Source organism: Pseudomonas koreensis (genome assembly GCF_036668835.1).
GTDB lineage: Bacteria > Pseudomonadota > Gammaproteobacteria > Pseudomonadales > Pseudomonadaceae > Aquipseudomonas > Aquipseudomonas koreensis_I.
On sequence record NZ_JAZEVW010000013.1, the window covers coordinates 1 to 55,302 of the forward strand.

General features: G+C 54.5%; 60 protein-coding genes, 4 tRNA genes and 2 pseudogenes (1 of these 66 only partly in view). 61 read left to right on the forward strand and 5 right to left on the reverse strand.

Annotation, left to right across the window (positions count from 1 at the left end; genetic code table 11):
• The first annotated feature begins 205 nt into the window (after positions 1-205).
• From birA to bfr, 50 genes are all read left to right on the forward strand, one after another.
• Positions 206-1,159 (forward strand): bifunctional biotin--[acetyl-CoA-carboxylase] ligase/biotin operon repressor BirA, encoded by a 954-nt coding sequence (gene birA, locus V6F91_RS25200; protein WP_332769278.1) that lies wholly within the window; start codon positions 206-208, stop codon positions 1,157-1,159.
• A complete protein-coding gene (locus tag V6F91_RS25205; RefSeq protein WP_332769280.1) occupies positions 1,149-1,901 on the forward strand; it encodes a pantothenate kinase in 753 nt (250 codons plus the stop codon). The genes birA and V6F91_RS25205 overlap by 11 nt, the downstream gene beginning before the upstream one ends.
• A gap of 7 nt (positions 1,902-1,908) precedes the next feature.
• Positions 1,909-2,331 (forward strand): hypothetical protein, encoded by a 423-nt coding sequence (locus V6F91_RS25210; protein ID WP_332769282.1) that lies wholly within the window; start codon positions 1,909-1,911, stop codon positions 2,329-2,331.
• Between the two features lie 143 nt (positions 2,332-2,474).
• Positions 2,475-2,559, forward strand: a tRNA-Tyr gene (locus tag V6F91_RS25215).
• A gap of 25 nt (positions 2,560-2,584) precedes the next feature.
• A tRNA-Gly gene (locus V6F91_RS25220) sits at positions 2,585-2,658 on the forward strand.
• A gap of 26 nt (positions 2,659-2,684) precedes the next feature.
• Positions 2,685-2,760: transfer RNA gene (locus V6F91_RS25225), tRNA-Thr, on the forward strand.
• A gap of 84 nt (positions 2,761-2,844) precedes the next feature.
• Positions 2,845-4,038: an elongation factor Tu gene (tuf, locus tag V6F91_RS25230; RefSeq protein ID WP_103303766.1), complete on the forward strand. Its 1,194-nt coding sequence runs from the start codon at positions 2,845-2,847 to the stop codon at positions 4,036-4,038.
• Between the two features lie 53 nt (positions 4,039-4,091).
• Positions 4,092-4,167: transfer RNA gene (locus V6F91_RS25235), tRNA-Trp, on the forward strand.
• 45 nt (positions 4,168-4,212) lie between these two features.
• Positions 4,213-4,581: a preprotein translocase subunit SecE gene (gene secE / locus V6F91_RS25240; RefSeq protein WP_332769287.1), complete on the forward strand. Its 369-nt coding sequence runs from the start codon at positions 4,213-4,215 to the stop codon at positions 4,579-4,581.
• 9 nt (positions 4,582-4,590) lie between these two features.
• Positions 4,591-5,124, forward strand: a complete 534-nt coding sequence (gene nusG, locus V6F91_RS25245) for a transcription termination/antitermination protein NusG (RefSeq protein WP_007957598.1) — start codon at positions 4,591-4,593, stop codon at positions 5,122-5,124.
• Positions 5,125-5,242: 118 nt separating this feature from the next.
• Entirely contained in the window at positions 5,243-5,674 is a 432-nt protein-coding gene (gene rplK, locus V6F91_RS25250; RefSeq protein ID WP_003176435.1) for a 50S ribosomal protein L11, read from the forward strand.
• On the forward strand, positions 5,674-6,369 hold the full coding sequence (gene rplA / locus V6F91_RS25255; protein ID WP_003228754.1) for a 50S ribosomal protein L1: 696 nt from the start codon (positions 5,674-5,676) through the stop codon (positions 6,367-6,369). The genes rplK and rplA overlap by 1 nt, the downstream gene beginning before the upstream one ends.
• Before the next feature lie 199 nt (positions 6,370-6,568).
• Positions 6,569-7,069, forward strand: a complete 501-nt coding sequence (rplJ, locus tag V6F91_RS25260) for a 50S ribosomal protein L10 (protein ID WP_332769291.1) — start codon at positions 6,569-6,571, stop codon at positions 7,067-7,069.
• Positions 7,070-7,143: 74 nt separating this feature from the next.
• Positions 7,144-7,509, forward strand: coding sequence for a 50S ribosomal protein L7/L12 (rplL, locus tag V6F91_RS25265; RefSeq protein ID WP_003228750.1), 366 nt, complete (start codon positions 7,144-7,146; stop codon positions 7,507-7,509).
• A 221-nt stretch (positions 7,510-7,730) separates the two neighbouring features.
• Entirely contained in the window at positions 7,731-11,804 is a 4,074-nt protein-coding gene (gene rpoB, locus V6F91_RS25270; RefSeq protein WP_332769293.1) for a DNA-directed RNA polymerase subunit beta, read from the forward strand.
• 64 nt (positions 11,805-11,868) lie between these two features.
• Complete coding sequence (gene rpoC / locus V6F91_RS25275) at positions 11,869-16,068, forward strand: DNA-directed RNA polymerase subunit beta' (protein ID WP_332769295.1); 4,200 nt, start codon at positions 11,869-11,871, stop codon at positions 16,066-16,068.
• 216 nt (positions 16,069-16,284) lie between these two features.
• Complete coding sequence (gene rpsL / locus V6F91_RS25280; protein ID WP_003186084.1) at positions 16,285-16,656, forward strand: 30S ribosomal protein S12; 372 nt, start codon at positions 16,285-16,287, stop codon at positions 16,654-16,656.
• Between the two features lie 107 nt (positions 16,657-16,763).
• Positions 16,764-17,237, forward strand: coding sequence for a 30S ribosomal protein S7 (rpsG, locus tag V6F91_RS25285; protein WP_016772941.1), 474 nt, complete (start codon positions 16,764-16,766; stop codon positions 17,235-17,237).
• 30 nt (positions 17,238-17,267) lie between these two features.
• On the forward strand, positions 17,268-19,373 hold the full coding sequence (fusA, locus tag V6F91_RS25290) for an elongation factor G (protein WP_090286772.1): 2,106 nt from the start codon (positions 17,268-17,270) through the stop codon (positions 19,371-19,373).
• A gap of 31 nt (positions 19,374-19,404) precedes the next feature.
• Positions 19,405-20,598 carry an elongation factor Tu gene (gene tuf, locus V6F91_RS25295; RefSeq protein WP_024014521.1) on the forward strand — a complete coding sequence of 398 codons (1,194 nt, stop codon included), beginning with the start codon at positions 19,405-19,407 and terminating at the stop codon, positions 20,596-20,598.
• A 156-nt stretch (positions 20,599-20,754) separates the two neighbouring features.
• Complete coding sequence (gene rpsJ / locus V6F91_RS25300; RefSeq protein WP_003186070.1) at positions 20,755-21,066, forward strand: 30S ribosomal protein S10; 312 nt, start codon at positions 20,755-20,757, stop codon at positions 21,064-21,066.
• Between the two features lie 80 nt (positions 21,067-21,146).
• On the forward strand, positions 21,147-21,782 hold the full coding sequence (gene rplC / locus V6F91_RS25305) for a 50S ribosomal protein L3 (RefSeq protein WP_003228738.1): 636 nt from the start codon (positions 21,147-21,149) through the stop codon (positions 21,780-21,782).
• Positions 21,783-21,794: 12 nt separating this feature from the next.
• Entirely contained in the window at positions 21,795-22,397 is a 603-nt protein-coding gene (gene rplD / locus V6F91_RS25310) for a 50S ribosomal protein L4 (protein WP_003228735.1), read from the forward strand.
• On the forward strand, positions 22,394-22,693 hold the full coding sequence (gene rplW, locus V6F91_RS25315; RefSeq protein ID WP_002555488.1) for a 50S ribosomal protein L23: 300 nt from the start codon (positions 22,394-22,396) through the stop codon (positions 22,691-22,693). Before rplD ends, rplW begins: the two co-directional genes overlap by 4 nt.
• A gap of 14 nt (positions 22,694-22,707) precedes the next feature.
• Positions 22,708-23,532, forward strand: a complete 825-nt coding sequence (gene rplB / locus V6F91_RS25320) for a 50S ribosomal protein L2 (protein ID WP_003228734.1) — start codon at positions 22,708-22,710, stop codon at positions 23,530-23,532.
• Between the two features lie 16 nt (positions 23,533-23,548).
• The gene (gene rpsS / locus V6F91_RS25325; RefSeq protein ID WP_011336172.1) at positions 23,549-23,824 is read left to right on the forward strand and encodes a 30S ribosomal protein S19; all 276 of its coding nucleotides are present in this window, start codon (positions 23,549-23,551) and stop codon (positions 23,822-23,824) included.
• Between the two features lie 11 nt (positions 23,825-23,835).
• The gene (gene rplV, locus V6F91_RS25330; protein ID WP_003103908.1) at positions 23,836-24,168 is read left to right on the forward strand and encodes a 50S ribosomal protein L22; all 333 of its coding nucleotides are present in this window, start codon (positions 23,836-23,838) and stop codon (positions 24,166-24,168) included.
• Positions 24,169-24,181: 13 nt separating this feature from the next.
• The gene (gene rpsC, locus V6F91_RS25335; protein WP_003176422.1) at positions 24,182-24,868 is read left to right on the forward strand and encodes a 30S ribosomal protein S3; all 687 of its coding nucleotides are present in this window, start codon (positions 24,182-24,184) and stop codon (positions 24,866-24,868) included.
• Between the two features lie 12 nt (positions 24,869-24,880).
• Positions 24,881-25,294, forward strand: a complete 414-nt coding sequence (gene rplP / locus V6F91_RS25340) for a 50S ribosomal protein L16 (protein WP_003228729.1) — start codon at positions 24,881-24,883, stop codon at positions 25,292-25,294.
• Complete coding sequence (gene rpmC, locus V6F91_RS25345) at positions 25,294-25,485, forward strand: 50S ribosomal protein L29 (RefSeq protein ID WP_002555481.1); 192 nt, start codon at positions 25,294-25,296, stop codon at positions 25,483-25,485. The genes rplP and rpmC overlap by 1 nt, the downstream gene beginning before the upstream one ends.
• 2 nt (positions 25,486-25,487) lie before the next feature.
• Complete coding sequence (rpsQ, locus tag V6F91_RS25350; RefSeq protein WP_003194644.1) at positions 25,488-25,754, forward strand: 30S ribosomal protein S17; 267 nt, start codon at positions 25,488-25,490, stop codon at positions 25,752-25,754.
• A 23-nt stretch (positions 25,755-25,777) separates the two neighbouring features.
• Positions 25,778-26,146, forward strand: coding sequence for a 50S ribosomal protein L14 (gene rplN / locus V6F91_RS25355; protein WP_002555479.1), 369 nt, complete (start codon positions 25,778-25,780; stop codon positions 26,144-26,146).
• An 11-nt stretch (positions 26,147-26,157) separates the two neighbouring features.
• The gene (rplX, locus tag V6F91_RS25360; protein ID WP_003186046.1) at positions 26,158-26,472 is read left to right on the forward strand and encodes a 50S ribosomal protein L24; all 315 of its coding nucleotides are present in this window, start codon (positions 26,158-26,160) and stop codon (positions 26,470-26,472) included.
• A gap of 20 nt (positions 26,473-26,492) precedes the next feature.
• Complete coding sequence (gene rplE, locus V6F91_RS25365) at positions 26,493-27,032, forward strand: 50S ribosomal protein L5 (RefSeq protein ID WP_003210069.1); 540 nt, start codon at positions 26,493-26,495, stop codon at positions 27,030-27,032.
• Between the two features lie 13 nt (positions 27,033-27,045).
• Positions 27,046-27,351, forward strand: coding sequence for a 30S ribosomal protein S14 (gene rpsN / locus V6F91_RS25370; protein WP_003228726.1), 306 nt, complete (start codon positions 27,046-27,048; stop codon positions 27,349-27,351).
• A gap of 209 nt (positions 27,352-27,560) precedes the next feature.
• Positions 27,561-27,953, forward strand: a complete 393-nt coding sequence (rpsH, locus tag V6F91_RS25375) for a 30S ribosomal protein S8 (protein ID WP_016772944.1) — start codon at positions 27,561-27,563, stop codon at positions 27,951-27,953.
• 12 nt (positions 27,954-27,965) lie between these two features.
• Positions 27,966-28,499: a 50S ribosomal protein L6 gene (gene rplF / locus V6F91_RS25380; RefSeq protein ID WP_007966176.1), complete on the forward strand. Its 534-nt coding sequence runs from the start codon at positions 27,966-27,968 to the stop codon at positions 28,497-28,499.
• 10 nt (positions 28,500-28,509) lie between these two features.
• Positions 28,510-28,860: a 50S ribosomal protein L18 gene (rplR, locus tag V6F91_RS25385; RefSeq protein WP_003186037.1), complete on the forward strand. Its 351-nt coding sequence runs from the start codon at positions 28,510-28,512 to the stop codon at positions 28,858-28,860.
• Positions 28,861-28,863: 3 nt separating this feature from the next.
• On the forward strand, positions 28,864-29,364 hold the full coding sequence (gene rpsE / locus V6F91_RS25390; protein WP_007955637.1) for a 30S ribosomal protein S5: 501 nt from the start codon (positions 28,864-28,866) through the stop codon (positions 29,362-29,364).
• A 2-nt stretch (positions 29,365-29,366) separates the two neighbouring features.
• Entirely contained in the window at positions 29,367-29,543 is a 177-nt protein-coding gene (rpmD, locus tag V6F91_RS25395) for a 50S ribosomal protein L30 (RefSeq protein WP_003176408.1), read from the forward strand.
• A gap of 3 nt (positions 29,544-29,546) precedes the next feature.
• Positions 29,547-29,984, forward strand: coding sequence for a 50S ribosomal protein L15 (rplO, locus tag V6F91_RS25400; protein ID WP_003228720.1), 438 nt, complete (start codon positions 29,547-29,549; stop codon positions 29,982-29,984).
• Positions 29,985-31,313: a preprotein translocase subunit SecY gene (secY, locus tag V6F91_RS25405; protein WP_090286770.1), complete on the forward strand. Its 1,329-nt coding sequence runs from the start codon at positions 29,985-29,987 to the stop codon at positions 31,311-31,313. It begins immediately after the preceding gene.
• A gap of 27 nt (positions 31,314-31,340) precedes the next feature.
• Positions 31,341-31,457: a 50S ribosomal protein L36 gene (gene rpmJ, locus V6F91_RS25410; protein ID WP_002555468.1), complete on the forward strand. Its 117-nt coding sequence runs from the start codon at positions 31,341-31,343 to the stop codon at positions 31,455-31,457.
• A 130-nt stretch (positions 31,458-31,587) separates the two neighbouring features.
• On the forward strand, positions 31,588-31,944 hold the full coding sequence (gene rpsM / locus V6F91_RS25415; RefSeq protein WP_003186020.1) for a 30S ribosomal protein S13: 357 nt from the start codon (positions 31,588-31,590) through the stop codon (positions 31,942-31,944).
• 30 nt (positions 31,945-31,974) lie between these two features.
• Positions 31,975-32,364 (forward strand): 30S ribosomal protein S11, encoded by a 390-nt coding sequence (gene rpsK, locus V6F91_RS25420; RefSeq protein ID WP_002555466.1) that lies wholly within the window; start codon positions 31,975-31,977, stop codon positions 32,362-32,364.
• Between the two features lie 18 nt (positions 32,365-32,382).
• Complete coding sequence (rpsD, locus tag V6F91_RS25425) at positions 32,383-33,003, forward strand: 30S ribosomal protein S4 (protein WP_003176404.1); 621 nt, start codon at positions 32,383-32,385, stop codon at positions 33,001-33,003.
• 22 nt (positions 33,004-33,025) lie between these two features.
• On the forward strand, positions 33,026-34,027 hold the full coding sequence (locus V6F91_RS25430; protein ID WP_003186012.1) for a DNA-directed RNA polymerase subunit alpha: 1,002 nt from the start codon (positions 33,026-33,028) through the stop codon (positions 34,025-34,027).
• A gap of 42 nt (positions 34,028-34,069) precedes the next feature.
• Complete coding sequence (gene rplQ, locus V6F91_RS25435) at positions 34,070-34,456, forward strand: 50S ribosomal protein L17 (RefSeq protein WP_003176402.1); 387 nt, start codon at positions 34,070-34,072, stop codon at positions 34,454-34,456.
• A 234-nt stretch (positions 34,457-34,690) separates the two neighbouring features.
• Positions 34,691-36,145 carry a catalase gene (locus V6F91_RS25440; RefSeq protein ID WP_332769313.1) on the forward strand — a complete coding sequence of 485 codons (1,455 nt, stop codon included), beginning with the start codon at positions 34,691-34,693 and terminating at the stop codon, positions 36,143-36,145.
• 149 nt (positions 36,146-36,294) lie between these two features.
• Positions 36,295-36,762, forward strand: coding sequence for a bacterioferritin (gene bfr, locus V6F91_RS25445; RefSeq protein WP_016772947.1), 468 nt, complete (start codon positions 36,295-36,297; stop codon positions 36,760-36,762).
• 65 nt (positions 36,763-36,827) lie between these two features.
• Here the strand turns inward: bfr and uvrA are convergent, their stop codons facing one another.
• Entirely contained in the window at positions 36,828-39,662 is a 2,835-nt protein-coding gene (gene uvrA / locus V6F91_RS25450; RefSeq protein WP_090286766.1) for an excinuclease ABC subunit UvrA, read from the reverse strand.
• A gap of 191 nt (positions 39,663-39,853) precedes the next feature.
• Here uvrA and V6F91_RS25455 point away from each other — a divergent pair, with 191 nt between their 5' ends.
• The 6 genes and pseudogenes from V6F91_RS25455 to V6F91_RS25480 all read left to right on the forward strand — a co-directional run.
• Positions 39,854-41,245, forward strand: a complete 1,392-nt coding sequence (locus V6F91_RS25455; protein ID WP_090286764.1) for an MFS transporter — start codon at positions 39,854-39,856, stop codon at positions 41,243-41,245.
• A gap of 15 nt (positions 41,246-41,260) precedes the next feature.
• Entirely contained in the window at positions 41,261-41,782 is a 522-nt protein-coding gene (locus tag V6F91_RS25460) for a single-stranded DNA-binding protein (RefSeq protein ID WP_042610650.1), read from the forward strand.
• Between the two features lie 131 nt (positions 41,783-41,913).
• Positions 41,914-42,126 (forward strand): annotated as a pseudogene (locus V6F91_RS27630) (site-specific integrase); the annotation flags it as partial.
• A gap of 382 nt (positions 42,127-42,508) precedes the next feature.
• Complete coding sequence (locus V6F91_RS25470) at positions 42,509-44,401, forward strand: patatin-like phospholipase family protein (RefSeq protein ID WP_332769321.1); 1,893 nt, start codon at positions 42,509-42,511, stop codon at positions 44,399-44,401.
• Between the two features lie 55 nt (positions 44,402-44,456).
• Positions 44,457-44,987, forward strand: a complete 531-nt coding sequence (locus V6F91_RS25475; protein WP_332769323.1) for a hypothetical protein — start codon at positions 44,457-44,459, stop codon at positions 44,985-44,987.
• Between the two features lie 505 nt (positions 44,988-45,492).
• Positions 45,493-46,125 (forward strand): annotated as a pseudogene (locus V6F91_RS25480) (site-specific integrase); the annotation flags it as partial.
• Between the two features lie 274 nt (positions 46,126-46,399).
• On the opposite strand, the gene V6F91_RS25485 reads toward V6F91_RS25480, so the two are convergent.
• Together V6F91_RS25485 and V6F91_RS25490 are read right to left on the reverse strand one after the other, a co-directional pair.
• Positions 46,400-47,284 (reverse strand): ImmA/IrrE family metallo-endopeptidase, encoded by an 885-nt coding sequence (locus V6F91_RS25485; RefSeq protein ID WP_332769325.1) that lies wholly within the window; start codon positions 47,282-47,284, stop codon positions 46,400-46,402.
• Between the two features lie 2 nt (positions 47,285-47,286).
• Entirely contained in the window at positions 47,287-47,607 is a 321-nt protein-coding gene (locus V6F91_RS25490) for a helix-turn-helix domain-containing protein (protein ID WP_160042032.1), read from the reverse strand.
• Positions 47,608-48,113: 506 nt separating this feature from the next.
• Here V6F91_RS25490 and V6F91_RS25495 point away from each other — a divergent pair.
• The 3 genes from V6F91_RS25495 to V6F91_RS25505 all read left to right on the forward strand — a co-directional run bounded on the left by V6F91_RS25495 (position 48,114) and on the right by V6F91_RS25505 (position 50,925).
• Positions 48,114-49,199, forward strand: coding sequence for a multiubiquitin domain-containing protein (locus tag V6F91_RS25495; protein ID WP_160042030.1), 1,086 nt, complete (start codon positions 48,114-48,116; stop codon positions 49,197-49,199).
• Positions 49,196-50,590 carry a ThiF family adenylyltransferase gene (locus V6F91_RS25500; protein WP_332769332.1) on the forward strand — a complete coding sequence of 465 codons (1,395 nt, stop codon included), beginning with the start codon at positions 49,196-49,198 and terminating at the stop codon, positions 50,588-50,590. The genes V6F91_RS25495 and V6F91_RS25500 overlap by 4 nt, the downstream gene beginning before the upstream one ends.
• Positions 50,591-50,658: 68 nt before the next feature.
• Positions 50,659-50,925, forward strand: coding sequence for a DUF6527 family protein (locus tag V6F91_RS25505; protein ID WP_332769377.1), 267 nt, complete (start codon positions 50,659-50,661; stop codon positions 50,923-50,925).
• A gap of 868 nt (positions 50,926-51,793) precedes the next feature.
• Here V6F91_RS25505 and V6F91_RS25510 read toward each other — a convergent pair.
• Positions 51,794-52,624, reverse strand: a complete 831-nt coding sequence (locus tag V6F91_RS25510; RefSeq protein WP_332769334.1) for a hypothetical protein — start codon at positions 52,622-52,624, stop codon at positions 51,794-51,796.
• A 217-nt stretch (positions 52,625-52,841) separates the two neighbouring features.
• Between V6F91_RS25510 and V6F91_RS25515 the strand changes: the two genes are divergently transcribed.
• Together V6F91_RS25515 and V6F91_RS25520 are read left to right on the forward strand one after the other, a co-directional pair.
• Complete coding sequence (locus V6F91_RS25515; RefSeq protein ID WP_332769336.1) at positions 52,842-53,741, forward strand: hypothetical protein; 900 nt, start codon at positions 52,842-52,844, stop codon at positions 53,739-53,741.
• A gap of 444 nt (positions 53,742-54,185) precedes the next feature.
• The gene (locus V6F91_RS25520) at positions 54,186-54,773 is read left to right on the forward strand and encodes a sce7726 family protein (protein WP_160042024.1); all 588 of its coding nucleotides are present in this window, start codon (positions 54,186-54,188) and stop codon (positions 54,771-54,773) included.
• On the opposite strand, the gene V6F91_RS25525 is transcribed toward V6F91_RS25520, so the two are convergent.
• Positions 54,732-55,302 carry the 3' portion of a beta family protein gene (locus tag V6F91_RS25525; RefSeq protein WP_332769338.1) on the reverse strand. 500 nt of this gene lie beyond the right edge of the window, so only the last 571 of its 1,071 coding nucleotides appear in the window; its start codon lies off the right edge, out of view; the stop codon is at positions 54,732-54,734. The genes V6F91_RS25520 and V6F91_RS25525 overlap by 42 nt on opposite strands.

The following is a 55,302-nucleotide window of genomic DNA, read 5'->3' on the forward strand; positions in this document are numbered from 1 at the left end:
ACTCAGCAGTGAAACGATGCATCGCCGATGGTAGTGTGGGGTTTCCCCATGTGAGAGTAGGTCATCGTCAAGATTAAATTCCGAAACCCCAATTGCGAAAGCAGTTGGGGTTTTGTTTTGCCTGCGATAAATCTACGCGCTTGATTTCTATGCAATGGCTCGGTGCATGGCTATTATTCGGGCCTCATTGTGAGGCGAGACCTGCATGCTGACGTTGTTAAATCTCCTGAGGGATGGTCGATTCCATTCTGGTCAGGATCTGGGTGCTGCTCTGGGGATAAGCCGGACCGCAGTATGGAAGCAGCTTCAGCACCTTGAGGCTGAGCTTGGATTGTCCATCCACAAAGTTAGAGGCCGGGGCTATCAATTGGCTGCGCCATTGACTCTGCTCGATTCGGTGGAAATCTCGGCAACAGTGCCGAAGTGGCCGGTGACCGTGCTGGATTCAGTCGACTCGACAAATGCTGAAGCGCTACGCGCCATTGGGCAAGGTGCTTCTGCACCTTTTTTGGTTCTCGCTGAGCGGCAGGTCTCTGGCCGTGGGCGTAGAGGTCGTAAATGGGTCAGTCCGTTTGCTGAAAATCTGTACTACAGCCTCGTCCTGCGTATTGATGGCGGGATGCGCCAGCTTGAGGGCTTGAGTCTCGTCGTGGGTTTGGCTGTTATGCAGGCTCTGCGAAATTTCGGTGTCTCGTCTGCCGGGTTGAAGTGGCCCAACGATGTTCTGGTCGCAAACAAGAAAGTCGCGGGCATCCTGCTTGAGCTCGTCGGCGATCCAGCGGATGTTTGTCATGTAGTGTTGGGCATTGGCGTCAACGTGAACATGCAAAAGGCTGACGAAGTCGACCAGCAATGGACTTCGATACGGCTCGAGTCCGGCAATAGTGTTGATCGTAATGCTTTGGTGGGTGAGTTGAGCGCACAGTTGAATTCCTATATCCAGCGCCATCAGTTGAAAGGCTTTTCTACGCTTCGTGCGGAATGGGAAGCCAATCATCTGTGGCAGGATCGTTCGGTATCATTGATTGCAGGTTCAAGCCAGATAGACGGCGTGGTAGTTGGAATAGATAGTCAGGGTGCGCTGCGGCTGAAGGTGGATGGTGTGGAAAAAGTCTTTAGTGGTGGTGAGCTCAGCCTGAGGTTGCGTGATGATTCTTGAGCTCGATTGTGGAAACAGTTTCATCAAGTGGCGAGTATTGAAATCTGCCCTCGGCATCTTGTTTGCCGAGGGTGTTGTCGACTCTGATCTGGCGTTGCTCGAGAGCTTGAGAGCTCTTGATGGGCTTAGCCTGCGCAGGTGTCGCTTGGTCAGTGTCAGGACCACTGAGGAAACAGATGCCTTGGTTGATGTTCTTGAGCGTGAGTTCGCTATTTCAGTTGTGCGCGCCACTTCCGCTAAGGAGATGTCCGGCGTCAGAAATGGTTACGAAGATTATCAGCGCCTGGGGCTCGACCGCTGGCTTGCCATGCTGGGTGGCTTTCACTTGGCGTCGGGCAAGGCTTGTCTGGTGCTGGATTTTGGTACAGCGGTAACTGCTGATTTCCTAGGTGCCGACGGTGAGCACCTGGGGGGCTTCATTTGTCCTGGAATGCCATTGATGCGAGATCAGTTGCGCACGCATACGCGGAAGATTCGCTATGGAGACCAGGCGGCTGAGCGCGCGCTGTCCAGCACTGCGCCAGGACGCACAACTGTTGAGGCGGTGGAGCGCGGTTGTTCCTTGATGTTGCGAGGCTTTGTGTTGACCCAGCTGGAAATGGCGCGCGCGTCTTGGGGTGAAAATTTCGCAGTTTTCATAACGGGGGGTGATGCCCAACTGGTGGCGGATGTTGCGCCTGAGGCTCGGGTCGTCCCGGACCTGGTATTTATTGGGTTGGCTATGGCGTGTCCTTTTTCCTGAGGTTTGTATGCGTTGGTTGTTCCTCCTGCTAGTCGTTCTGAACGTTTTTTATTATGTCTGGCATCAGCAGGAGGCGCCTCTACGGGCAAAGGATGTAACGCCTCTCAGCTTGTACCGCGGTTCCCAGCAAGACATTCGTTTGCTAAGTGAATCGAACGGTTATATGGGGGGGGGGCAGCAGCAAGACTGCCTCTTCCTCGGCGGCCTTGCCCGGCAGGAGTCGATTGCACGTCTTCAACTACGTTTGGCAGAAATGGGGGTCAAGGTGCGGTCGTCGTCAAAAGATGTTTCGGGAGAGGGTTATTGGTTGTCTGTCGCGCCGCAGAGCCAGCGTTTGCTGGGTGATCTCCAGCTGCAAAACCTTTCCAATGAATTCAATGAGTTAAAACATAAAATAATGGTGTGCGAGGGGGTTGCACCTGTTCAATAGTTTGCATAGAATGGCGCCCGCTCCACAGCGAAGACCTGAAGAGGTGGTTGAGGTGGAGTGATGTCAATGCAGCTAACCTCAGGTTTTTAAATGAGAAAATGCTTGACAGGGGTTTGGCATAGTATAGAATGCCGGCCTGATTAGGAGGGGTTCCCGAGCGGCCAAAGGGATCAGACTGTAAATCTGACGTCTACGACTTCGAAGGTTCGAATCCTTCTCCCTCCACCAGATTTAAGCGTGAGCTGCAGGCTCCGCGGGTATAGTTTAGTGGTAGAACCTCAGCCTTCCAAGCTGATGATGCGGGTTCGATTCCCGCTACCCGCTCCAAGTTTGCAGGTTGTGCAAAGTGTTTTGCTCTTGTAGCTCAGTTGGTAGAGCACACCCTTGGTAAGGGTGAGGTCAGCGGTTCAAATCCGCTCAAGAGCTCCATATAACGAGGCAGATATGAAAATATCTGCCTTTGTTTTAATGGTTGATATTGTTTTCTAATTCTTCTGTTTGAGGGTTATATCGATGGCTAAGGAAAAATTTGATCGTTCCCTGCCCCACGTCAACGTTGGGACCATTGGTCACGTTGACCACGGTAAAACCACTCTGACCGCTGCTCTGACTCGCGTCTGCTCCGAAGTTTTCGGTTCGGCCGTCGTTGAATTCGACAAGATCGACAGCGCTCCAGAAGAAAAAGCTCGCGGTATCACCATCAACACCGCTCACGTTGAGTACAACTCGACTATTCGTCACTACGCTCACGTTGACTGCCCAGGTCACGCTGACTACGTGAAGAACATGATCACCGGTGCTGCCCAGATGGACGGCGCGATCCTGGTTTGCTCGGCCGCCGATGGTCCGATGCCACAAACCCGTGAGCACATCCTGCTGTCCCGTCAGGTAGGCGTTCCGTACATCGTGGTTTTCCTGAACAAGGCTGACCTGGTAGACGACGCTGAGCTGCTGGAACTGGTTGAGATGGAAGTTCGTGACCTGCTGTCGACCTACGACTTCCCAGGCGACGACACTCCGATCATCATCGGTTCGGCTCGTATGGCGCTGGAAGGCAAAGACGACAACGAAATGGGCACCACTGCCGTTCGTAAACTGGTTGAAACCCTGGATACCTACATCCCAGAACCAGTTCGTATGATCGACAAGCCATTCCTGATGCCAATCGAAGACGTATTCTCGATCTCGGGTCGCGGTACTGTTGTGACTGGTCGTATCGAGCGCGGTATCGTTCGCGTTCAGGATCCGCTGGAAATCGTTGGTCTGCGTGACACCACCGTTACTACTTGCACCGGTGTTGAAATGTTCCGCAAACTGCTCGACGAAGGTCGTGCTGGCGAGAACTGCGGCGTTCTGCTGCGTGGTACCAAGCGTGACGACGTTGAGCGTGGTCAGGTTCTGGTCAAGCCAGGTTCGGTCAAGCCGCACACCAAGTTCACCGCAGAAGTTTACGTTCTGAGCAAGGAAGAAGGCGGTCGTCACACTCCGTTCTTCAAAGGCTACCGTCCACAGTTCTACTTCCGTACTACTGACGTGACTGGTAACTGCGAGCTGCCAGAAGGCGTTGAAATGGTAATGCCGGGTGACAACATTCAGATGACTGTTACCCTGATCAAAACCATCGCGATGGAAGACGGTCTGCGTTTCGCTATCCGTGAAGGCGGTCGTACCGTCGGCGCCGGCGTCGTAGCCAAAATCATCGAGTAAGTAGTTGTAATGTATTTTTCGGGCCGGCATAATGGTCGGCCTGATTTTGTTTTAGGTCAGTAGCTCAATTGGCAGAGCGACGGTCTCCAAAACCGTAGGTTGGGGGTTCGATTCCCTCCTGACCTGCCAGATTCACTCAGTGTGTCTGGCTTTCTTTTCACAGGATCTTCATAGATGACTCCTAAAGCTGAAGCTCAAGGCTCTCGCTTCGATCTGCTCAAGTGGCTTCTAGTTGTCGCTTTGGTGGTTGTTGGCGTTGTTGGCAATCAGTATTACTCTGCTTCGCCGATCCTGTACCGTGTACTCGCTTTGCTTGTCATCGCTGCTGTAGCTGCCTTTGTAGGCCTGCAGACTGCGAAGGGCAAGTCTTTCTTTGTACTGGTTAAGGAAGCTCGCACCGAGATTCGTAAAGTCGTGTGGCCAACTCGCCAAGAAACCACGCAGACCACGCTGATTGTGGTGGCTGTTGTTCTGGTTATGGCGTTGCTGCTGTGGGGTCTGGATTCCCTGCTCGGCTGGCTTGTTTCCTTGATTGTCGGCTAAGGGTGTCCCGTGGCTAAGCGTTGGTATGTTGTGCATGCTTACTCGGGTTACGAGAAGCATGTGATGCGCTCGCTCATCGAGCGCGTAAAGCTGGCTGGCATGGAAGATGGCTTCGGCGAGATTCTGGTTCCCACTGAAGAAGTGGTTGAAATGCGTAATGGCCAGAAGCGCAAAAGCGAACGCAAGTTCTTCCCTGGTTATGTGCTGGTCCAGATGGATATGAACGAGGGTACTTGGCACTTGGTCAAGGATACTCCTCGGGTGATGGGCTTTATCGGCGGTACTGCTGACAAGCCTGCACCCATCACTGATAAAGAGGCAGAAGCGATTCTGCGTCGCGTCGCTGATGGTAGCGACAAGCCGAAGCCTAAGACTCTGTTTGAGCCAGGTGAGACGGTCCGCGTCAATGACGGTCCATTCGCTGATTTCAATGGCGTCGTCGAAGAAGTTAACTACGAAAAGAGCCGGATCCAGGTCGCAGTGCTCATTTTCGGTCGCTCTACTCCGGTGGAGCTCGAGTTCAGTCAGGTCGAAAAGGTCTAACTGGGCAAGCAATCCCAACCCCGCAGCCCTAGGCTGTGGGGTTTTGTCGTCACTGGGATAAACGCGCAAGTAACCGGGGAGCCTTTCGAGGCGTTCGAACCCGTAATTGGAGTGCCTCATGGCCAAGAAGATTACCGCTTACATCAAGCTGCAAGTGAAGGCCGCTCAGGCTAACCCAAGCCCACCTGTTGGTCCTGCTCTGGGTCAGCACGGCGTGAACATCATGGAATTCTGCAAGGCCTTCAACGCCCGTACTCAGGGTCTTGAGCCAGGTCTGCCGACTCCAGTGATCATCACTGTCTACAGCGACCGCAGCTTCACTTTCGAAACCAAATCCACCCCTGCTTCGGTTCTGCTGAAGAAGGCGGCCGGTCTGACCAGCGGCTCCGCTCGTCCGAACACCGTTAAGGTTGGCACCGTTACCCGTGCTCAGCTGGAAGAAATCGCGAAAACCAAAAACGCGGATCTGACTGCAGCTGATATGGATGCAGCCGTGCGTACTATCGCCGGTTCTGCTCGTAGCATGGGCCTTAACGTGGAGGGTGTGTAATGGCTAAGCTGACCAAGCGTCAAAAGGCTATCGCCGGCAAAATCGAAGCAGGCAAGGCCTACAACATTGTAGACGCCGCTGCTCTGCTGGCTGAGCTGTCGACTGTCAAGTTCAGCGAGTCGTTCGACGTTGCTGTAAACCTGGGTGTAGACCCGCGTAAATCCGACCAGGTTGTTCGTAGCGCTACCGTGCTGCCACACGGCACTGGCAAGACTGTTCGCGTTGCTGTGTTCACCCAGGGTCCAGCTGCTGAGGCCGCTTTGGCTGCCGGCGCTGACCGTGTAGGTATGGACGACCTGGCTGCCGAAATGAAAGGCGGCGACCTGAACTATGACGTAGTGATCGCATCCCCGGATGCCATGCGCGTTGTCGGTCAGTTGGGTCAGATCCTCGGTCCACGTGGTCTGATGCCTAACCCTAAAGTTGGTACTGTAACTCCAGACGTAGCTACCGCGGTTAAAAACGCCAAGGCTGGTCAGGTTCGTTATCGCACCGACAAAAACGGCATCATCCACACCTCCGTTGGCAAGATCGGTTTCGATGCCGTCAAGCTGAAGGAAAACGTTGAAGCCCTGATCGCTGACCTGAAGCGTATCAAGCCAGCTTCCTCGAAAGGTATCTACGTCAAGCGCGTCACCCTGAGCACCACTATGGGCCCAGGTCTGGTCATCGACCAGAGCTCGCTGGACGCGTAAGACACAGATTGGCGCGAGAGATCGCGTCAATTGAAAAAATTGGGGTCCCTGCCTGGCGGGGGCTATCCAAGACCGTAGGCGACGCAAGTCTTAAACCATCAGCCTACGCAGATGGTGCTCCCGGTTCCTTACCGAATCAGACACCAAAACGACATTCGGTTTCGATCGAATGAAACGGTAACAAGCAGGAGTTAAACCCGTGGCAATTAATCTCGAAGACAAGAAGGCCATCGTCGCTGAAGTCAACGAGGCTGCCAAAGTCGCTCTGTCCGCTGTCGTGGTTGATGCACGTGGCGTAACAGTAGGCGCAATGACCGGACTCCGTAAAGAGGCTCGTGAGGCTGGCGTTTACGTACGTGTTGTACGTAACACCCTGCTCAAGCGCGCTGTTGCTGACACTCAATACAGTGTCCTCAACGACGTGTTCACCGGCCCGACCCTGATTGCATTCTCCAACGAACATCCGGGCGCTGCTGCCCGTATCTTCAAAGAGTTTGCCAAGGGTCAGGACAAGTTCGAGATCAAGGCAGCTGCGTTCGAGGGCAAGTTCCTCGCAGCTAATCAGATCGACGTACTGGCAACTCTGCCGACCCGTGACGAAGCAATTTCCCAGCTGATGAGCGTGATTCAAGGCGCTACCAGCAAATTGGCTCGTACTCTGGCGGCAATTCGCGACCAGAAAGAAGCTGTCGCAGCCTAAGGCTCGTCAACTTCTCGCGTTTTTTGTTTATTTCGATGGTCGCGTAGGCCGTCCCCCAATTCAGGAATTGAGTCATGTCTCTGACTAACGAACAAATCATCGAAGCAATCGGCCAGAAATCCGTAGTGGAAATCGTTGAGCTGATCAAAGCGATGGAAGAAACCTTCGGTGTTACCGCTGCTGCCGCTTCGGCTGGTCCAGCTGCTGCTGCCGCTGTTGTTGAAGAGCAAACCGAGTTCAACGTTGTTCTGCTGGAAGCTGGCGAGAAGAAGGTTAACGTGATCAAGGCAGTTCGTGAACTGACCGGTCTGGGCCTGAAAGAAGCCAAAGAGAAAGTAGACGGCGCTCCTCAGGTTGTAGCTGAAGGCGTTTCGAAAGAAGCGGCTGAAGACGCCAAGAAGAAGCTGGAAGAAGCAGGCGCTAAAGTCGAGCTGAAGTAAGCATCGACTTTGCTCCTCCAGCCCGAGCGTCAAGCGACAGGCTGATGGCTGGTGGCTCTTGCCACCGGCCTTTTTCCGTTATTGGCAGCCGACTGGGTCGGTGCCGATAAAGGCGCTGTAACCACCCGATGCGGTGGCGCAAACCATGGGGTTTGCACGATTTTCTGGCTGCTCCCGTCGGGAGGGGCCAAACAAGCAGGTGACCAAGCTGGGGAACGCTGATGGCTTACTCATATACTGAGAAAAAACGTATCCGCAAGGACTTTAGCAAGTTGCCGGACGTCATGGATGTGCCTTACCTCCTGGCCATCCAGCTGGATTCGTATCGTGAATTCTTGCAAGCGGGAGCGACTAAAGATCAGTTCCGCGACGTGGGCCTGCATGCGGCCTTCAAATCCGTTTTCCCGATCATCAGCTACTCCGGCAATGCTGCGCTGGAGTACGTCGGTTATCGTCTGGGCGAACCGGCATTTGATGTCAAAGAATGCGTATTGCGCGGTGTAACTTTCGCCGTACCTTTGCGGGTAAAAGTGCGCCTGATCATTTTCGACAAAGAATCGTCGAACAAAGCGATCAAGGACATCAAAGAGCAAGAAGTCTACATGGGTGAAATTCCCCTGATGACTGAGAACGGTACCTTCGTAATCAACGGTACCGAGCGTGTAATCGTTTCCCAGCTGCACCGTTCCCCGGGCGTGTTCTTCGACCACGACCGCGGCAAGACGCATAGCTCCGGCAAACTGCTGTACTCCGCGCGCATCATTCCTTACCGCGGCTCGTGGCTGGACTTCGAGTTCGACCCGAAAGACTGCGTGTTCGTGCGTATCGACCGTCGTCGCAAGTTGCCAGCATCCGTGCTGCTGCGTGCGCTCGGCTATACCACTGAAGAAGTGCTCGACGCGTTCTACACCACCAACGTTTTCCACCTGAGCGGTGAAACCCTCAGCCTGGAACTGGTGCCGTCGCGCCTGCGTGGTGAAATCGCAGTTCTGGACATCCAGGACGAGAAGGGCAAGGTCATCGTTGAAGCAGGCCGCCGTATTACCGCGCGCCACATCAACCAGATCGAAAAAGCCGGTATCAAGACGCTGGAAGTGCCACTGGACTACGTCCTGGGTCGCACTACCGCCAAGGTCATCGTGCACCCGGCTACCGGCGAAATCCTGGCTGAGTGCAACACCGAGCTGAACACCGAAGTCCTGGCAAAAATTGCCAAGGCCGGCGTTGTACGCATCGAGACTCTTTACACCAACGACATCGACTGCGGTCCGTTCGTCTCCGACACGCTGAAGATCGACTCCACCAGCAACCAATTGGAAGCGCTGGTCGAGATCTATCGCATGATGCGTCCAGGCGAGCCGCCAACCAAAGACGCTGCCGAAACCCTGTTCAACAACCTGTTCTTCAGTCCTGAGCGCTATGACCTCTCTGCGGTCGGCCGGATGAAGTTCAACCGTCGTATCGGTCGTACCGAGATCGAAGGTTCGGGCGTGCTGTGCAAGGAAGACATCGTCGCGGTACTGAAGACTCTGGTCGACATCCGCAACGGTAAAGGCATCGTCGATGACATCGACCACCTGGGTAACCGTCGTGTTCGCTGCGTAGGCGAAATGGCCGAGAACCAGTTCCGCGTTGGCCTGGTGCGTGTTGAGCGTGCGGTCAAAGAGCGTCTGTCGATGGCCGAAAGCGAAGGCCTGATGCCGCAAGACCTGATCAACGCCAAGCCAGTGGCTGCGGCGGTGAAAGAGTTCTTCGGTTCCAGCCAGCTCTCGCAGTTCATGGACCAGAACAACCCGCTGTCCGAGATCACCCACAAGCGTCGTGTCTCTGCACTCGGCCCTGGTGGTCTGACTCGTGAGCGCGCCGGCTTTGAAGTCCGTGACGTACACCCGACTCACTACGGTCGTGTCTGCCCGATTGAAACGCCGGAAGGTCCGAACATCGGTCTGATCAACTCCCTGGCTGCGTACGCTCGCACCAACCAGTACGGCTTCCTGGAAAGCCCGTACCGCGTGGTGAAAGAGGGTGTGGTTACCGACGAGATCGTGTTCCTGTCGGCCATTGAAGAAGCCGATCACGTGATCGCGCAGGCTTCGGCGACCATGAACGAGCAGAAAGTCCTGATCGACGAACTGGTTGCCGTACGTCACCTGAACGAATTCACCGTCAAGGCGCCTGAAGAAGTCACCCTGATGGACGTTTCGCCGAAGCAGGTAGTTTCGGTTGCAGCGTCGCTGATTCCGTTCCTCGAGCACGACGACGCCAACCGTGCGTTGATGGGTTCGAACATGCAGCGTCAAGCTGTACCAACCTTGCGCGCCGACAAGCCGCTGGTAGGTACCGGCATGGAGCGTAACGTAGCCCGTGACTCCGGCGTTTGCGTCGTGGCTCGTCGTGGCGGCGTGATCGATTCCGTCGACGCCAGCCGTATCGTGGTTCGTGTTGCTGATGACGAAGTTGAAACCGGCGAAGCTGGTGTCGACATCTACAACCTGACCAAATACACCCGCTCGAACCAGAACACCTGCATCAACCAGCGTCCGCTGGTGCGTAAAGGTGATCGCGTTCAGCGTAGCGACATCATGGCCGACGGCCCGTCCACCGACATGGGTGAATTGGCGCTGGGTCAGAACATGCGCATCGCGTTCATGGCATGGAACGGCTTCAACTTCGAAGACTCCATCTGCCTGTCCGAGCGTGTGGTTCAGGAAGACCGTTTCACCACGATCCACATTCAGGAACTGACCTGCGTGGCCCGTGACACCAAGCTTGGCCCAGAGGAAATCACTGCGGACATCCCGAACGTGGGTGAAGCTGCACTGAACAAGCTGGACGAAGCCGGTATCGTTTACGTAGGTGCTGAAGTTGGCGCAGGCGACATCCTGGTGGGCAAGGTCACTCCGAAAGGCGAGACCCAACTGACTCCAGAAGAAAAACTGCTGCGTGCGATCTTCGGTGAAAAAGCCAGCGACGTTAAAGACACCTCCCTGCGCGTGCCTACCGGCACCAAAGGTACTGTCATCGACGTACAGGTCTTCACCCGCGATGGCGTTGAGCGTGATGCTCGTGCACTGTCGATCGAGAAGTCCCAGCTGGACGAGATCCGCAAGGATCTGAACGAAGAGTTCCGCATCGTTGAAGGCGCAACTTTCGAACGTCTGCGTTCCGCTCTGGTAGGCCACAAGGCTGAAGGCGGTGCCGGTCTGAAGAAAGGTCAGGACATCACCGACGAAGTGCTCGACGGTCTTGAGCACGGCCAGTGGTTCAAACTGCGCATGGCTGAAGATGCTCTGAACGAGCAGCTCGAGAAGGCTCAGGCCTACATCGTTGATCGTCGCCGTCTGCTGGACGACAAGTTCGAAGACAAGAAGCGCAAACTGCAGCAGGGCGATGACCTGGCTCCAGGCGTGCTGAAAATCGTCAAGGTTTACCTGGCAATCCGTCGTCGCATCCAGCCGGGCGACAAGATGGCCGGTCGTCACGGTAACAAAGGTGTGGTCTCCGTGATCATGCCGGTTGAAGACATGCCGCACGATGCCAATGGCACCCCGGTCGACGTGGTCCTCAACCCGCTGGGCGTACCTTCGCGTATGAACGTTGGTCAGATCCTTGAAACCCACCTGGGCCTCGCGGCCAAAGGTCTGGGCGAGAAGATCAACCGGATGGTCGAAGAGCAGCGTAAAGTCGCTGAACTGCGTACCTTCCTGGACGAGATCTACAACCAGATCGGCGGTCGTAACGAAGATCTGGACAGCTTCTCCGATCAGGAAATCCTGGATCTGGCGAAGAACCTGCGTGGCGGCGTTCCAATGGCCACTCCAGTGTTCGACGGCGCCAAGGAAAGCGAAATCAAGGCCATGCTGAAGCTGGCAGACCTGCCGGAAAGCGGCCAGATGCAGCTGACCGACGGCCGTACCGGCAACAAGTTCGAGCGTCCAGTTACCGTTGGCTACATGTACATGCTGAAGCTGAACCACTTGGTAGACGACAAGATGCACGCGCGTTCTACCGGTTCGTACAGCCTGGTTACCCAGCAGCCGCTGGGTGGTAAGGCACAGTTCGGTGGTCAGCGTTTCGGGGAGATGGAGGTCTGGGCACTGGAAGCATACGGTGCTGCATACACTCTGCAAGAAATGCTCACAGTGAAGTCGGACGATGTGAACGGCCGTACCAAGATGTACAAGAACATCGTGGATGGCGATCACCGTATGGAGCCGGGCATGCCCGAGTCCTTCAACGTGTTGATCAAGGAAATTCGTTCCCTCGGCATCGATATCGATCTGGAAACCGAATAACACGTGACGCGAATCGAGAGCGGGGCAGGATTGCCCGCTCTCTGCTCCGCCAGGAGGAAAGGCCTTGAAAGACCTACTGAATTTGCTGAAAAACCAGGGTCAAGTCGAAGAGTTCGACGCCATCCGTATCGGATTGGCATCGCCTGAGATGATCCGTTCGTGGTCGTTCGGTGAAGTTAAAAAGCCGGAAACCATCAACTACCGTACGTTCAAACCTGAGCGTGACGGCCTGTTCTGCGCCAAGATCTTTGGCCCGGTAAAGGATTACGAGTGCCTGTGCGGTAAGTACAAGCGCTTGAAGCACCGTGGTGTGATCTGCGAGAAGTGCGGCGTTGAAGTTGCACTGGCCAAGGTTCGTCGTGAGCGCATGGCTCACATCGAACTGGCTTCGCCGGTTGCCCACATCTGGTTCCTGAAATCGCTGCCGTCGCGTATCGGCTTGCTGATGGACATGACCCTGCGTGATATCGAACGCGTTCTCTACTTCGAGAGCTATGTCGTTATCGATCCAGGCATGACCACCCTTGAAAAAGGTCAGCTGCTGAACGACGAGCAGTACTTCGAAGCGCTGGAAGAGTTCGGTGACGACTTTGACGCCCGCATGGGTGCTGAAGCTGTCCGCGAACTGCTGCACGCTATCGACCTGGAGCACGAGATTGGCCGCCTGCGCGAAGAAATTCCGCAAACCAACTCCGAAACCAAGATCAAGAAGCTGTCCAAGCGTCTGAAGTTGATGGAAGCCTTCCAGGGTTCCGGCAACCTGCCAGAGTGGATGGTGCTGACCGTTCTGCCGGTTCTGCCGCCAGATCTGCGTCCACTGGTCCCGCTGGATGGCGGTCGTTTCGCGACTTCCGACCTCAACGATCTGTATCGTCGAGTGATCAACCGTAACAACCGTTTGAAGCGCCTGCTGGATCTGTCCGCACCGGACATCATCGTGCGCAACGAAAAGCGTATGTTGCAGGAAGCTGTCGATGCACTGCTCGACAACGGTCGTCGTGGCCGCGCTATCACCGGTTCGAACAAGCGTCCTCTGAAATCCCTGGCTGACATGATCAAGGGTAAGCAGGGTCGTTTCCGTCAGAACTTGCTCGGTAAGCGTGTTGACTACTCCGGTCGTTCGGTTATTACCGTAGGCCCGACCCTGCGTCTGCACCAGTGCGGTTTGCCGAAGAAAATGGCTCTCGAGCTGTTCAAGCCGTTCATTTTCGGCAAGCTGGAAATGCGCGGTCTGGCGACCACCATCAAAGCGGCCAAGAAAATGGTCGAGCGCGAGCTACCAGAGGTTTGGGACGTTCTCGCTGAAGTGATTCGCGAACACCCGGTCCTGCTCAACCGTGCACCGACCCTTCACCGTCTGGGTATCCAGGCGTTTGAACCGGTACTGATCGAAGGCAAGGCTATCCAGCTGCACCCGCTGGTCTGCGCCGCGTACAACGCCGACTTTGACGGCGACCAAATGGCCGTGCACGTACCGCTGACACTGGAAGCCCAGTTGGAAGCGCGTGCGTTGATGATGTCGACCAACAACATTCTGTCGCCAGCCAACGGTGAGCCAATCATCGTTCCATCGCAGGACGTTGTATTGGGTCTGTACTACATGACTCGTGAAGCGATCAACGCCAAAGGCGAAGGTCGTGTGTTCGCGGATCTGCAGGAAGTTGACCGTGTATTCCGTGCCGGCGAAGCCGCACTGCACGCCAAGGTCAAGGTTCGTATCAACGAAACCGTCAACGACCGTGACGGCAACAGCGTGAGCGGTACCCGTATCGTCGACACCACTGTCGGCCGTGCGCTGCTGTTCCAGGTTGTGCCAAAAGGTCTGTCGTACGACGTCGTCAACCTGCCGATGAAGAAAAAGGCGATCTCCAAACTGATCAACCAGTGCTACCGCGTGGTTGGTTTGAAAGAGACCGTTATCTTTGCTGACCAGTTGATGTACACCGGTTTCGCTTACTCGACCATCTCCGGCGTTTCCATCGGTGTTAACGACTTCGTTATCCCGGACGAGAAAGCCCGCATCATCGGTGCTGCCACCGACGAAGTGAAAGAGATCGAGAGCCAGTACGCCTCCGGCCTGGTAACCCAGGGCGAGAAGTACAACAAAGTGATCGACCTCTGGTCGAAAGCGAACGACGAAGTTTCCAAGGCAATGATGGCCAACCTCTCGAAAGAGAAGGTTATCGACCGTCACGGCGTTGAAGTCGATCAAGAGTCTTTCAACTCGATGTACATGATGGCCGACTCGGGTGCGCGGGGTTCCGCAGCACAGATTCGTCAGCTGGCCGGTATGCGTGGTCTGATGGCCAAGCCGGACGGTTCCATCATTGAAACGCCGATTACTGCGAACTTCCGTGAAGGTTTGAGCGTACTTCAGTACTTCATCTCCACTCACGGTGCTCGTAAAGGTCTGGCGGATACCGCGTTGAAAACCGCGAACTCCGGTTACCTGACTCGTCGTCTGGTAGACGTGGCGCAGGATCTGGTAGTAACCGAGATCGATTGCGGCACCGAGCACGGTCTGCTGATGACTCCGCACATTGAAGGCGGTGACGTTGTAGAGCCGCTGGGTGAGCGCGTATTGGGTCGTGTTATTGCCCGTGACGTGTTCAAGCCAGGTACCGAGGACGTTATCGTTCCTGCCGGCACCCTGGTAGATGAAAAGTGGGTCGAGTTCATCGAGCTGAACAGCATCGACGAAGTGATCGTGCGTTCGCCGATCAGCTGCGAAACCCGCTATGGCATTTGCGCCAAGTGCTACGGCCGTGATCTGGCTCGTGGTCACCAGGTGAATATCGGTGAAGCGGTCGGCGTTATCGCTGCCCAGTCCATCGGTGAACCGGGTACCCAGCTGACCATGCGTACGTTCCACATTGGTGGTGCGGCAAGCCGTACTTCCGCAGCCGACAGCGTTCAGGTGAAGAATGGCGGTACCGTCCGTCTGCACAATCTGAAGCACGTTGAGCGAGTGGATGGCCACTTGGTAGCTGTGTCCCGTTCCGGTGAGCTGGCGATCGCTGATGACTTCGGTCGTGAGCGCGAGCGTTACAAGCTGCCGTACGGTGCCGTGATTTCGGTTAAAGAAGGTGACAAGGTCGACGCTGGCGCAATCGTGGCCAAGTGGGATCCGCACACTCACCCGATCGTTACCGAAATGAAAGGTACCGTGACCTACGTGGGCATGGAAGAAGGCATCACGATCAAGCGTCAGACTGACGAATTGACCGGTATGACCAACATTGAAGTACTCGACGCTAAAGATCGTCCAGCTGCCGGCAAGGAAATCCGTCCTGCAGTGAAGATGGTCGACGACAACGGCAAGGATCTGTTGCTGCCAGGCACTGACGTTATCGCTCAGTACTTCCTGCCAGCCAACGCCCTGGTCGGTGTGGCGGACGGTGCGAAGATTGCGATCGGTGATGTTATCGCTCGTATCCCGCAAGAAACTTCGAAGACCCGTGACATCACCGGTGGTCTGCCGCGTGTTGCCGACCTGTTCGAAGCCCGTCGTCCGAAAGAGGCGTCGATTCTGGCTGAAGTCAGTGGCACCATCGCGTTCGGTAAAGAGACCAAGGGCAAGCGCCGTCTGGTCATTACCCCGAACGACGGTAGCGATCCGTACGAAGAGCTGATTCCGAAGTGGCGTCACCTGAACGTGTTCGAAGGCGAACAGGTCAACCGCGGCGAAGTTATCTCCGACGGCCCGAGCGATCCACACGACATCCTGCGTCTGCTGGGTGTGAGTGCGCTGGCCAAGTACATCGTCAACGAGATCCAGGACGTTTACCGTCTGCAAGGCGTGAAGATCAACGACAAGCACATCGAGACCATCCTGCGTCAGATGCTGCGTAAAGTTGAGATTTCCGAATCTGGCGACTCCAGCTTCATCAAGGGCGACCAGATGGAACTGACTCACGTTCTGGTAGAGAACGAGCGTCTGAGCACGGAAGACAAGTTTGTCTCCAAGTTCACTCGCGTTCTGCTGGGTATCACCAAGGCGTCGTTGTCCACCGAATCGTTCATCTCGGCGGCTTCCTTCCAGGAAACCACCCGTGTACTGACCGAGGCGGCAGTCACCGGCAAGCGCGATTACCTGCGCGGCCTGAAAGAAAACGTCGTCGTGGGTCGTCTGATCCCGGCGGGTACCGGTCTGGCTTATCACAGCGAGCGCAAGCGTCGCCGTGATGCAGACAAGCCGTTGCGCGTAAGCGCCAGTGAAGTGGAAGCTGCACTGACCGAAGCACTGAACTCGAGCGGTAACTGAGTTCTGCGGTAAATGAGCGTAAGGCCCTGATCGCTCCGTTCGTCGAATCGAGACATTATGTTCAGATTCGAGGGGCGGGGAGGTCGGGGCCTTGCCTTGACTGGGGACAAGATCCTCTTTAGACTCTTGATCCCCTAAATTTGGCGGGAATTCGTTCCTGCCATTTTGCTTTTCTTGCAAGACAATAGCGTCGCAAGACAACAGTGGAGCTAGTAGATGGCAACTATCAACCAGCTGGTACGTCAGCCGCGTAAGCGTATCGTCGAGAAATCCGACGTACCTGCGCTGCAGAACTGCCCGCAACGTCGTGGCGTGTGCACCCGTGTGTACACCACCACGCCGAAAAAACCTAACTCGGCACTGCGTAAAGTATGCCGTGTGCGTCTGACCAACGGTTTCGAGGTTTCCTCGTACATCGGTGGTGAAGGCCACAACCTGCAAGAGCACAGCGTGGTACTGATCCGCGGCGGTCGTGTAAAAGACTTGCCAGGTGTTCGTTACCACACCGTTCGCGGCTCCTTGGATACTTCCGGCGTTAAAGGCCGTAACCAGGGTCGTTCGAAGTACGGTACCAAGCGTCCGAAGTAATCGGCCGTTTTGCAGTTTTTAATTTTATTGAGTCGATAAGAGTAAGGTCGGGCACGCATCCTCTGGATCTGTCCCGAGCTAACCTGAAGACCGCTTGAGGGCTTATCATGCCAAGACGTCGCGTAGCAGCAAAGCGTGAGATTCTGGACGATCCGAAATACGGAAGCCAGATCCTCGCCAAATTCATGAACCACGTTATGGAAAGCGGCAAGAAAGCCGTTGCCGAGCGTATCGTTTATGGTGCCCTGGAAACCGTTGCGGCCCGTAAGGCTGGCACCGATCCCCTGGAACTCTTCGAAAAAGCACTCGACGCCATCGCTCCGCTGGTCGAAGTGAAGTCGCGCCGCGTTGGTGGTGCTACTTACCAGGTTCCGGTCGAGGTTCGTCCTTCCCGTCGTAACGCTCTGGCAATGCGCTGGTTGGTAGACTTCGCCCGTAAGCGTGGCGAGAAGTCTATGGCTCTGCGTTTGGCTGGCGAACTGCTGGATGCTGCTGAAGGTAAAGGTGCTGCTGTTAAGAAGCGTGAAGACGTGCACCGTATGGCCGAAGCCAACAAAGCTTTCTCGCACTACCGCTTCTAATTTTAGCTTCACTAATTTTGCGAGGGCTTTATGGCTCGTACTACTCCGATTAGCCGCTACCGTAACATCGGTATCGTCGCTCACGTGGATGCTGGTAAAACCACCACCACCGAGCGCGTACTGTTTTACACCGGCAAAAGTCACAAAATGGGCGAGGTGCATGATGGCGCCGCGACCACAGACTGGATGGTTCAGGAGCAGGAGCGTGGTATTACCATTACTTCTGCTGCCATTACCGCCTTCTGGAAAGGTTCCGAGAAGCAGTACCCGCACGAACACCGCTTCAACGTAATCGATACCCCGGGCCACGTAGACTTCACCATCGAAGTTGAACGTTCCCTGCGCGTACTCGACGGCGCTGTCGTTGTATTCTGCGGTACTTCGGGTGTTGAGCCGCAGTCGGAAACCGTATGGCGTCAAGCCAACAAATACGGCGTTCCACGTCTTGTTTACGTAAACAAGATGGACCGTGCCGGTGCCAACTTCCTGCGCGTGATCGGTCAGATCAAACAGCGTCTGGGTCACACTCCGGTGCCGATCCAGCTGGCTATCGGTTCCGAAGACAACTTCCAGGGTCAGATCGATCTGATCAACATGCAAGCTGTCTACTGGAACGACTCTGACAAGGGTATGGTCCCTGTTCGCAAGGACATCCCTGCCGAGCTGCAAGAGCTGGCTGAAGAGTGGCGCAACAACATGGTTGAAGCTGCCGCTGAAGCCAACGAAGAGCTGATGAACAAGTACCTGGAAGGCGAAGAGCTGTCGATCGAAGAGATCAAGGCTGCTTTGCGTCAGCGTACTATCGCCGGCGAAATCGTTCTGGCCGTTTGCGGTTCTTCGTTCAAGAACAAGGGTGTTCCCCTGGTTCTCGACGCCGTTATCGATTACCTGCCTGCTCCGACCGACATTCCTGCGATCAAGGGTTCCAACCCTGATAACGAGGAAGAGGAAATGGAGCGTCACGCAAGCGATGACGAGCCGTTTGCTGCTCTGGCGTTCAAGATTGCTACCGACCCATTCGTAGGTACTCTGACCTTCGTTCGCGTTTACTCGGGCGTGTTGAACTCCGGCGACGGCGTGATCAACTCGGTCAAGGGCAAGAAAGAGCGTGTGGGTCGTATGGTGCAAATGCACGCAAACGCCCGTGAAGAGATCAAGGAAGTGCGCGCTGGCGACATCGCGGCCCTGATCGGCATGAAGGACGTCACCACTGGTGAAACCCTCTGCAACGCTGACAAGCCAATCATCCTGGTTCGCATGGACTTCCCGGAGCCGGTTATTTCGGTTGCCGTAGAGCCCAAGACCAAGGACGACCAGGAAAAAATGGGTATCGCTCTGGGCAAACTTGCTCAGGAAGACCCGTCTTTCCGCGTTAAAACTGATGAAGAGACTGGTCAGACGATCATCTCCGGCATGGGCGAGCTGCACCTGGACATCCTGGTTGACCGGATGCGCCGTGAGTTCAACGTCGAAGCCAACATCGGCAAGCCTCAGGTTTCGTATCGTGAGCGCATCACGAAGAACTGTGAAATCGAAGGCAAGTTCGTTCGTCAGTCCGGTGGTCGCGGCCAGTTCGGTCACTGCTGGATCCGTTTTGCTCCTGCTGACGAAGGTCAGGAAGGTCTGCAATTCGTGAACGAAGTTGTAGGTGGTGTGGTTCCTAAGGAATACATCCCGGCTATCCAGAAGGGTATCGAAGAGCAGATGAAGAACGGCGTTGTTGCCGGCTATCCGCTGATCGGCCTGAAGGCTACCGTGTTCGATGGTTCTTACCACGACGTCGACTCGAACGAGATGGCGTTTAAAGTGGCTGCTTCCATGGCGACCAAGCAACTGGCCCAGAAGGGCGGTGGTGAGTTGCTCGAGCCGATCATGGCTGTAGAAGTTGTTACGCCTGAAGACTATATGGGTGATGTGATGGGCGACCTTAACCGTCGTCGCGGCATGATCCAGGGTATGGAAGACACAGTGTCCGGCAAGGTTATCCGTGCCGAGGTTCCACTGGGTGAGATGTTCGGTTATGCGACCGACGTTCGTTCCATGTCCCAGGGTCGCGCAAGCTACTCTATGGAATTCAAAAAATACGATACGGCTCCGTCGCACATCGTCGAATCCGTAACCAAAAAACAAGGCTGATTCAGCCCCTTTAGGCTAGGAGTTAATTGTCGTGGCTAAAGAAAAATTTGATCGTTCCCTACCGCACGTCAACGTTGGCACCATTGGTCACGTTGACCACGGTAAAACCACTCTGACCGCTGCTCTGACTCGCGTCTGCTCCGAGGTTTTCGGTTCGGCCGTCGTTGAATTCGACAAGATCGACAGCGCTCCAGAAGAAAAAGCTCGCGGTATCACCATCAACACCGCTCACGTTGAGTACAACTCGACTATTCGTCACTACGCTCACGTTGACTGCCCAGGTCACGCTGACTACGTGAAGAACATGATCACCGGTGCTGCCCAGATGGACGGCGCGATCCTGGTTTGCTCGGCCGCCGATGGTCCGATGCCACAAACCCGTGAGCACATCCTGCTGTCCCGTCAGGTAGGCGTTCCGTACATCGTGGTTTTCCTGAACAAGGCTGACCTGGTAGACGACGCTGAGCTGCTGGAACTGGTTGAGATGGAAGTTCGTGACCTGCTGTCGACCTACGACTTCCCGGGTGACGACACTCCGATCATCATCGGTTCGGCTCGTATGGCGCTGGAAGGCAAAGACGACAACGAAATGGGCACCACTGCCGTTCGTAAACTGGTTGAAACTCTGGATACCTACATCCCAGAACCAGTTCGTATGATCGACAAGCCATTCCTGATGCCAATCGAAGACGTGTTCTCGATCTCGGGTCGCGGTACTGTTGTGACTGGTCGTATCGAGCGCGGTATCGTTCGCGTTCAGGACGCTCTGGAAATCGTTGGTCTGCGTGACACCACCACCACCACCTGCACCGGTGTTGAGATGTTCCGCAAACTGCTCGACGAAGGTCGTGCTGGCGAGAACTGCGGCGTTCTGCTGCGTGGTACCAAGCGTGACGACGTTGAGCGTGGTCAGGTTCTGGTCAAGCCAGGTTCGGTCAAGCCGCACACCAAGTTCACCGCAGAAGTTTACGTTCTGAGCAAGGAAGAAGGCGGTCGTCACACTCCGTTCTTCAAAGGCTACCGTCCACAGTTCTACTTCCGTACTACTGACGTGACTGGTAACTGCGAGCTGCCAGAAGGCGTTGAAATGGTAATGCCGGGTGACAACATTCAGATGACTGTTACCCTGATCAAAACCATCGCGATGGAAGACGGTCTGCGTTTCGCTATCCGTGAAGGCGGTCGTACCGTCGGCGCCGGCGTCGTAGCCAAAATCATCGAGTAAGACTTATTTAAAGTCAGCTTGATGGATTGAAAAAGCCCCCGCTCAGCGGGGGCTTTTTTATTGGGTTGACACCTATCGGGGGCGTCTATAGAATTGCGCCTCCTTTTAACGGGCGTATTGCGCCCGGTGGGAATAGCAGCCGGAGTCTGAAATCCAATGCAAAATCAGCAAATCCGTATCAGGTTGAAGGCTTTTGACCATCGCCTGATCGACCAATCAACCCAGGAAATCGTGGAAACCGCGAAACGTACTGGTGCTCAAGTGCGTGGTCCAATTCCACTGCCTACCCGTAAAGAGCGGTTCACCGTTCTGGTTTCCCCGCACGTCAACAAAGACGCGCGTGACCAGTACGAGATCCGCACTCATAAGCGCGTTCTGGATATCGTCCAGCCAACGGATAAAACCGTTGATGCTCTTATGAAGCTTGATCTTGCGGCCGGTGTGGAAGTGCAGATCAGCCTCGGCTAAGACTCGGTCTTAGTCGTGTAACGCTCTGAAATGGGCGGCCATAGCGGGTGAAAGCCCCGTACACTCATGAGGTTTACAACATGACTATTGGTGTAGTCGGTCGTAAATGCGGTATGACCCGTATTTTCACCGAAGAAGGTGTCTCCATTCCGGTCACGGTCATTGAGATCGAGCCGAATCGCGTCACCCAGTTCAAAACTGAAGAGACCGATGGCTATCGTGCAGTGCAAGTCACTGTCGGCGAGCGTCGTGCTTCGCGTGTAACAGCAGCTCAGGCTGGCCACTTCGCTAAAGCGAACGTTGCCGCTGGTCGCACCACCATGGAATTCCGTCTTGAAGAAGGCGAGTACCAGGCAGGCGATCTGATCAACGCTGAAATCTTCGCCGCTGGTCAACTGGTTGATGTAACCGGTCAGTCCAAGGGTAAGGGCTTCCAGGGTACGATCAAGCGTTGGAATTTCCGCGGGCAAGATAACACCCACGGTAACTCCGTATCCCACCGCGTCCCAGGCTCTATCGGCCAGTGCCAGACTCCTGGTCGTGTATTCAAGGGCAAAAAAATGTCCGGTCATATGGGCGCTGAGCGCGTGACCGTGCAGTCCCTGGAAGTAGTGCGCGTGGACGCTGAACGCAATCTGTTGTTGGTCAAGGGCGCTGTTCCTGGCGCTACTGGCGGCAACCTGGTTGTACGTCCAGCAGCCAAGGCTCGCGGTTAAGGGGAAGCTGACATGCAATTAAATGTAAATGACGCTCAAGCGATCGAAGTTTCCGAACTGACATTTGGCGGCGAATTCAACGAGACGCTGGTTCACCAAGCAGTCGTGGCCTACATGGCCGGCGGCCGTCAAGGTAGCAAGCAGCAGAAGACCCGTTCCGACGTTCGTGGTGGCGGCAAGCGCCCATGGCGTCAGAAAGGTACTGGCCGTGCTCGTGCCGGTACTATCCGTAGCCCAATCTGGCGTGGCGGCGGTACCACTTTCGCAGCTCGTCCACAGGATCACTCCCAGAAGCTGAACAAGAAGATGTATCGCGCAGCAATGCGTTCCATCCTTGCTGAGCTGGTGCGTACTGATCGTCTGGTCGTGGTTCAGGATTTCGCTGTTGAAACTCCGAAAACCAAAGATCTGCTGGGCAAGCTGAACAACATGAGCCTGACCGATGTTCTCATCGTGTCGGACGCTGTTGATCAGAACCTGTACCTGGCTGCTCGCAACCTGCCTCACGTAGATGTACGTGACGTGCAAGGTTCCGATCCAGTTAGTCTGATCGCATACGACAAGGTGTTGATCACCGTGTCGGCCGTGAAGAAATTCGAGGAGCTGCTGGGATGAACCAGGAACGCGTATTTAAAGTTCTGCTTGGCCCGCACGTTTCCGAGAAGGCTACGGTTCTGGCAGACAAGAAAGGCCAGTTCGTTTTCAAGGTTGCTACTGACGCAACCAAGCTGGAAATCAAGAAGGCCGTCGAAAGCCTGTTCAGCGTGAAAGTAGAGCGCGTCACTACCCTGAATGTTCTGGGTAAGAGCAAGCGCACTGCTCGCGGTCTGGGCAAGCGTAATGACTGGAAGAAGGCAGTTATCTCCCTTCAGCCAGGCCAAGATCTCGATTTCAGCAGCAGTGCTGAGTAAGGAAGGGGTGCATCATGGCAATCGTTAAATGCAAACCGACTTCCCCTGGCCGCCGTTTTGTGGTCAAGGTGGTCAACCAGGAGCTGCATAAAGGCGCTCCTCACGCACCGCTGCTCGAGAAAAAATCGAAGACTGGTGGTCGTAACAACAATGGCCGTATTACCACTCGTCACATCGGTGGTGGTCATAAGCAGCATTACCGTATGGTCGATTTCCGTCGCAACGACAAAGATGGCATCGTCGCCACTGTCGAGCGTATCGAATACGATCCAAACCGTACTGCTCACATCGCACTGCTGTGCTACGCAGACGGCGAGCGCCGCTACATCATTGCCCCTAAAGGCGTGAGTGCTGGCGACCAGCTGATCGCAGGCGCTCTGGCTCCAATCAAGCCAGGCAACGCTCTGCAACTGCGCAACATTCCAGTCGGTTCTACCGTACACGGCATCGAATTGAAGCCAGGTAAAGGCGCACAGATCGCTCGTTCCGCTGGTGCTTCGGCTCAGCTGATCGCTCGTGAAGGTGTGTACGTTACCCTGCGTCTGCGTTCCGGTGAGATGCGTAAAGTCCTGGCTGAATGCCGTGCGACCCTGGGCGAAGTCTCGAACTCCGAGCACAGCCTGCGTTCGCTGGGTAAAGCTGGTGCCAAACGCTGGCGTGGCGTTCGCCCAACCGTTCGTGGTGTTGCCATGAACCCGGTTGACCACCCACATGGTGGTGGTGAAGGTCGTACCTCTGGTGGTCGTCATCCGGTATCGCCATGGGGCTTCCCGACTAAGGGCGCGAAGACTCGTGGTAATAAGCGTACCGACAAAATGATCGTCCGTCGTCGCAAGTAAATAGAGGGATACGACAGTGCCACGTTCTCTGAAAAAAGGTCCTTTTATTGATCTTCACCTACTGAAGAAGATCGAAGTGGCGGCGGAAAAGAACGATCGCAAACCAATTAAAACCTGGTCGCGTCGTTCCATGATCCTGCCACAAATGGTCGGTCTGACCATCGCAGTACACAACGGTCGTCAGCACGTCCCGGTTCTCGTTAACGAAGACATGGTCGGCCACAAACTGGGCGAGTTCGCCGGTACCCGCAACTATCGCGGGCACGTGGCTGACAAGAAAGCCAAGCGTTAAGGGGTAAGGAAATGGAAGTAGCCGCTAAGTTGTCGGGCGCTCGAATCTCCGCCCAGAAAGCCCGCTTGGTCGCCGACCAGATCCGCGGGAAGAAGGTGGGCGAAGCGCTCAACCTGTTGGCTTTCAGCAGTAAGAAAGCCGCCGAGATCATGAAAAAAGTGCTGGAGTCGGCCGTAGCCAACGCCGAGCATAACGAAGGCGCAGACGTTGATGACCTGAAGGTCAGCACCGTTTTCGTCAACGAAGGGCGTTCGCTGAAGCGCATCATGCCACGTGCCAAAGGCCGTGCTGATCGCATCGTCAAGCGGTCTTGCCATATCACTGTCAAGGTTGCTGACAAGTAACGGAGTCGAAGAGATGGGTCAGAAAGTACATCCCATTGGCATTCGCCTGGGAATCGTCAAGGAGCACACCTCCGTCTGGTACGCAGACGGTCGGACTTATGCGGACTACTTGTTCGCAGATCTGAAAGTGCGTGAGTATCTCCAAGACAAACTAAAAAGCGCGTCCGTAAGCCGTATCGATATCCATCGTCCGGCCCAAACTGCACGCATCACCATCCACACCGCTCGTCCAGGTATCGTTATCGGGAAGAAAGGTGAAGATGTTGAGAAACTGCGTCAGGACCTGACCAAGCAAATGGGTGTGCCTGTGCACATCAATATCGAAGAGATCCGCAAGCCGGAGCTCGACGGTATGCTGGTTGCGCAGAGCGTAGCTCAGCAGCTGGAGCGTCGCGTAATGTTCCGTCGCGCTATGAAGCGCGCAGTACAGAACGCCATGCGCATTGGTGCCAAAGGCATCAAAATCCAAGTGAGCGGTCGTCTCGGCGGTGCTGAAATCGCACGTACTGAATGGTATCGCGAAGGTCGTGTGCCATTGCACACCCTGCGTGCCGACATCGACTATGCCAACTACGAAGCTCACACCACTTACGGTGTGATCGGTGTAAAGGTTTGGATCTTCAAAGGCGAAGTTATTGGTGGTCGCCAAGAAGAACTGAAACCACAAGCACCAGCGCCTCGTAAAAAAGCTGCTAAGTAAGGGGTACGCCAAATGTTGCAACCAAAGCGTACGAAGTTCCGCAAGCAGATGACCGGCCACAACCGTGGTCTGGCACTGCGCGGTAGCAAAGTCAGCTTCGGCGAGTTCGCGCTGAAGTCTGTTGCTCGTGGTCGTCTCACCGCTCGTCAGATCGAGTCAGCGCGTCGTGCTCTGACCCGTCACGTAAAACGTGGCGGCAAGATCTGGATCCGTGTATTCCCGGACAAGCCGATCTCCAAAAAACCTCTCGAGGTTCGTATGGGTAAAGGTAAGGGTAACGTGGAGTACTGGGTTGCCCAGATTCAGCCAGGCAAAGTCCTGTATGAAATCGAGGGTGTTTCTGAAGAGCTGGCGCGTGAGGCTTTCGCCCTGGCTGCTGCAAAGCTGCCGCTCGCCACCTCCTTTGTTAAACGGACGGTGATGTGATGAAAGCGAATGAACTTCGTGAAAAATCCGCACAGCAGCTGAACGAGCAACTGCTCGGCCTGCTGCGCGACCAGTTCAATCTGCGCATGCAGAAAGCAACTGGCCAGTTGGGGCAGTCTCATCTGCTCTCGCAAGTTAAGCGTGACATCGCTCGCGTGAAGACTGTGCTCAACCAGCAGGCAGGTAAGTGATCATGGCTGAAGCCGAAAAAACTGTCCGTACGCTGACTGGCCGTGTTGTCAGCGACAAGATGGACAAAACCATCACCGTTCTGATCGAGCGTCGCGTTAAGCACCCGATCTACGGTAAATACGTTAAGCGTTCGACTAAGCTGCACGCGCACGACGAAACCAATCAGTGCCACATCGGCGACAAAGTCACTATTCGTGAAACTCGTCCGATGGCCAAGACCAAATCTTGGGCGCTGGTTGATGTTCTCGAACGCGCTGTGGAAGTCTAAGGGCTAGGGGTCGGAGAAATTATATGATTCAGACTCAATCCATGCTCGATGTGGCCGATAACAGCGGCGCTCGCCGTGTTATGTGCATCAAGGTGCTGGGTGGCTCCCATCGTCGTTACGCTGGTATCGGTGACATCATCAAAGTTACCGTGAAGGAAGCAATTCCTCGCGGTAAAGTGAAAAAAGGCCAAGTGATGACTGCTGTTGTAGTCCGCACTCGTCACGGCGTACGTCGTGCTGATGGCTCCATTATCCGCTTTGATGGCAACGCTGCTGTTCTTCTGAACAACAAGCAAGAGCCGATCGGCACCCGTATCTTTGGGCCAGTGACCCGTGAGCTTCGTACTGAGAAGTTCATGAAGATCGTCTCGCTCGCCCCAGAAGTGCTGTAAGGAGATCCGACATGCAAAAGATTCGTCGTGACGACGAGATCATCGTGATCGCCGGCAAAGACAAAGGTAAGCGCGGTAAGGTGCTGAAGGTTCTTGCTGACAACCGTCTGGTTGTTGGTGGTCTGAACCTGGTCAAGCGTCATACCAAGCCTAACCCGATGTCGGGCGTACAGGGCGGTATCGTCGAGAAAGAAGCGCCACTGCACGCTTCCAACGTCGCCATCTTCAACGGCGAAACCAACAAGGCTGACCGCGTTGGTTTCAAAGTAGAAGACGGTAAGAAAATTCGTGTCTTCAAGTCGACCCAAAAAGCGGTTGATGCTTGAACACTGCTAGGTAGAAGACCATGGCACGACTAAAAGAGATTTACCGGAAGGAAATCGCTCCGAAACTTAAGGAAGAACTTAAGCTTTCGAACGTGATGGAAGTTCCGCGCGTTACCAAAATCACCCTGAACATGGGTCTGGGCGAAGCGATCGGCGACAAAAAAGTCATCGAGCACGCTGTTGCTGACCTGGAAAAGATCACCGGCCAGAAAGTCGTTGTGACCTACGCTCGTAAATCCATCGCTGGCTTCAAAGTCCGCGAAGGATGGCCGATCGGCGTCAAAGTGACCCTGCGCCGTGAGCGTATGTACGAGTTCCTGGATCGTCTGCTGTCGATCTCCCTGCCTCGGGTTCGCGACTTCCGCGGCCTGAATGCCAAGTCCTTCGATGGTCGTGGCAACTACAGTATGGGCGTGAAAGAGCAGATCATTTTCCCGGAAATCGACTACGACAAGATCGATGCTCTCCGCGGTCTGGACATTACCCTGACCACCACTGCCAAGAACGATGATGAAGGCCGCGCTCTGCTGCGTGCTTTCAAATTCCCGTTCCGCAACTGATTGGAGTAGGAAAATGGCCAAGAAGAGCATGAAAAACCGTGAGCTGAAGCGTCAGCTCACCGTTGCCAAGTACGCCACCAAGCGTGCAGCGCTGAAAGCTATCATCGTCGATCTGAACGCAAGTCCAGAAGCGCGTTGGGAAGCTACCGTAGCTCTGCAGAAGCAACCACGTGACGCAAGCGCCTCGCGCATGCGTAACCGTTGCCGCCTGACTGGTCGTCCGCACGGCGTTTACCGCAAGTTCGGCCTTGGCCGTAACAAGCTGCGTGAAGCTGCAATGCGTGGTGACGTTCCAGGTCTGGTTAAAGCCAGCTGGTAATAGTCGTCAAAGCTTCGATGGTCCGGTTTGTAAAAACCTGACCATCGGTGCCTTGAATCTGAATCAAGCCCCTTTTGGGGCTTGATTCATTTCTGGGGTGTGTCTAGAATGACCGGCTCGCCTGAGCCCGTGTTTTTTCATGCCCGGAAGTTCTCGGCGACAAGTAGTAGCCGCAAGGCTAATTTTTCTGTATTAGGAGCGTCTAGCCCATGAGTATGCAGGACCCGTTAGCGGACATGCTAACTCGAATCCGTAATGCCCAGATGGCTGAAAAGTCTGTCGTAAGCATGCCGTCTTCCACGTTGAAGGCTGCTGTAGCAAAAGTCCTGAAGGACGAAGGTTACATCGCGGATTTTCAGATCACCACCGACGCCAAGCCGTCGTTGTCCATCTCGCTGAAGTACTTCGAAGGCCGTCCGGTTATCGAAGAAGTGAAGCGCGTTAGTCGTCCAGGCCTGCGTCAGTACAAGTCCGTTGAAGATCTGCCGAAAGTTCGTGGCGGTCTTGGCGTGTCTATCGTCTCCACCAACAAAGGTGTGATGACGGATCGTGCTGCGCGCGCTGCCGGTGTCGGCGGCGAAGTTCTTTGCACTGTGTTCTAAGGGGGGATAAGCATGTCTCGCGTCGCTAAGAACCCCGTTAAGCTGCCAGCCGGTGTCGAAGTCAAATTCGCAGGCCAACAGCTTTCGGTGAAGGGTGCCAAGGGTACTCTTGAACTGAACATCCATTCGTCCGTTGAGATCGTTGAAGAAGCTGGTGAGCTGCGTTTTGCTGCTCGCAACGGCGATCAACAAACTCGCGCAATGGCCGGTACCACGCGTGCGTTGGTAAACAACATGGTCCAGGGCGTAAGCCAAGGCTTCGAGCGCAAGCTCCAGCTGGTCGGTGTTGGTTACAAGGCGCAAGCAAAAGGTCAGGTTCTGAACCTGGCTCTTGGCTTCTCGCACCCAGTGGATTACGAACTGCCGCAAGGCATCACCGCTGAGACTCCTAGCCAGACCGATATCCTGATCAAGGGCATCGACAAGCAGCTGGTAGGTCAAGTGGCCGCTGAGATCCGCGACTTCCGTCCACCAGAGCCGTACAAAGGCAAAGGTGTGCGCTACGCGGACGAAGTCGTCCGTCGTAAAGAAGCCAAGAAGAAGTAGGGCATAGCAAATGACCGACAAAAAAGTTACTCGACTGCGTCGCGCTCGCAAAGCACGCCTGAAAATGCACGAACTCGAAGTCGTGCGTCTCTGCGTGTTCCGCTCGTCGCAGCACATCTACGCCCAGGTCATCTCGGCCGACGGCAACAAAGTCCTGGCAAGTGCCTCGACTTTGGATAAAGAACTGCGTGATGGTGCCACTGGCAACATCGACGCGGCCACAAAGGTTGGCCAGCTGGTCGCTACGCGTGCTAAGGCCGCTGGCGTATCGCAAGTGGCTTTCGACCGCTCTGGCTTCAAGTACCACGGCCGCGTTAAAGCGCTGGCTGATGCTGCTCGTGAAGCTGGGCTGGAGTTCTAAGTTATGTCAAATAACGACCAAAAGCGCGACGAAGGCTACATCGAGAAGCTGGTTCAAGTTAACCGCGTAGCCAAAACCGTTAAAGGCGGCCGTATCTTCACTTTCACCGCGTTGACCGTGGTTGGTGATGGTAAAGGGCGTGTTGGCTTCGGCCGTGGCAAGTCGCGTGAAGTGCCTGCTGCGATCCAGAAGGCAATGGAAGCTGCTCGCCGCAACATGATTCAAGTTGACCTGAACGGCACTACTCTGCAGTACGCAATGAAGTCCGCTCACGGCGCTTCGAAGGTGTACATGCAGCCTGCTTCTGAAGGTACCGGTATCATCGCTGGCGGCGCTATGCGTGCTGTCCTCGAAGTTGCTGGCGTTCAGAACGTTCTGGCCAAGTGCTACGGCTCGACCAACCCGGTAAACGTGGTTCACGCCACTTTCAAGGGTCTGAAGGCTATGCAATCTCCTGAGTCCATCGCTGCCAAGCGTGGTCTGCGTGTTGAGGAGATCAAGTAATCATGGCTACCGTTAAAGTAACGCTGATCAAAAGCATGACCGGCCGCATCCCTAACCACAAACTGTGCGTTAAGGGTCTGGGTCTGCGTCGCATCGGTCACACTGTAGAAGTCCAGGATACTCCCGAGAATCGCGGGATGATCAACAAGGCTTACTACATGCTGCGTGTCGAGGGTTAATCGATGAAACTCAATGATCTGAGTCCAGCGCCGGGTTCCCGTCGCGAAAAGCATCGTCCGGGCCGTGGTATCGGTAGTGGTTTGGGCAAGACTGGTGGCCGTGGCCACAAAGGTCAGACCTCCCGCTCCGGTGGCACCATTGCTCCAGGCTTTGAAGGCGGTCAACAGCCGCTGCATCGTCGCCTGCCGAAGTTCGGTTTCGTTTCTCTGAAAGCCATGGACCGCGCAGAAGTGCGTCTGTCCGAGCTGGCCAAGGTGGAAGGCGACATCGTCACCGTGCAGTCCCTGAAAGATGCCAACGTGATCAACGTCAACGTACAGCGTGTGAAAATCATGCTGTCCGGTGAAGTGACTCGCGCTGTCACTATCGGCAAGGGAATCGGCGCCACCAAAGGTGCGCGTGCGGCTATCGAAGCAGCTGGCGGCAAGTTCGAGGAATAAATGGCTAAGCAAGGTGCTCTCTCTGCGCTCGGCAAAGGCGGTATGTCTGAACTCTGGGCTCGTCTGCGTTTTCTGTTCCTGGCGATTATCGTCTACCGAATAGGCGCACACATCCCGGTTCCAGGTATCAACCCGGACCGACTCGCAGACCTGTTTCGACAGAATGAGGGGACCATTCTTAGCTTGTTCAACATGTTCTCCGGCGGTGCGCTGGAACGGATGAGCATCTTTGCATTGGGGATCATGCCGTACATTTCGGCATCGATCATCATGCAGTTGATGACCGCCGTCAGCCCACAGCTGGAGCAGTTGAAGAAGGAAGGTGAAGCTGGCCGTCGCAAGATCAGCCAGTACACCCGCTACCTCACCGTCGCTCTCGCTCTCGTTCAGGCCATTGGCATGTCCATTGGTCTGGCGGGGCAGGGCGTGGCGTTCACTGGTGACTTAGGCTTCCATTTCGTCGCGGTAACCACATTTGTGGCTGGTGCGATGTTCATGATGTGGCTGGGTGAGCAGATTACTGAGCGTGGTGTTGGCAACGGTATCTCGATGTTGATTTTTTCGGGTATCGTCGCCGGTCTTCCGAGAGCAATCGGGCAGTCTTTCGAGTCTGCGCGTCAGGGTGATATCAATATTTTCGCCCTGGTTGCCATCGGTTTGTTGGCAGTAGCGATTATCGGTTTCGTGGTGTTCATTGAGCGTGGTCAGCGTCGTATTGCTGTTCACTACGCCAAGCGTCAGCAGGGCCGTAAGGTCTTCGCTGCGCAGACCAGCCACTTGCCGCTGAAGGTGAACATGGCCGGTGTTATCCCGGCTATTTTCGCGAGCAGCATTTTGCTGTTCCCGGCTTCGCTGGGTGCCTGGTTCGGTCAGTCTGAAGGTATGGGCTGGTTGCAGGACATCTCGCAGTCGATCGCTCCTGGTCAGCCGTTGAATATTCTGCTGTTTAGTGCAGGGATTATTTTCTTCTGCTTCTTCTATACGGCGTTGATGTTCAATCCGAAAGACGTAGCGGAAAACCTGAAGAAGTCCGGTGCCTTTATTCCGGGCATTCGTCCAGGTGAGCAGTCTGCGCGCTACATTGATGGCGTTCTGACCCGCTTGACCCTGTTCGGTGCTCTTTACATGACGGCCGTGTGTCTGTTGCCCCAGTTTCTGGTGGTTGCGGCAAACGTACCGTTCTACCTTGGCGGGACCTCGTTGCTGATCGTGGTCGTGGTTGTGATGGACTTCATGTCCCAAGTACAATCGCACCTCGTTTCGCACCAGTACGAATCCCTGATGAAGAAAGCCAACCTGAAGGGTTACGGCAGCGGCATGTTGCGCTGAGTACCCATAAGGTTCGAGGAGTTGGTGATGAAAGTTCGTGCATCGGTGAAAAAGCTGTGCCGTAACTGCAAGATTATTCGCCGCGAAGGTGTTGTTCGAGTAATTTGCAGCGCGGAACCGCGTCACAAACAGCGCCAAGGCTGAGTGTGATTGTGCTTCAAGCCCGGTAGCTAGTGCGCTACCGGGTTGATTATTTGTTATTACAGCGATATTATCTCGCGCCCTATTTCTTGGCTTCCGGGGCGTAGGTAGCTGTCAATTGGAGTCCCACTGAATGGCCCGTATTGCAGGCGTTAACATTCCAGATAACAAGCATACTGTTATCTCGCTGACCTACATCTATGGTGTTGGTCGCACTACTGCGCAGAAGATCTGTGCAGTGACTGGGGTAAACCCAGCAGCAAAGATCAAAGATCTGAGCGACGAGCAAATTGAACAGCTGCGTGGCGAAGTGGCGAAGTTCACCACTGAAGGTGACCTGCGTCGCGAAATCAACATGAAAATCAAGCGCTTGATGGACCTCGGTTGCTATCGCGGTCTGCGTCATCGTCGTGGTCTGCCAGTACGCGGTCAGCGTACCAAGACCAACGCGCGTACCCGTAAAGGTCCGCGTAAGCCGATCCGCAAGTAATCGCCCCAGCGAATCGACAGGAATTTAATCATGGCAAAACCTGCTGCTCGTCCTCGTAAAAAAGTTAAAAAGACAGTGGTTGATGGCATCGCCCACATCCATGCATCTTTTAACAACACCATCGTGACCATTACCGACCGTCAAGGTAACGCTCTTTCCTGGGCTACCTCCGGTGGTTCGGGTTTCCGCGGTTCCCGCAAGTCCACCCCGTTTGCTGCTCAGGTAGCTGCTGAACGTGCTGGTCAAGCTGCGCTGGAATACGGCCTGAAAAACCTCGACGTCAACGTCAAGGGTCCAGGTCCAGGTCGTGAATCCGCAGTCCGCGCTTTGAACGGCTGTGGCTACAAGATCGCCAGCATCACCGACGTGACGCCAATCCCGCACAACGGGTGCCGTCCGCCGAAGAAGCGCCGCGTGTAATCCAGGAGATTGTAAAGAATGGCTCGTTACATTGGTCCAAAATGCAAACTCGCTCGTCGCGAAGGCACCGATCTCTTCCTGAAGAGCGGCGTGCGCGCGATCGAATCGAAGTGCAACATTGAAGCAGCACCTGGTATCCACGGCCAGCGCCGCGGTCGCCAGTCCGATTACGGCACCCAACTGCGTGAAAAGCAGAAGGTCCGTCGTATCTACGGCGTTCTCGAGCGTCAGTTCAGCGGCTACTACAAAGAAGCTGCTGGCAAGAAAGGTGCAACCGGTGAAAACCTGCTGCAACTGCTCGAATGCCGTCTGGACAACGTTGTATACCGTATGGGCTTTGGTTCGACTCGTGCCGAATCCCGTCAGCTGGTATCGCACAAGTCGATCAGCGTTAACGGTCAGACCGTAAACGTTCCGTCGTATCAGGTTCGTGCTGGTGACGTGGTTGCAGTTCGCGAGAAAGCAAAAAACCAGCTTCGCATTGTCCAAGCTCTCGATCTGTGTGCCCAACGTGGCCGCGTAGAATGGGTAGAAGTAGACACTGAGAAGAAGTCGGGCGTTTTCAAGAACGTTCCTGCTCGCAGTGATCTGTCCGCCGACATCAACGAAAGCCTGATTGTCGAGCTCTACTCCAAGTAAGGGCTAGAAAATAGGTGCATCCATGCAGATTTCGGTAAATGAGTTCCTGACACCCCGCCACATTGATGTGCAGGTTGTCAGTCCAACCCGCGCCAAGATCACTCTCGAGCCTCTCGAGCGTGGTTTTGGCCACACCCTGGGCAACGCGCTGCGCCGCATCCTGTTGTCCTCAATGCCCGGCTGCGCAGTAGTCGAGGCCGAGATTGACGGTGTGCTCCACGAGTACAGCGCCATCGAAGGTGTACAGGAAGACGTAATTGAAATCCTGTTGAACCTTAAAGGTCTGGCCATCAAGCTGCACGGTCGTGACGAAGTTACGCTGACCTTGTCGAAGAAGGGTTCGGGGGTGGTTACCGCTGCCGATATTCAGCTGGATCATGATGTCGAGATCGTTAATCCCGATCACGTAATCGCTAACCTGGCGTCTAACGGCGCCCTGAACATGAAGCTCACCGTAGCTCGTGGTCGTGGTTATGAACCAGCCGACTCGCGTCAGAGCGATGAAGACGAAAGCCGCAGCATCGGTCGCTTGCAGCTCGACTCTTCGTTCAGCCCGGTTCGCCGTATCGCTTACGTGGTGGAAAACGCCCGTGTCGAACAGCGTACCAACCTGGACAAGCTGGTTATTGATCTGGAAACCAACGGTACTCTGGACCCTGAAGAGGCTATCCGTCGCGCTGCAACCATTCTGCAACAGCAGTTGGCTGCGTTCGTCGACCTCAAGGGTGACAGTGAGCCAGTGGTTGTCGAGCAGGAAGACGAGATCGATCCGATCCTGCTTCGCCCGGTTGACGATCTGGAACTGACTGTACGTTCGGCTAACTGCCTTAAGGCGGAAAACATCTACTACATCGGCGACCTGATTCAGCGTACCGAAGTAGAGCTGTTGAAGACTCCGAACCTGGGCAAGAAATCCTTGACTGAAATCAAGGACGTTCTGGCCTCCCGCGGTCTGTCCCTCGGCATGCGCCTCGACAACTGGCCGCCTGCAAGTCTTAAGAAGGACGACAAGGCGACTGCCTGATCGTCGTAATCACCGAACGTAGTGTTTGGTAAGGAATGAACCATGCGTCATCGTAAAAGTGGTCGTCACCTGAGCCGCACCAGCTCGCACCGCAAGGCCATGTTCCAAAACATGGCGGTGTCGCTGTTCGAGCACGAGCTGATCAAAACTACTCTGCCAAAAGCCAAAGAACTGCGCCGCGTTGCCGAGCCGCTGATCACTCTGGCCAAGACAGATAGCCTGGCTAACCGTCGTCTGGCTTTCGACCGTACTCGTTCGAAAGCTATCGTTGGTAAGCTCTTCAACGACCTGGGCAAGCGTTACGCTACCCGTGAGGGTGGCTACCTGCGCATCCTCAAGTGCGGTTTCCGCGCTGGCGACAACGCGCCTATGGCGTACGTCGAGTTGGTTGATCGTGCTACTGCCGGCGAAGCTGTATCTGCCGAGTAAGACGTCAGTCTGAAACAAAGGACCGGGCCTAGTGCCCGGTTTTTTGTGCCTGCTAGAAATGCGCGGTTTGTACAAGTTTCTGACACAGTCGTAATGCCACTATGTGCGGTGGGACTTAATTAGTAATTATCTATCGACTTCTACAAGTTAATGAATTTGTGGCTGTCGCATCGATGATCAATACTCCCCACCAAGCCTTAGCCGGCAGTTCAAGACTGAGAGGAAGAAGACCGCATGAGCCAGACCAAAACGCTTACAACCGCCAGTGGCGCACCTGTCGCCGACAACCAGAATTCTCGCTCCGCCGGCCCACGCGGTCCGTTGCTGCTCGACGACTTTCATCTGATCGAGAAGCTTGCCCACTTCAACCGCGAAAATATCCCTGAGCGCCGCGTCCATGCGAAGGGCTCGGGTGCTTATGGCACCTTCACCGTCACCCGTGATATCACCGAATTCACCAGCGCCAAGCTGTTCGAAACGGTCGGCAAGCAAACCCCGACGTTCCTACGCTTCTCCACCGTGGGTGGTGAACGCGGTTCGGCCGACACCGAGCGCGATCCACGTGGTTTCGCGCTGAAGTTCTATACCGAAGAAGGTAACTGGGACATTGTTGGCAACAACACGCCGGTGTTCTTCATTCGTGATCCGCTGAAATTCCCTGACTTTATCCACACGCAAAAGCGTCTGCCGCAAAGCAATCTGAAAAGCGCGCAGATGATGTGGGATTTCTGGTCGCACTCGCCTGAGGCGCTGCATCAGGTGACGATCCTGTTCTCGGATCGCGGCATTCCTGATGGCTACCGTCATATGCACGGCTTCGGCAGCCACACCTTCAGCCTGATCAGCGCCAAGGGCGAGCGTCACTGGGTGAAGTGGCATTACAAGACCCAGCAGGGCATCAAGAATCTTGCGCCAGCAGATGCTGCACGCTTGGCTGGCACCGATCCGGACTACGCCCAGCGCGACCTGTTCGAAGCGATCGAACGCGGTGACTTCCCGAAATGGCGCGTGTGCATCCAGATCATGACTGAAGCCCAGGCGGCTGCGCATTACGAAAACCCGTTCGACGTGACCAAAACCTGGTCGCAGAAGGAATTCCCGCTGATCGAAGTCGGTGAACTGGAGCTGAACCGCAACCCGCTCAACTATTTTGCCGAAGTCGAGCAAGCCGCGTTTGGCCCAAGCAACATGGTGCCAGGTGTTGGTCTCTCGCCAGATCGCATGCTGCAGGGTCGTGTGTTCGCTTACGCCGACGCACACCGCTACCGCGTCGGCACCAACCACCAGCAACTGCCGGTGAACGCCCCACGCAGCCAGGTGAACACCTATCAGCGCGACGGCTCAATGGCTTTTGGCAGCAACGGCGGTGCGGCGCCTAACTACGAGCCGAACAGCTACATCGAATCGCCTAAGCAAGCTCCGCACTATGCTGAACCTGCGCTGGCCTTGAGTGGTGCGGCCGATCGTTACGATCACCGCGAAGACACCGATTACTACAGCCACGCCGGTGCACTGTACCGCTTGATGAGTGAAGAGCAGAAAGCGCTGTTGGTGAGCAACATAGCCGGTGCGATGGCCGGGGTTTCGAGTGATGTCGTGGACCGTCAGTTGCAGCATTTCTACAAAGCCGATCCGGCGTATGGAGACGCAATCGCAAAGCTGCTCAACGTACAGCTTAACGAAGTCTAAACGAGAAGCAGAACCGCCCTCATTTGGGCGGTTTTTGCGTTATTTAGCCTGCTTTTCTCAGATATTCTTCGCTTTTATTGCGCGCGGCGGGTGACCTTCCGGTCAGGTTGGTTCAAACTACAGACTTTCAAGCAGGGAGATGTAGGGCGATGCAAGGCCACCCAGACGTAATCGATTACCTCAACACGTTGCTGACCGGCGAACTGGCCGCGCGTGACCAATATTTTGTTCATTCGCGGATGTATGAGGACTGGGGGTTCACCAAGCTCTACGAGCGAATCAACCACGAGATGGAAGAAGAAGCAGGCCACGCCGACGCGCTGATGCGGCGAATTCTGATGCTCGAAGGCACGCCGCGTATGCGTCCGGATGATCTGGATGTGGGCACCACGGTGCCAACCATGCTCGAAGCGGATTTGCGCCTCGAATACAAGGTTCGCGCTGCCCTGTGTAAAGGCATCGAGCTGTGCGAGCAACACAAGGATTACGTCAGCCGCGAGATCCTGCGGGTGCAGCTCAACGACACCGAAGAAGATCACACCTACTGGCTGGAAAAACAGTTGGGTCTGATCAAGCTCATTGGTCTTGAGAACTACCTGCAATCCCACGCGTCCTGATTGCCACCGATGTAAAAAAGCCCCTGTCACTTCAACAGTGACAGGGGCTTTTTCATGCCTGGCGTTTACGCCCGGTCGCGGATCAACAGCGGTTTGAGATAATGGCCGGTGTGAGATTGCTTCATCTCGGCCACTTCTTCCGGCGTACCGGTGGCAATGATCTGCCCGCCCTTGGAGCCGCCCTCTGGACCAAGATCCACCAGCCAGTCGGCAGTCTTGATCACATCAAGGTTGTGTTCGATCACCACCACCGTGTTGCCATGATCGCGCAGGCGATGCAGCACATCGAGCAATTGCTGAATATCCGCGAAGTGCAAACCGGTGGTCGGCTCATCGAGGATGTACAGGGTTTTGCCGGTATCGCGCTTGGATAGCTCGCGAGACAACTTGACCCGCTGCGCTTCACCGCCCGATAGCGTGGTCGCCGACTGCCCGAGCTTGATGTACGACAGGCCCACATCCATCAGCGTCTGCAGCTTGCGCGCCAGCGCCGGTACCGCGTCGAAGAATTCGCGGGCTTCCTCGATGGTCATCTCGAGGGTCTCGTGAATGCTCTTGCCCTTGTATTTGATCTCAAGGGTTTCGCGGTTATAGCGCTTGCTCTTGCACACGTCGCACGGCACATAGATGTCAGGCAGGAAGTGCATCTCAACCTTGATCAGGCCATCGCCCTGGCAGGCCTCGCAACGGCCGCCCTTGACGTTGAACGAGAAACGCCCTGGCCCGTAGCCGCGCGAACGCGACTCCGGCACGCCGGCAAACAGTTCGCGAATCGGCGTGAACAGCCCGGTATACGTTGCCGGGTTGGAGCGCGGTGTACGGCCGATCGGGCTCTGGTCGATGTCGACGACCTTGTCCAGATGCTCAAGGCCTTTGATGCTGTCATGTGCGGCTGCTTCCAGCGTGGTCGCACCGTTGAGCGCGGTGGCGCTCAGTGGGAACAGCGTGTTGTTGATCAGCGTCGATTTGCCCGACCCGGATACACCGGTCACGCAAGTCAGCAAGCCGATCGGAATGTCCAGATCAACGTTGCGCAGGTTGTTGCCGCGTGCCCCTCTGAGCGACAAATTGAGCTTCTTGTTGCGCGGCGTGCGCTTGGCCGGCACTTCGATCTTCACCCGACCGGACAGGTATTTACCGGTCAGCGAGTCCGGGTGGGCCATGACTTCGTCCGGGGTACCTTCGGCGACGATCTGCCCGCCGTGTACGCCGGCGCCAGGGCCGATATCGACGACATAGTCAGCCAGACGAATCGCGTCTTCGTCGTGCTCGACCACAATCACCGTGTTGCCAATATCACGCAGGTGCTTGAGGGTGCCGAGCAGGCGGTCGTTATCGCGCTGATGCAGGCCAATGGACGGTTCATCAAGAATGTACAAGACGCCCACAAGACCCGCACCGATCTGGCTGGCCAGACGAATTCGCTGCGCCTCGCCACCGGACAGGGTGTCGGCGCTGCGATCCAGCGACAGGTAATCGAGCCCGACGTTGACCAGAAACTGCAGACGCTCGCGAATCTCCTTGAGGATCTTGTCGGCGATCTCACCGCGGCGGCCGGTCATCTTCAGATCGGCGAAGTACTCGCAGGCATCGCCAATCGGCAGGTTGGTCACGGCCGGCAGGGTTTTCTCGCCTACCCACACGTGTCGCGCTTCACGACGCAGTCGGGTGCCGCGGCAATCCGGGCAAGCCTGGTGGCTGAGGAACTTGGCCAATTCTTCACGCACGCTTGCCGACTCGGTCTCGCGGTAGCGGCGCTCGAGATTAGGCACGATACCTTCGAACGGGTGCGAACGCTTGACGATATCGCCCCGGTCGTTGAGGTATTTGAAGTCGACATTCTGCGAACCGCTGCCGTGCAGGATGTTTTTCTGCTGCTCGGCGGTCAGTTCGTTGAAGGGCTTGTCGAGGCTGAACTTGTAATGCGAAGCCAGCGAGCCAAGCATCTGGAAATAATAGACGTTGCGCCTGTCCCAGCCACGGATCGCACCTTCGGCCAGTGTCAGCTCACCGTTGACCAGGCGCTTGATATCGAAGAACTGCTTCACCCCCAGGCCATCACAGGTCGGGCAGGCGCCGGCCGGGTTGTTGAAGGAAAACAGCTTGGGTTCCAGCTCACTGATCGCATGGCCGCAGATCGGGCAGGCAAAGCGCGCGGAGAAGATCATTTCTTCGCCGGGCTCGTCATCCATCGGTGCCACCAGGGCAATGCCGTCGGCCAGCTTCAACGCGGTCTCGAACGACTCGGCCAGACGCTGTTGCAGATCGGCGCGGACCTTGAAGCGGTCGACGATCACGTCGATCGAGTGCTTCTTTTGTTTATCCAGCTTCGGCAGTTCGTCGAGTTCGCAGATGCGCCCATTGACCCGTGCGCGGACAAAGCCCTGCGCGCGTAGTTCTTCGAAGACCGACAGGTGCTCGCCTTTGCGCTCGCGGATCACCGGCGCCAGCAGCATCAGCTTGCTGCCTTCCGGTTGGGCCAGCACCAGATCGACCATCTGGCTGACGGTCTGCGCTTCCAGCGGAATGTCGTGATCCGGGCAGCGCGGCGTACCGACGCGGGCATAAAGCAGGCGCAGGTAGTCGTAGATTTCGGTGATGGTGCCGACCGTGGAGCGCGGGTTGTGCGAGGTCGACTTCTGCTCGATGGAGATCGCCGGCGACAGGCCTTCGATGGTGTCGACGTCGGGTTTTTCCATCATCGACAGGAACTGGCGGGCATAGGCCGACAGCGATTCGACATAGCGGCGCTGACCTTCGGCATACAGCGTGTCGAATGCCAGGGACGACTTGCCGGATCCGGACAGGCCGGTGATGACAATCAGTTTGTCCCGTGGCAGGGTCAGGTCGATGTTCTTCAGGTTGTGGGTACGGGCCCCACGTATCAGGATCTTGTCCAAAGTGGCCTCGCTCGGCGGGCGTCGAAAACGTAGGAGTATACGGCCAAATACTGGATGGATGCACACTATCAAACGAAGGGCGTTTTACCGTTCATGAAGAGAGTTTCATCTATACGCGTCATAGCGTCGCGATATACCCCGTCTTCCGATGGGACTGGTAGAATCGCCGCCGGTTCACACGAGGTTTTTCCATGCACGATCCCCACAGCGAACGCATGAGTGGCAGCGAGACCCGCGCGGCGAGCGGTCTGGCCCTGGTGTTCGCCTTCCGTATGCTGGGCATGTTCATGGTGTTGCCGGTACTGGCGACCTATGGCATGGATCTGGCGGGCGCGACCCCGGCCCTGATCGGCCTGGCGATCGGCGCCTACGGCCTGACCCAGGCGATTTTCCAGATTCCGTTCGGGATCATTTCCGACCGTATCGGCCGCCGTCCGGTGATTTATCTGGGACTGATCGTTTTCGCCCTCGGCAGTGTTCTGGCCTCGCAGGCCGATTCGATCTGGGGCGTGATCGCCGGGCGGATCCTGCAAGGCGCCGGGGCCATTTCCGCAGCGGTGATGGCGCTGCTGTCCGACCTGACCCGCGAACAACATCGCACCAAAGCCATGGCGATGATCGGCATGACCATCGGCCTGTCGTTCGCCGTGGCGATGGTGGTCGGGCCGTTGCTGACCCGTGCGTTCGGGCTGTCGGGTCTGTTCCTCGCCACTGGCGGCATGGCGCTTGTCGGTATCCTGATCATCATGTTCATGGTGCCGCGCTCCACCGGGCCACTGCAGCATCGTGAATCCGGGGTAGCGCGGCAGGCATTGCTGCCGACGCTCAAGCATCCGGACCTGCTGCGCCTCGACCTGGGCATCTTTGTGTTACATGCCATGTTGATGTCGAGCTTCGTCGCCTTGCCGCTGGCACTGGTGGAAAAAGCCGGCCTGCCCAAGGAGCAACACTGGTGGGTCTACCTCACCGCGCTGGTGATTTCCTTCTTCGCCATGATCCCTTTCATCATCTATGGCGAGAAGCGACGCAAAATGAAACGAGTTTTGCTCGGCGCCGTCATGACACTGATGCTGACTGAACTATTCTTCTGGCAGTTCGGCGACAGCCTGCGCGCTCTGGTGATCGGGACGGTGGTGTTCTTCACCGCGTTCAATCTGCTGGAGGCTTCGTTGCCGTCGCTGATCAGCAAGGTTTCACCGGCGGGCGGCAAGGGCACGGCCATGGGCGTGTACTCCACCAGCCAGTTCCTCGGATCGGCACTCGGCGGGATACTCGGCGGCTGGCTGTTTCAGCATGGCGGTCTGTCGGTTGTGTTCCTTGGATGTGCCGGGCTGGCTGCACTTTGGCTGGCCTTTGCTGTTACCATGCGCGAACCTCCCTACGTGACGAGCCTGCGCTTGCCGTTGTCGCCCGAAGCGATCCGCGAAGCGGGTCTGGTCGAGCGTCTCAAGGCCCTCGTAGGGGTAACGGATGCAGTGATAGTCGCTGACGAGGCGGCTGTTTACATCAAACTGGACAAAGAATTAGTGGATCGCGACACCCTCGAACGCCTGGTGAACAACCCGGCCGGGGCTGCGTGCTAAGCCTAGGAGAACGTTATGGCCCGTGGGGTTAACAAAGTCATATTGGTCGGCACTTGCGGCCAGGATCCCGAAGTTCGCTACCTGCCTAACGGTAACGCCGTGACCAACCTGAGTCTGGCCACCAGCGAACAATGGACCGACAAGCAAACCGGTCAGAAGGTCGAGAAGACCGAATGGCACCGTGTTTCGATGTTCGGCAAGGTTGCCGAGATCGCCGGCGAATACCTGCGCAAGGGTTCGCAGGTATACATTGAAGGCAAGCTGCAGACCCGTGAATGGGAAAAAGACGGTATCAAGCGTTACACCACTGAAATCGTGGTCGACATGCAAGGCACCATGCAACTGCTCGGCGGCCGTCCACAACAGGGCGACCAGCAAGGCGGCGGCAACAACTACCAGCAGCAGGCGCCACGTCAGCAGGCTCCACGCCCGCAGCAGTCGGCACCGCAGCAACGTTCGGCGCCACCAGCTCCACAGCAGGCCGCACCGCAACCGGCTCCGGATTTCGACAGCTTCGATGACGATATTCCGTTCTGAACCGCAGCTTTTACAGAACCGTAAACATTTGAAGCGAGGCCATTGATTTGGCTTCGCTTTTTTATTGTTTACAGACTTTTGCGAGGTAAGAGCTACATTTTTAAGCGTTTACCTTTCGAAGGTGTAAACAAATGACTCTGAACCCGTATGCGGTAAAGATGATTGTCTTGGGCTCTGGGGAGCGCTTGCCTGTGCTGATCGCTCTGGCCTCCGGTGCGCCCTTATTCGAGCCCTCCGTTTACGTCCTCAGCCAGATTCGGGCGAACAACAAAGCGAGTAATACGATTGAGCTGTTGAGTTCAATCATTGTATTGCAGCTATTCCTTGGATCGAGTCAGCTTGACGGTATCGGCGGAATCGAAAAGGAAGTGTCTTGGTCTTGGAGAGCTTGCCTGGTTCTTAAGGCTTCCTTTCAATTATCCGTTGAAATAAACATTCTAACCACACCTAATTCCGTTCTCAGGACTGGGCACGATATCTTGTTGCTGCAGCGATACTCAAATTGCTGAAAATTCGGGGTGATGAATTGGTGTTCGGTACCAAACTCTTAGCCCGATCAGTTAACCATTTTCAAAATTTGATGTAACGAGCCCGAATGGTCGTGATGGCAATTTGCTAACGCGCTGGTTAGAATCGCTTAGGAGTATCTCCGTGATGTCAAGACGACGCCAAGATGTAGTAGCGGTCTTACTCACTCTTCGAGAATTATGGAAGTGCGGTTAACTGATGAACATAGGATTTGGAAAACTCTTTAGCAGCGAGGCAGAGGCAGGTTTCCCGCCGGAAATTCTCGCCGTGCCTAGACCCGTTTTTCTGGCTTTGCAAGGCGGCGGAGCAAAGGGGGTTGCTCACGTAGGGGCAATTGCTGCAGTTGAGCGGTTCCGATTCGAGGTTCGAGGCATTTCTGGAACGTCTGCAGGGTCAATGGTTGCTGCTCTTGTTGCGTGTGGTTATAGCTCGGCAGAGTTGGTGGATGCCGAGCAAAAAACGCACATTTTTTCAACGCGAGGCGAAAAGCTATCGTTCAAGAAACCGACCGATATATTCACGGAGGATGGTTGGGCCGCCATCTTTAAGGTACGAGCTATTTTAACAGAGCACCCCTCCTGGCTTAAGTTCATTAAAAAAATGGTGATGAGGCCTAGAGGTGGCATTGCCTTGGCTCTGCTCATCAGGGGGATGAGATCTTCTGCGAGTTTTTTGATTGCAGCATTGGCTATTTATCTTGTGTCGAAATGGGGTGTTAGCTATTCGGTTCCCACTTTTCTGTTGATGATTATTGTTGTCGCTAGTCTTATTGCGTCGGTCGGACGCAAGGTGAAATGGGTCTATAAGAAGGGGGTCCTCGCACTTGGCGGTGTGTGCGATGCACAACATGTCTCTGATCTTATAGACCAGGCAATTGTGCTAAAGCTCAAGGAGCACGGATATAAGGGCGACGGGCAGATTACATTTAGGGATTTGTCTAATCTTGCTGTCAGCCATCCTTTGGCAAATATAAAACCGCTGAAGATCGTGGCGACAAATGTAGCTCATGAGTGTTTAGAACTGTTTTGTGTCGACCGTACTCCCGATGTCAAAATTGGTGACGCAGTAGCTGCTTCTGTTTGTCTTCCTGTAGTTTTTAAGCCGTGGAACCTTTCATTCAAGCGATGTACTGAGCATGGTAGTGAAGAAATTGATGGTCAGTTTTTAGATGGTGGTTTGGTTTCAAACTTGCCAGCGTGGCCATTCGACGAGGAAAGATTGCTGGATCCCGCTGCCGGTACGATTGCGTTCAGTATCGAGTCGAACGAGGCCGTCGAGAAAAAACACTGGACTATGGCCATAGTTGGCTCAGTGGTGAATGGGTCAAGCTTGGTACACACGCGGGCAGCTGGTAGTGCTCTAAAAATCCCGCTGAAGCCAAAGATTGACATGATGCAGTTCGATGTCTCAGAAGATGACGTATTCGACATTGTAGCTGAAACTAAAGTCAAGGTTTATGATCGTATTTATACCGCTATCGATCAGGCCGGAACATTGGAGGATGCTGCCAAAAAGTTTTACCTCTACTTCACCGAGCAGATAAAAAATTTCTATTCGGGGTGGCTGATGGGTGATCCGAACGCTGTCGTTCGTCTTTCGATAGCTGCTGAGAGAGGAGGCAGCATGAACTCTTTAACCAGTATGTTTGCTGAAGGGTTTGATTTCGGAGATCCCGCAGCAAAACTAACACGCAGATCTGACTGCTGGATATTCAAACCATTTTCTGAAGAGGATATTTTGGCTCACCCTGGCGTTAAATTCAGCCGGGATTGTGATGGGAACTTGAGTTGGATCTTCCACGACTTAGGAAGAAAAGCGCATGATTCAGAGATATTCATGGGGGAGCGAGTATGGCGAAGTGCCAAGTGGATGGCATGCTTTCCTATTCATCGACCCTCATCACAAAATAAGCGTGTCCGTCAATGTGTTATTGTAATTGAGTCTGATGCCTATTGGTTGGGGGCGCGCGGTGGAGCTGAGGCGGAAAGTAAACTGATTGATTTCATGAATCGTGCATCTCAGTTGATAAAGGAATACGATTCTGACTTTGATATCATGGACTGTGTTCAGGGAGAGAATACATGGTTATGAATAAATTTCTGCTTCGCGATGTGGTGGTTAGTAACTTTGGCGTAGAGGTTGAGCTATGAAAAACACTGCTTTTTATCGAGGGGTAAAACGATCTAAATTATTGAAGGATTTAGATGAAATGGGTTGGAGTGCGTGGGTCGCGAGTGGAAAAAAGGAGGAATTTGATCAGCTCGCCCAAGACGCGGACTCAATCTCTAGAGTCGAGGTTAAACACGGTAGAGTGGCGGGCTATGACTCATCTCACTATGTTGTTGATCACAATGTTCCAAGCTTCAAGACAGGTGTTCTCGAGTATCTTGGAAAAATGGAGGTGAACTCCGAGGATGTACCAATTGAGCTAATTTTGAAACAGTTGGTAGAACCTTTGATGGATCAAGTGATAGTGCAGAGATCTGTTTATAGTTACGAGGATGGTACGCAGATTTGGAGTGTTCGTCCGAAGCTGAAGGTCCGACTTAGCGGAGAGCATAAAAGAAGTGTCCTTCACGTGGCTACTAAATTTTCGGATGGAGTATTGAGGTTCTATTTGGTTTCCCCTACCTTGGAAGAGTTAAATAAATTGCGGCTGTTTCACAGTGGTCTTTAACGAGTAGCATCAAGCTGTCGCGGCATGCGCTATCATGTGATAGCTACGAAGTGCGGCGGTTTGTGTCGGTTGAAGATACTAGGTGTTACATGCCAGATAATGAGAAAACTGAATGTCGAGCTTGGCCAGTGCCAAATCGACTGTGCCTATTATAAAATCTAGTGTGTGCAGTTTGTTGCTAAATTTTGATTGGTGCCGATTTCAGCTTGATAGACAGTATGCATCATGCTTTACAGTGTGCTTTCGTGCTGATGCCAATCGTATTGGCATGATATTTATATCAATCCAGAACTATTTTTATAAAAGTGCATGTGGATTGGTTTTCTTTGCTGTCACTAGTTGTGTGGTTTTTTGAACTTTTCTCGTCTCTTTAAGTTGTGGCTTATCTAAAGTAGTAAGTTCTTAAGCGTAGCTATTGATTTGGCTTTGCTTTTTTATTCATCGGAGATTTTTGCGGTTTAAGGACTATATTTGTTTAGCGTTTACCTCTCTAAGGTACAAGCAAATGACCGTGAACCCATATGCGGTAAAGCTGATTGTCTTGAACTCTGGGGAGCGTTTGCCTGTGTTGCTTGCACTTGACATCGGTGCCCCCTTATTCGAGCCCTCTGTTTACGTACTCAGCGAGATTCGCGCTACCAACAAAGCGAGCAATACGATTGACCAGGTCTTGAGGTCAATCATGGTATTGCAGCTATTCCTCGACTCGAGTCGGATTGATATTCAGCAGCGAATCCGAGATTGCAGTGTTTTTCGTTTGAGCGAGCTTGACGAGCTTGTCCGGCACTGCAGGCGACCTGTCGCTAATCAATTGAAGTGCAATTCAATTTTCCCTTCCCATCAGTCCGCTCGTAGAGGCGCCCCTGAAAGTGTGCGCCTTTTTCCGCGACAACTTGCATTAACAGAGGTGGCGGGTCATACCGCAGCTAACCGTATTCGGGTCATCCGGGACTATCTTGATTGGCTCGTGCGATACCACATGGCTCGCTATCAACCGGGTGCAACTGAGGGAGCGCGGCTTTGGAACGAGTGGACGTCTTGCAAGGATGCGCTGGGCGCACGACTGCCGCACCATAAAGGGAGAAATACCATCGGGCAGCGGGAAGGGCTTCCGCCCGAGGTGGCGGAAAGACTTCTGATTGAGCTCCCTCGGCTGAATGAGGGCGTGACAAGCACAGCAAATGGCAAGCATCCCTGAGTTGGCCAGCTACACTTTTTTGCATGCACACAGTTATGCGCCTTCTCGGCAGGGAAAGTTTTAATTGGTGTCTGAGTTCAACTGCCAGAGAGCATGGCCGAATTATCTTGATGATGAGGGCGGGGGGCTGTGGCCCTGCGCTGATATCACATTTAGAGCTGCCGAGAGGCTCTTAGGGGCGGGCCGCCCCTGATGGGCGATCGGAAGGCTAGCATTAGCGAAATGTAGGAACTCCCGACAGAGGGGTCAGCAAATCTTCTTCGTCATCCGCTTCGCGATCCCGCGCTGGTAGCGTCAAGATTCCCAGGGTGTAGTTGTAGCCGTCACCCTCCATCACAAATGCGTGCTCTGTGACCTCCAGTCCTTCGGGCTCTTTCGGGAACCAAGCTCGCGCATCAATTCGCGCCTTATTTCCTGATGCTGATCGAATTGAGTGTTTCAGCACCGATACCGCTGGCACTTCGATGAGCTGCTTCGAGGTAGCTAAGTAGGCACCGCTTTTGAATGCCCGATCATTCGAAGATGACCAATCGAGGAACCCATCCTTGGCGGCAAGTACAACTACCCGCCCAGGAGCAATCTCCCGCCACTTGAGGGCTGCAGCGGTGAGAGATACATCATATCGATCCGCACAATGCCTGAGCAAATCTATGGAAAGCTCATGACCGGACACTTGGTTGCGGAAGTCGTCAGCGGGCATGAGGAGATAGGAGGCGAATACGTCTGCCTCTGCTTCAATTTTCTTCCCAAGAGCATCCCAGGTGTGCATGTCCTTGGGGGTGCATTGGAAATCCTGCTGCAGATCGCGATGAAGAATGTAGTGAGCGAACTCATGAGCGATCGTGAAGTTTATCCGCCCCGATGAAGCCACATCTTCGTTGACTCCAATGATCCATTTGTCCTCCCTGGGGCTTTTTTTAAGCATGCCTTCAAAGCTAGGGATAGGTACTGGCTTGATAGCCGAAATAGGTGCTTCAGGGCACACAGCTTTCGAAAACTCGAGCGCAACCTCCCTAACCTTGATCGGAAACTGGTCGAATCCAGCAGTACGTAGAACCTTCGTGATTTTGTTTGCTTCATTCTTCGGGTTCTTTTGCATCGTCAGTCTTCCCACCAATCGTCCACGATTTTTCGAAGGCGCTTCTTGTCACCTTCGTCAAGCGCTTGATATTTCCTAAAGAAAGCGCTGTCGGTTTCCACATCTTGAGAAGTTTCTGTAGCGCTTCCGAGCAGTGTTTCAGGCGCGAGATTCAACGCGAGCGCAATCTTGTTCACCTTGTCCATTGACGGATTAGGTTTGTCTCGGTTCTCGAGCTCCCACAGGTAGCTCTTGCTGGAGTCGGTTAGCTCCGCCAAGCGCTCCAGAGATATGCCGAGCTCTCGCCTCCTGGCGCCGATTTTCATTCCAAGGCTTGATGCCACTGTAAACACCTCCTAAGTCGTTCTTTGAGTGTACCACTCTACCGAACGTAAAAAACCCTGTTGACAGGGTTAATGGATCAGGCGCACAGTGAGGTCGTCGTTCGGTGGCCTGATATGCCAGCGTTCGGTGGGAAGGGATGTAGAGCTTAGCAATATTGTTGGATTGAGCTCTATGTTTAGGCAAGCCGAAGCGTGTAATCGGTCAGCTTGACCGTATGACAATGAGAATAGGCTTAACGCCCGGATGAGCGGAGACGCTACGACGGAAGGGGGAATCAAGGGGGGGAACGAATGGACTAGCGAAGAACGAACCTAACCGATAACCGAGTCGGAGGTGCTGGGAAACGCAACTGCAATTGCGCCCCAGCGAGTGCATGAAGAATGCAAGCACAACTTCAGTATCTTCATGCGCCGTCGGGTAGTCAAGGCTACTCGATGCTCTGACGCACTCATGACGCCCGTCAGGGCACCTGTTCACGCCTGAGAAAAGGCGTGTGGAGATACGTATGAACGAATTTACTCAGAATCATATTTTCATCGCTGGTTTGGATCTCGAATTCAAACCAGTTCCCCTCAACGACGAGACGCCGATCGGTACACAGATTGCCCGTGCAGGAGGGTTTCTCCCCGATCAGATGCCTACGATTCTTCAGGCACTTCCATCCGGGGCTTTCGAAGATGTCCGCCCGGACGAGCTTGTGGATTTGGCTGCAACGTCGCGCCGCTTCATCGTGGTCGAATCCGATCGCTCTTACTTCTTCGCGGTCGATGGTCAGCGTTACGAATGGCCGTGCAAGATCATCAATGGCCACACAGTGCGGAAGCTGGCACAGATTGCTGAGAACATGCGCTTAGTGCAGCAGCTGGAAGAAGAAGCTGATCGTGAAATCGCAGACGCTGACGTTATCAACCTGGGTGAGGAGGGCATTGAGCGCTTTGTCATCCGTAAGGCAATCTGGAAGCTCAAGATCCAAGGTCGTACCTTGGAGTTCGACAAGCCACAGATCAGTGTTCGTGAAGCTGCTTTGCGCGCTGGGCTGGATGTCTCACAGCATTGGAAGATTACCCTCACGGCTGCAGGGCATCATTCCGAACTGACTAGCATGGACGCGATTGTTGACCTCAGCACTCCGGGCATTGAGAAGCTGCGGTTCACTCCTAAGGATGTTGGGAATGGTGAAGTCGCAACAGCGGCCCGTCGTGTTTTCAACTTGCTGCCAGCTGACACGGTGTACCTTGACCAGCTTGGCTTGCGTTGGGAAACCTGCATCGGCACAGATGGTCTGCGTTATTTGGTGATCCACGACTATGAACTGCCGACGGGCTACAACCACCAATATGTCCAGCTGGCAATTCAAGTCCTGGCAGGTTACCCGGTCGAGCCGTTGGACAGCTTCTACTTGTACCCCCATGTGTCGCTGGCCACAGGTGTGCTCCCTCCCAACGTGCAACTGACGGCTCAGATCGATGGTTTGGGCTTCCAGGGGTGGTCACGTCACCGGACAACTGTCCCGTGGAATCCGCATGCCGATAACATCATTTCGCAACTGGCTCTGGTCGAAGGCTGCCTTCACAAGGAGGTTGGTCAATGAAAACTGGGGCGACGCTCGTAATGACCGAAGCCCTGCACTCCGTCCTCCGGGAACATCTGTTCCCGGGGGACGGTTTGGAAGCAGCGGCCATCCTCATCTGCACGCGACACGAAGGTGAACGCACCAAGTTGCTCGCTAAATCTGTGATCCCGGTATCCCATGGAGCGTGCGTCAGGGAGAAGGATTTTCTGAATTGGCCTGGCGAGTACCTTGAACTTGCTATAGCGCAGAGTGAGGAAACTCAATCTTCAATCATGCTCGTCCATTCTCACCCAGGCGGCTTCTTGGGCTTTTCAGAACTGGATGATGAAAGCGATCAAATCACCATGCGATCGCTGTACGCTGGAGTGGAGGTCATCCATGGCTCAGGTGTCATGATCCCAGACGGCAGGGTGGTGGCTCGTACGTACGATGATTCGCAACGCCCTACCAATGTACGGCTGGTCTCAGTAATCGGTGACGACATACGGTTATATTTCGACGGAGTCGAAGGCCATGCAGTCCTGGACGATAGATCTGGAGCGCCGATGGCATTCACTTCTGAAATGACTCAGGCGTTGGCGAAGCTGAGTGTGGCCGTCATCGGGGTCTCTGGCACGGGCTCAGTTGTGGCCGAGCAAGTTACCCGTTTGGGCTTTGGCGAGATCATCTTGATTGACCATGATCGCGTTGAGGAGCGCAATCTCAACCGGATACTCAACAGCACCCTGGAGGATGCGGCCTCCTCGGTATTCAAGGTGGAGATGTTCGCGAGCTCCGTCGAACGTGTGCGGGGTAAAGGAGTGGCCCGCCCGATTGCAAAATCGATTGGGACTCGTGAGGCAGTATTAGCGGCCGCTGATGCGGACATTCTCTTCTGCTGTGTGGACACGCGATACGCCAGGATGATCGCTGATCGAATCGCTAGCCGTTTTCTCATCCCGCTCCTTGATGTTGGCGTGCTCATTCCTACGATGAAAGATGAGTTGGGAGTGATGATCGCAGGAGTTTATGGCCGCATAGATTACGTGCAGCCTGGTGGATCATCTCTCTCTGATCGTGAGGTCTACACCGGTGAATCGCTTCGCGCCGAGAGTCTTCTGGCTGCGAATCCTGACGCCTATCAGCAGCAGCTTCAGCATGGGTACATTCGAGGGTTCCATGAGGAAGCTCCCGCTGTGATTTCCCTGAACATGCTCGCGGCATCTTCATGCGTGATGGAGTTTTTGGCCAGAGCATTTCCAATGCGTGAAGAGCCAAACTGCAACTACGCGCGAACCTTGATTAAGTTCAGAGAAGCGGAGCAGGAGTTCACCGCTGAAAATGACTTTCCGAAGACCTCAGATCCAGGGCTTGCGCTTGGCGCCGCTGAGCCGCTGCTCGGGATCGCTGACTTGGCAGGTGGTGTGTGATGCTCAAAGCCGTAAAAAGAACTCTGTATCGCTGGGTCGACGGCCTGCTGCCCGCTAGGAAATTACAGATGGTTCAGGGCGATGTCCTGCCTAGCCGGTTGCCTTTTCGCACCCTAACTCTAGTTCAGGATGGCTCGGAGGATTGGTGCGTTGGGTTCAGATGTCCATGCGGTTGTGGTCGGACGATAGAGCTATCACTGCCGCAAGATGTGACGCCAAGGTGGACATGCAGTACCGATTTCTTAGGACGGCCAACGCTGCACCCATCAGTGTGGCTAAAAAATGGCTGTAAGTCGCATTTTTGGCTGCGAGAGGGCAGGGTCATCTGGGTGTGAAGGCGATGCGGATCACTGGCACTTGGGTCAGTGTTTCGCATATCCGGAGAGGAGGGCTATGGGACGGTGCACCCTGCTCCGTCCTGTTCTGACCCGCGCTGCTGTCTGTTTTTGCGGTTTTATCCTGCCCCCTATGCGTGTCATTGACCTCTGGCGCCGAAATGTGACTTGGCCGGACGGTGACCTGGTGGCAAAAGTCCTTGCAGATACTCAATGTTCACAAGCAGATGTTGATTTCATGTGTCACCGAGGGGCGTGCAGATGATGGTTATCTGCCATTGGAGATAGAGGAAATCATTTCAAGAATTTTGCATCGTAATCAACGACCAGATCCTCTACGTTCATGCCAGAGAATTTGAAGAACGCACCAAAAGTACACCCATCGATATTTCCATGTTCATCGATGAGCATGGGCATAGGTAGCCCTTCTTTCGTATCAAAGCGTCCGATGCATTCGCCACTAACCTGGTGAGGACAGCCATTGTGTACCCCATACTAATCCACATTCAAGGCTGTTAGTGTTGCGTGCGAATGAAGATGGGTTGCCGAGCAATTGATCCATGAACGCTTGGGAGTGGAGCTCGCCTATCAATTCGGTAACGACAGCGCCGTCAAGGGTTGATTGAGCTTGGTACCGCCCTTCGACCAATACTGCGGGTATGCGGAACTCATTAAATAGCATCTCGAGCTCTGCAGTGTTTTGTATCGGGTTCACCGATATCCAGGGCTGCTGAACCCTCTGCTCCATTGCCCTCTTCATGATGTGCTGCATTGGGGATAATCCAGGGGACTGCTCGAGATCCAAGAGCGCTTGAAGCCGTTCTGCCAGAATTTGGCTGAGACCTATGAAATTACATGCGTGCAGCAGCTAATCATAGATTGCTAGGTAGCTTTTACTCCAATCGCTGTTCATTTCGGCGGCGATTTCCGGCGCAGCAGCTAGTGCCTTGGTAAGCAGATAAAATCGCCACGAAGGGTTAGATGCTTGCCATTCATGAGCTGTGGTTGGACTCACGGGTTTCCAGCTGATCTGCAGTGATAGATCGCAGATGACTGGGAAAAGACTCCTGGTGTTCTGCCCGCACTCCGTAATGAACCAGTCGTAAGCAGCAGTGTAGACGTCAGATATCCCTTCTCTGACCCAAGCGGCGGCTTCAGAAAATGAGAGCAGATTTTCCGCGAAGGAACGTTCTAGAAAAAACGCGTGACCTTCCAAAATATCCTTCGTGCAGAGCTCCCGCTGGCCGTTCGCTGATTCAATTACAGGATTGATTTGCCATGGCTCTTTGATGAGTACCAGCTTGAGAGCATCTACAGTCTTGATGCCAGGGATGCTAACGAAACGAGCTTGGCTGAGCTTATTCTGCTCTGCAAAGACCTGTCCAAGAAACTGGGCGTACTGGTGGATGTCCGGTCGGGTGTTGCAGTTAGACAAGGGGATTCTTGGTGCACCCATGGCTTGGCGCAGCTTTTCCCACATCCTGTGAGTGAATCCCGTGGCTTGTCGATAGCTGCTCCACTGGATGTGTCCATAGCCAGTGAATAGCGTTTGGAAGTAGTGGACGTGTTCATGAAAATACGTGAGCACGCTGCCGTTCGTGGCAGTGTCCCCAGCAAATTTCTCTGCTTTGTCGAATAGTCTGATTTCCATACGTGGGGTGAAGAACGTGCCCAGCGTCGCATTCAAATAAGAGTCCATCGTGTTCCTGTATTCGGCGGAGGGAAATAGGAGATGACATCCAAAAAAACTATTGGTTGACGTTAATCCTAGGCTACTTCAGAAGACGTCTAGCTCGAGGAGTGGCTAGCATTGGGGTTTTGACCAACCAGAGTATTTGAGGCCCGCCTTGGAGCGTGATGTTGCGCCAGATCGGTCGCTCAAATTATCAAAAACACAAGAATGCAGGAAAGAATGTATGCGTAGTTTTCAGGGAGCGGTGCTGTTTGTAGATATGCTCGGATTCAGCGCCCTTACTCGAGGGAGGCTCAAGCTGACAGAGTCAGAATACATGCCATGGAAAATTAAGCCCGGAGGAACTTTTCCACATCAACTGCTTGCTGCGCAGATTTTGTTGGCCTTTCGAAAGGCATTGATGCGAACAGGTCGACGGTTTAAGGCGGTCAAGCTGGCGCAACTATCTGATTGTGCATTTCTTTGGTCAGAAGATGTATGCGCAGTAACGGATGCGGGACGCTTCTTGATGCATGAAGCAATTGAGGCAGGTTTGCTATGTCGCGGAGGTCTTGCATTTGGAGATGTCCACGAGCCTAACAAAATCGATCATTCTATTGGTGCGTTCATTGTTGGCGATGCTGTAACACGGGCTGCTACCTACGAGACGATGGGCAAAGGGATGCGGATTTTCACAGATTCAGACACCGCTTCTGAGATCCTTTTCAAACGCCCTCACGAGTCTTTTCAGGCGCTCATCAATCCTCTAGTGGGTGAAACTGTGGACGAATGGCTTTGGTACTCGCCAGAGCCAATACTGGAGCTTTCGCGGGATAGCTTGACGTTACGGCCTGCGATAGAAAAGCTGGTGTCATGCCATACCATGCTTCGCTATTCGCCGCGTTTTGCGTGGAATGCAGCATCCCCTGAAGGTTGTCGGCAGTTGGCATGCTCGATTGTTGCCGTCTCGGATGCCATGCAAAAACTCTCGCAAGGCTATGGGGAGTATGAATTTACGGTCGAGCATCTTTCGAGTGCAATGCAAACCCGTAAGGAATCGATACGTGAGAGGGTGCATAAACAGTTTTCCGAGGAGCTTTTAGGATTAGCAATGTATCGAGATCGCAAGAAAACGCGTGGGTGATGCGACCATAACCCTGATCTTCATTCAGGTCTCTATGGAGGGTAGGCAGACGCGTGGCGGGCTTGCTTGGCCAGTTGGGCGAGTACCTGTAAGCGGGGCGCGGATGTAAGCCCGCAACGGCCAAGACCAGCGCTTGCGCGTGGGCTTGGTTTGCGACGGCCGTCCCCGGTTGGGGGCGCGCCCAAAACCATGGCCTCCGTGTAATGAGTAACCAAGTGATCCCAGGCCACCGTGCACGACCTAGAGATCCACTCATTTGGATAAGTCCTTTATCCAGGCGACACTGCTAGAGCGTCGTGCGAGCCGCATGGTGTCGCCAGTCGCCAGTCGCCAGTCGCCAGTCGCCAGTCGCCAGTCGCAATGGGCAATACCGAGCCTGATCACACTCCCAACCGAGGGGCTCATAGGCTAAAATCTTGCGTTTGCATCCGCCTGGAGCTCAGAGTGCTGAGAGATAAAGAAATTCGAAGCGCTTTAGTTGACCATCTGATGAAGCGGTCGCCAAGACCTGCTCGGGTGCTCGAAGAGCTCACCATAGATAATGGTAATGCTATTGCTGATGTGGTTGCGTGCTACCGCCAAATGCATTGCTACGAGATAAAAGGCGAAACTGACAACGTTCGACGCGTTTTATTGCAATCGGAATTTTACTCTCGGTCGTTCCCTAAGTTGACCTTAGTAACTACTGAAAATCATATTAGATTTGCGATGGAGAGAATTCCAACCTACTGGGGGGTGATTCTCGCCGCACCTGGAAAAGACCGAACAACCTTACGCTATCTACGCAAAGCGGGTAGCAACCCCATGTTCTCTAAGAAAGATGCACTTCTTATGCTTTGGAAGGCAGAACTGACAGCCCTGGCAACTGCACATCCAAGGGTCATTTTCAAAAAGTCGTTCAACCGAGATACAATTGCAGAGCAGATCAGTTTTCAGCTGAGCCGCGACGACGCCTTGGCAGGCATCCAAAGCGCCCTCGTGGAAAGGCGTTCAAATATTATTGACAACGAATGTGATGTGAGCAGCCGTTGAGCATTTGATCCACGTACCAGGGTTGCCCGTCTTGGGCGCTCGTACCGCAGCCTTGAAGCTACGGTCATGTATGTATTGCTCCCCATACGAGTCCCCTGGAAGCCTGAAGAACGCCTGCCTAACAATGTTATCCGAGATATCAAAGTATTGGCTGTATTTGTGAGTTTTGAACCGCCTTCCCCGAACAATGAAGAATTTTTCGTGGTAGGTATAAAACACCTTAGGGGCCGCCATGCCGCTTATCAGCTCTGGTTCGATATCCAGATCAGAATATTCCGGACTAATTATTCCATAATCTCCAAACAAAACCTTGTCGAATTCAGGGGTTGAATTAAGAGCTCGCCAGAGTTTGTACTCCTCACGATCAATATGAGCTTCAGCGTTGGTTTTGACCAATCCCGCAATTGAGGCCGGAACGACTGAACCACTCACGACAGCAGCAGTCACCTGAAAATCTTTTTGGAACCCAGCCAGGAACTTTTCTACTTTTTTCTTGGCGTGAATAGGGTCATCGATGATGCGCAAATCA

What these genes read in the sequence shown, in the direction of transcription:
- birA (WP_332769278.1), top strand. Translation starts at nt 206, where the DNA reads ATGCTGACGTTGTTAAATCTCCTGAGGGATGGTCGATTCCATTCTGGT.
- V6F91_RS25205 (WP_332769280.1), top strand. Translation starts at nt 1,149, where the DNA reads ATGATTCTTGAGCTCGATTGTGGAAACAGTTTCATCAAGTGGCGAGTA.
- V6F91_RS25210 (WP_332769282.1), top strand. Translation starts at nt 1,909, where the DNA reads ATGCGTTGGTTGTTCCTCCTGCTAGTCGTTCTGAACGTTTTTTATTAT.
- tuf (WP_103303766.1), top strand. Translation starts at nt 2,845, where the DNA reads ATGGCTAAGGAAAAATTTGATCGTTCCCTGCCCCACGTCAACGTTGGG.
- secE (WP_332769287.1), top strand. Translation starts at nt 4,213, where the DNA reads ATGACTCCTAAAGCTGAAGCTCAAGGCTCTCGCTTCGATCTGCTCAAG.
- rplK (WP_003176435.1), top strand. Translation starts at nt 5,243, where the DNA reads ATGGCCAAGAAGATTACCGCTTACATCAAGCTGCAAGTGAAGGCCGCT.
- rplA (WP_003228754.1), top strand. Translation starts at nt 5,674, where the DNA reads ATGGCTAAGCTGACCAAGCGTCAAAAGGCTATCGCCGGCAAAATCGAA.
- rplL (WP_003228750.1), top strand. Translation starts at nt 7,144, where the DNA reads ATGTCTCTGACTAACGAACAAATCATCGAAGCAATCGGCCAGAAATCC.
- rpoB (WP_332769293.1), top strand. Translation starts at nt 7,731, where the DNA reads ATGGCTTACTCATATACTGAGAAAAAACGTATCCGCAAGGACTTTAGC.
- rpsL (WP_003186084.1), top strand. Translation starts at nt 16,285, where the DNA reads ATGGCAACTATCAACCAGCTGGTACGTCAGCCGCGTAAGCGTATCGTC.
- rpsG (WP_016772941.1), top strand. Translation starts at nt 16,764, where the DNA reads ATGCCAAGACGTCGCGTAGCAGCAAAGCGTGAGATTCTGGACGATCCG.
- fusA (WP_090286772.1), top strand. Translation starts at nt 17,268, where the DNA reads ATGGCTCGTACTACTCCGATTAGCCGCTACCGTAACATCGGTATCGTC.
- rpsJ (WP_003186070.1), top strand. Translation starts at nt 20,755, where the DNA reads ATGCAAAATCAGCAAATCCGTATCAGGTTGAAGGCTTTTGACCATCGC.
- rplC (WP_003228738.1), top strand. Translation starts at nt 21,147, where the DNA reads ATGACTATTGGTGTAGTCGGTCGTAAATGCGGTATGACCCGTATTTTC.
- rplD (WP_003228735.1), top strand. Translation starts at nt 21,795, where the DNA reads ATGCAATTAAATGTAAATGACGCTCAAGCGATCGAAGTTTCCGAACTG.
- rplW (WP_002555488.1), top strand. Translation starts at nt 22,394, where the DNA reads ATGAACCAGGAACGCGTATTTAAAGTTCTGCTTGGCCCGCACGTTTCC.
- rplB (WP_003228734.1), top strand. Translation starts at nt 22,708, where the DNA reads ATGGCAATCGTTAAATGCAAACCGACTTCCCCTGGCCGCCGTTTTGTG.
- rplV (WP_003103908.1), top strand. Translation starts at nt 23,836, where the DNA reads ATGGAAGTAGCCGCTAAGTTGTCGGGCGCTCGAATCTCCGCCCAGAAA.
- rpsC (WP_003176422.1), top strand. Translation starts at nt 24,182, where the DNA reads ATGGGTCAGAAAGTACATCCCATTGGCATTCGCCTGGGAATCGTCAAG.
- rplP (WP_003228729.1), top strand. Translation starts at nt 24,881, where the DNA reads ATGTTGCAACCAAAGCGTACGAAGTTCCGCAAGCAGATGACCGGCCAC.
- rpmC (WP_002555481.1), top strand. Translation starts at nt 25,294, where the DNA reads ATGAAAGCGAATGAACTTCGTGAAAAATCCGCACAGCAGCTGAACGAG.
- rpsQ (WP_003194644.1), top strand. Translation starts at nt 25,488, where the DNA reads ATGGCTGAAGCCGAAAAAACTGTCCGTACGCTGACTGGCCGTGTTGTC.
- rplN (WP_002555479.1), top strand. Translation starts at nt 25,778, where the DNA reads ATGATTCAGACTCAATCCATGCTCGATGTGGCCGATAACAGCGGCGCT.
- rplX (WP_003186046.1), top strand. Translation starts at nt 26,158, where the DNA reads ATGCAAAAGATTCGTCGTGACGACGAGATCATCGTGATCGCCGGCAAA.
- rplE (WP_003210069.1), top strand. Translation starts at nt 26,493, where the DNA reads ATGGCACGACTAAAAGAGATTTACCGGAAGGAAATCGCTCCGAAACTT.
- rpsN (WP_003228726.1), top strand. Translation starts at nt 27,046, where the DNA reads ATGGCCAAGAAGAGCATGAAAAACCGTGAGCTGAAGCGTCAGCTCACC.
- rpsH (WP_016772944.1), top strand. Translation starts at nt 27,561, where the DNA reads ATGAGTATGCAGGACCCGTTAGCGGACATGCTAACTCGAATCCGTAAT.
- rplF (WP_007966176.1), top strand. Translation starts at nt 27,966, where the DNA reads ATGTCTCGCGTCGCTAAGAACCCCGTTAAGCTGCCAGCCGGTGTCGAA.
- rplR (WP_003186037.1), top strand. Translation starts at nt 28,510, where the DNA reads ATGACCGACAAAAAAGTTACTCGACTGCGTCGCGCTCGCAAAGCACGC.
- rpsE (WP_007955637.1), top strand. Translation starts at nt 28,864, where the DNA reads ATGTCAAATAACGACCAAAAGCGCGACGAAGGCTACATCGAGAAGCTG.
- rpmD (WP_003176408.1), top strand. Translation starts at nt 29,367, where the DNA reads ATGGCTACCGTTAAAGTAACGCTGATCAAAAGCATGACCGGCCGCATC.
- rplO (WP_003228720.1), top strand. Translation starts at nt 29,547, where the DNA reads ATGAAACTCAATGATCTGAGTCCAGCGCCGGGTTCCCGTCGCGAAAAG.
- secY (WP_090286770.1), top strand. Translation starts at nt 29,985, where the DNA reads ATGGCTAAGCAAGGTGCTCTCTCTGCGCTCGGCAAAGGCGGTATGTCT.
- rpmJ (WP_002555468.1), top strand. Translation starts at nt 31,341, where the DNA reads ATGAAAGTTCGTGCATCGGTGAAAAAGCTGTGCCGTAACTGCAAGATT.
- rpsM (WP_003186020.1), top strand. Translation starts at nt 31,588, where the DNA reads ATGGCCCGTATTGCAGGCGTTAACATTCCAGATAACAAGCATACTGTT.
- rpsK (WP_002555466.1), top strand. Translation starts at nt 31,975, where the DNA reads ATGGCAAAACCTGCTGCTCGTCCTCGTAAAAAAGTTAAAAAGACAGTG.
- rpsD (WP_003176404.1), top strand. Translation starts at nt 32,383, where the DNA reads ATGGCTCGTTACATTGGTCCAAAATGCAAACTCGCTCGTCGCGAAGGC.
- V6F91_RS25430 (WP_003186012.1), top strand. Translation starts at nt 33,026, where the DNA reads ATGCAGATTTCGGTAAATGAGTTCCTGACACCCCGCCACATTGATGTG.
- rplQ (WP_003176402.1), top strand. Translation starts at nt 34,070, where the DNA reads ATGCGTCATCGTAAAAGTGGTCGTCACCTGAGCCGCACCAGCTCGCAC.
- V6F91_RS25440 (WP_332769313.1), top strand. Translation starts at nt 34,691, where the DNA reads ATGAGCCAGACCAAAACGCTTACAACCGCCAGTGGCGCACCTGTCGCC.
- bfr (WP_016772947.1), top strand. Translation starts at nt 36,295, where the DNA reads ATGCAAGGCCACCCAGACGTAATCGATTACCTCAACACGTTGCTGACC.
- V6F91_RS25455 (WP_090286764.1), top strand. Translation starts at nt 39,854, where the DNA reads ATGCACGATCCCCACAGCGAACGCATGAGTGGCAGCGAGACCCGCGCG.
- V6F91_RS25460 (WP_042610650.1), top strand. Translation starts at nt 41,261, where the DNA reads ATGGCCCGTGGGGTTAACAAAGTCATATTGGTCGGCACTTGCGGCCAG.
- V6F91_RS25470 (WP_332769321.1), top strand. Translation starts at nt 42,509, where the DNA reads ATGAACATAGGATTTGGAAAACTCTTTAGCAGCGAGGCAGAGGCAGGT.
- V6F91_RS25475 (WP_332769323.1), top strand. Translation starts at nt 44,457, where the DNA reads ATGAAAAACACTGCTTTTTATCGAGGGGTAAAACGATCTAAATTATTG.
- V6F91_RS25485 (WP_332769325.1), bottom strand. Translation starts at nt 47,284, where the DNA reads ATGCAAAAGAACCCGAAGAATGAAGCAAACAAAATCACGAAGGTTCTA.
- V6F91_RS25495 (WP_160042030.1), top strand. Translation starts at nt 48,114, where the DNA reads ATGAACGAATTTACTCAGAATCATATTTTCATCGCTGGTTTGGATCTC.
- V6F91_RS25500 (WP_332769332.1), top strand. Translation starts at nt 49,196, where the DNA reads ATGAAAACTGGGGCGACGCTCGTAATGACCGAAGCCCTGCACTCCGTC.
- V6F91_RS25505 (WP_332769377.1), top strand. Translation starts at nt 50,659, where the DNA reads ATGGTTCAGGGCGATGTCCTGCCTAGCCGGTTGCCTTTTCGCACCCTA.
- V6F91_RS25510 (WP_332769334.1), bottom strand. Translation starts at nt 52,624, where the DNA reads ATGGACTCTTATTTGAATGCGACGCTGGGCACGTTCTTCACCCCACGT.
- V6F91_RS25515 (WP_332769336.1), top strand. Translation starts at nt 52,842, where the DNA reads ATGCGTAGTTTTCAGGGAGCGGTGCTGTTTGTAGATATGCTCGGATTC.